This is a genomic window from Leptospira inadai serovar Lyme str. 10 (genome assembly GCF_000243675.2).
GTDB lineage: Bacteria > Spirochaetota > Leptospiria > Leptospirales > Leptospiraceae > Leptospira_B > Leptospira_B inadai.
Genome location: NZ_AHMM02000005.1, coordinates 1 through 57671 on the forward strand (window position 1 = coordinate 1; position 57671 = coordinate 57671).

42 protein-coding genes and 2 pseudogenes (1 of these 44 running past the window's edge) are annotated in these 57671 nt (G+C 46.1%); 29 read left to right on the forward strand and 15 right to left on the reverse strand.

Annotated features, from left to right (window positions below; translation table 11 throughout):
* Positions 1-403: pseudogene (locus LEP1GSC047_RS00425) on the forward strand (transposase); the annotation flags it as partial.
* Between the two features lie 58 nt (positions 404-461).
* Here LEP1GSC047_RS00425 and LEP1GSC047_RS00435 read toward each other — a convergent pair.
* From LEP1GSC047_RS00435 to LEP1GSC047_RS00455, 5 genes and pseudogenes are all read right to left on the reverse strand, one after another.
* A pseudogene (locus LEP1GSC047_RS00435) lies at positions 462-1667 on the reverse strand (IS256 family transposase).
* Between the two features lie 221 nt (positions 1668-1888).
* Positions 1889-2746: a hypothetical protein gene (locus tag LEP1GSC047_RS00440; protein ID WP_010413672.1), complete on the reverse strand. Its 858-nt coding sequence runs from the start codon at positions 2744-2746 to the stop codon at positions 1889-1891.
* Positions 2747-2754: 8 nt separating this feature from the next.
* The gene (locus tag LEP1GSC047_RS00445) at positions 2755-11274 is read right to left on the reverse strand and encodes a TIGR04388 family protein (protein WP_020988022.1); all 8520 of its coding nucleotides are present in this window, start codon (positions 11272-11274) and stop codon (positions 2755-2757) included.
* A gap of 153 nt (positions 11275-11427) precedes the next feature.
* Positions 11428-12024 carry an Lcl C-terminal domain-containing protein gene (locus LEP1GSC047_RS00450; RefSeq protein WP_010417769.1) on the reverse strand — a complete coding sequence of 199 codons (597 nt, stop codon included), beginning with the start codon at positions 12022-12024 and terminating at the stop codon, positions 11428-11430.
* The gene (locus tag LEP1GSC047_RS00455; RefSeq protein WP_010417767.1) at positions 12021-14819 is read right to left on the reverse strand and encodes an Lcl domain-containing protein; all 2799 of its coding nucleotides are present in this window, start codon (positions 14817-14819) and stop codon (positions 12021-12023) included. The genes LEP1GSC047_RS00450 and LEP1GSC047_RS00455 overlap by 4 nt, the downstream gene beginning before the upstream one ends.
* 741 nt (positions 14820-15560) lie before the next feature.
* Between LEP1GSC047_RS00455 and LEP1GSC047_RS00460 the strand changes: the two genes are divergently transcribed.
* The 6 genes from LEP1GSC047_RS00460 to prfB all read left to right on the forward strand — a co-directional run bounded on the left by LEP1GSC047_RS00460 (position 15561) and on the right by prfB (position 23092).
* Positions 15561-16301 carry a TetR/AcrR family transcriptional regulator gene (locus LEP1GSC047_RS00460; RefSeq protein WP_010417765.1) on the forward strand — a complete coding sequence of 247 codons (741 nt, stop codon included), beginning with the start codon at positions 15561-15563 and terminating at the stop codon, positions 16299-16301.
* Between the two features lie 35 nt (positions 16302-16336).
* Complete coding sequence (locus LEP1GSC047_RS00465) at positions 16337-16741, forward strand: iron chaperone (protein WP_010417762.1); 405 nt, start codon at positions 16337-16339, stop codon at positions 16739-16741.
* Between the two features lie 297 nt (positions 16742-17038).
* Positions 17039-19690 carry a valine--tRNA ligase gene (locus tag LEP1GSC047_RS00470; RefSeq protein ID WP_010417760.1) on the forward strand — a complete coding sequence of 884 codons (2652 nt, stop codon included), beginning with the start codon at positions 17039-17041 and terminating at the stop codon, positions 19688-19690.
* A gap of 113 nt (positions 19691-19803) precedes the next feature.
* Positions 19804-21075, forward strand: a complete 1272-nt coding sequence (gene purD, locus LEP1GSC047_RS00475; RefSeq protein WP_010417758.1) for a phosphoribosylamine--glycine ligase — start codon at positions 19804-19806, stop codon at positions 21073-21075.
* A gap of 3 nt (positions 21076-21078) precedes the next feature.
* Complete coding sequence (locus LEP1GSC047_RS00480; protein WP_010417756.1) at positions 21079-21924, forward strand: hypothetical protein; 846 nt, start codon at positions 21079-21081, stop codon at positions 21922-21924.
* Positions 21925-21988: 64 nt separating this feature from the next.
* Positions 21989-23092: a peptide chain release factor 2 gene (gene prfB / locus LEP1GSC047_RS00485; protein ID WP_010417755.1), complete on the forward strand. Its 1104-nt coding sequence runs from the start codon at positions 21989-21991 to the stop codon at positions 23090-23092.
* Here prfB and LEP1GSC047_RS22445 read toward each other — a convergent pair.
* Together LEP1GSC047_RS22445 and add are read right to left on the reverse strand one after the other, a co-directional pair.
* Entirely contained in the window at positions 23067-23396 is a 330-nt protein-coding gene (locus tag LEP1GSC047_RS22445) for a hypothetical protein (RefSeq protein ID WP_010417753.1), read from the reverse strand. The genes prfB and LEP1GSC047_RS22445 overlap by 26 nt on opposite strands.
* A gap of 98 nt (positions 23397-23494) precedes the next feature.
* Positions 23495-24814, reverse strand: a complete 1320-nt coding sequence (add, locus tag LEP1GSC047_RS00495) for an adenosine deaminase (RefSeq protein WP_010417752.1) — start codon at positions 24812-24814, stop codon at positions 23495-23497.
* Positions 24815-24933: 119 nt separating this feature from the next.
* On the opposite strand from add, the gene LEP1GSC047_RS00500 reads away from it, so the two are divergent.
* Positions 24934-26130, forward strand: a complete 1197-nt coding sequence (locus LEP1GSC047_RS00500) for a DegT/DnrJ/EryC1/StrS family aminotransferase (RefSeq protein ID WP_010417749.1) — start codon at positions 24934-24936, stop codon at positions 26128-26130.
* A 176-nt stretch (positions 26131-26306) separates the two neighbouring features.
* Here the strand turns inward: LEP1GSC047_RS00500 and LEP1GSC047_RS00505 are convergent, their stop codons facing one another.
* The gene (locus tag LEP1GSC047_RS00505) at positions 26307-26906 is read right to left on the reverse strand and encodes a hypothetical protein (protein WP_010417745.1); all 600 of its coding nucleotides are present in this window, start codon (positions 26904-26906) and stop codon (positions 26307-26309) included.
* Between the two features lie 99 nt (positions 26907-27005).
* Here LEP1GSC047_RS00505 and LEP1GSC047_RS00510 point away from each other — a divergent pair, with 99 nt between their 5' ends.
* Entirely contained in the window at positions 27006-27833 is an 828-nt protein-coding gene (locus LEP1GSC047_RS00510; protein ID WP_010417743.1) for a carbon-nitrogen hydrolase family protein, read from the forward strand.
* 15 nt (positions 27834-27848) lie between these two features.
* Positions 27849-28442 (forward strand): YdeI/OmpD-associated family protein, encoded by a 594-nt coding sequence (locus LEP1GSC047_RS00515; RefSeq protein WP_010417739.1) that lies wholly within the window; start codon positions 27849-27851, stop codon positions 28440-28442.
* 315 nt (positions 28443-28757) lie between these two features.
* On the opposite strand, the gene LEP1GSC047_RS00525 is transcribed toward LEP1GSC047_RS00515, so the two are convergent.
* Both LEP1GSC047_RS00525 and LEP1GSC047_RS00530 read right to left on the reverse strand, forming a co-directional pair.
* The gene (locus LEP1GSC047_RS00525; RefSeq protein WP_010417733.1) at positions 28758-29582 is read right to left on the reverse strand and encodes an alpha/beta fold hydrolase; all 825 of its coding nucleotides are present in this window, start codon (positions 29580-29582) and stop codon (positions 28758-28760) included.
* Between the two features lie 50 nt (positions 29583-29632).
* Positions 29633-30049: an SDR family NAD(P)-dependent oxidoreductase gene (locus LEP1GSC047_RS00530; protein WP_238325495.1), complete on the reverse strand. Its 417-nt coding sequence runs from the start codon at positions 30047-30049 to the stop codon at positions 29633-29635.
* 286 nt (positions 30050-30335) lie between these two features.
* Here LEP1GSC047_RS00530 and LEP1GSC047_RS00535 point away from each other — a divergent pair, with 286 nt between their 5' ends.
* The 4 genes from LEP1GSC047_RS00535 to LEP1GSC047_RS00550 all read left to right on the forward strand — a co-directional run bounded on the left by LEP1GSC047_RS00535 (position 30336) and on the right by LEP1GSC047_RS00550 (position 33813).
* Positions 30336-31295, forward strand: coding sequence for a helix-turn-helix transcriptional regulator (locus LEP1GSC047_RS00535; RefSeq protein WP_010417728.1), 960 nt, complete (start codon positions 30336-30338; stop codon positions 31293-31295).
* Positions 31296-31539: 244 nt separating this feature from the next.
* Positions 31540-32442, forward strand: a complete 903-nt coding sequence (locus LEP1GSC047_RS00540) for a GGDEF domain-containing protein (protein WP_039933743.1) — start codon at positions 31540-31542, stop codon at positions 32440-32442.
* Between the two features lie 44 nt (positions 32443-32486).
* Entirely contained in the window at positions 32487-33161 is a 675-nt protein-coding gene (locus LEP1GSC047_RS00545; RefSeq protein ID WP_010417722.1) for a class I SAM-dependent methyltransferase, read from the forward strand.
* A gap of 109 nt (positions 33162-33270) precedes the next feature.
* The gene (locus tag LEP1GSC047_RS00550) at positions 33271-33813 is read left to right on the forward strand and encodes an HdeD family acid-resistance protein (protein ID WP_010417719.1); all 543 of its coding nucleotides are present in this window, start codon (positions 33271-33273) and stop codon (positions 33811-33813) included.
* Positions 33814-33842: 29 nt separating this feature from the next.
* On the opposite strand, the gene LEP1GSC047_RS00555 is transcribed toward LEP1GSC047_RS00550, so the two are convergent.
* Positions 33843-35489 (reverse strand): helix-turn-helix domain-containing protein, encoded by a 1647-nt coding sequence (locus LEP1GSC047_RS00555; RefSeq protein WP_020988027.1) that lies wholly within the window; start codon positions 35487-35489, stop codon positions 33843-33845.
* 463 nt (positions 35490-35952) lie between these two features.
* On the opposite strand from LEP1GSC047_RS00555, the gene LEP1GSC047_RS00565 reads away from it, so the two are divergent.
* The 5 genes from LEP1GSC047_RS00565 (at position 35953) to LEP1GSC047_RS00585 (ending at position 42954) form a co-directional block, all read left to right on the forward strand.
* Positions 35953-36285, forward strand: a complete 333-nt coding sequence (locus LEP1GSC047_RS00565) for a hypothetical protein (RefSeq protein ID WP_010417714.1) — start codon at positions 35953-35955, stop codon at positions 36283-36285.
* Positions 36286-36418: 133 nt separating this feature from the next.
* Positions 36419-39640 carry an efflux RND transporter permease subunit gene (locus LEP1GSC047_RS00570; RefSeq protein ID WP_010417712.1) on the forward strand — a complete coding sequence of 1074 codons (3222 nt, stop codon included), beginning with the start codon at positions 36419-36421 and terminating at the stop codon, positions 39638-39640.
* Positions 39641-39645: 5 nt separating this feature from the next.
* Complete coding sequence (locus tag LEP1GSC047_RS00575) at positions 39646-41004, forward strand: TolC family protein (RefSeq protein ID WP_010417710.1); 1359 nt, start codon at positions 39646-39648, stop codon at positions 41002-41004.
* A gap of 10 nt (positions 41005-41014) precedes the next feature.
* The gene (locus LEP1GSC047_RS00580) at positions 41015-41425 is read left to right on the forward strand and encodes a hypothetical protein (RefSeq protein ID WP_010417707.1); all 411 of its coding nucleotides are present in this window, start codon (positions 41015-41017) and stop codon (positions 41423-41425) included.
* Between the two features lie 62 nt (positions 41426-41487).
* Positions 41488-42954, forward strand: coding sequence for a porin (locus LEP1GSC047_RS00585; protein WP_010417704.1), 1467 nt, complete (start codon positions 41488-41490; stop codon positions 42952-42954).
* Positions 42955-43113: 159 nt separating this feature from the next.
* On the opposite strand, the gene LEP1GSC047_RS00590 is transcribed toward LEP1GSC047_RS00585, so the two are convergent.
* Entirely contained in the window at positions 43114-43629 is a 516-nt protein-coding gene (locus LEP1GSC047_RS00590; RefSeq protein ID WP_010417701.1) for a DUF4442 domain-containing protein, read from the reverse strand.
* Positions 43626-44123 (reverse strand): MarR family winged helix-turn-helix transcriptional regulator, encoded by a 498-nt coding sequence (locus tag LEP1GSC047_RS00595; RefSeq protein WP_238325496.1) that lies wholly within the window; start codon positions 44121-44123, stop codon positions 43626-43628. The genes LEP1GSC047_RS00590 and LEP1GSC047_RS00595 overlap by 4 nt, the downstream gene beginning before the upstream one ends.
* A gap of 547 nt (positions 44124-44670) precedes the next feature.
* Here LEP1GSC047_RS00595 and LEP1GSC047_RS00600 point away from each other — a divergent pair.
* The gene (locus LEP1GSC047_RS00600; protein ID WP_010417695.1) at positions 44671-45387 is read left to right on the forward strand and encodes an MIP/aquaporin family protein; all 717 of its coding nucleotides are present in this window, start codon (positions 44671-44673) and stop codon (positions 45385-45387) included.
* Positions 45388-45434: 47 nt separating this feature from the next.
* Positions 45435-45983 carry a DinB family protein gene (locus LEP1GSC047_RS00605; protein WP_010417693.1) on the forward strand — a complete coding sequence of 183 codons (549 nt, stop codon included), beginning with the start codon at positions 45435-45437 and terminating at the stop codon, positions 45981-45983.
* A 4-nt stretch (positions 45984-45987) separates the two neighbouring features.
* Here the strand turns inward: LEP1GSC047_RS00605 and LEP1GSC047_RS00610 are convergent, their stop codons facing one another.
* Positions 45988-46173 carry a KTSC domain-containing protein gene (locus LEP1GSC047_RS00610; protein ID WP_010417690.1) on the reverse strand — a complete coding sequence of 62 codons (186 nt, stop codon included), beginning with the start codon at positions 46171-46173 and terminating at the stop codon, positions 45988-45990.
* A 100-nt stretch (positions 46174-46273) separates the two neighbouring features.
* Here LEP1GSC047_RS00610 and LEP1GSC047_RS00615 point away from each other — a divergent pair, with 100 nt between their 5' ends.
* Together LEP1GSC047_RS00615 and LEP1GSC047_RS00620 are read left to right on the forward strand one after the other, a co-directional pair.
* The gene (locus LEP1GSC047_RS00615; protein WP_039933726.1) at positions 46274-48307 is read left to right on the forward strand and encodes a PP2C family protein-serine/threonine phosphatase; all 2034 of its coding nucleotides are present in this window, start codon (positions 46274-46276) and stop codon (positions 48305-48307) included.
* Between the two features lie 115 nt (positions 48308-48422).
* On the forward strand, positions 48423-49655 hold the full coding sequence (locus tag LEP1GSC047_RS00620) for a TCR/Tet family MFS transporter (RefSeq protein ID WP_010417683.1): 1233 nt from the start codon (positions 48423-48425) through the stop codon (positions 49653-49655).
* Between the two features lie 52 nt (positions 49656-49707).
* Here the strand turns inward: LEP1GSC047_RS00620 and LEP1GSC047_RS00625 are convergent, their stop codons facing one another.
* Positions 49708-50361: a hypothetical protein gene (locus LEP1GSC047_RS00625; RefSeq protein WP_010417680.1), complete on the reverse strand. Its 654-nt coding sequence runs from the start codon at positions 50359-50361 to the stop codon at positions 49708-49710.
* A gap of 142 nt (positions 50362-50503) precedes the next feature.
* Here LEP1GSC047_RS00625 and LEP1GSC047_RS00630 point away from each other — a divergent pair, with 142 nt between their 5' ends.
* The 6 genes from LEP1GSC047_RS00630 to LEP1GSC047_RS00665 all read left to right on the forward strand — a co-directional run.
* Entirely contained in the window at positions 50504-51508 is a 1005-nt protein-coding gene (locus tag LEP1GSC047_RS00630; protein ID WP_010417676.1) for a hypothetical protein, read from the forward strand.
* Positions 51509-51901: 393 nt separating this feature from the next.
* Positions 51902-53302: an imelysin family protein gene (locus tag LEP1GSC047_RS00640; protein WP_010417669.1), complete on the forward strand. Its 1401-nt coding sequence runs from the start codon at positions 51902-51904 to the stop codon at positions 53300-53302.
* Between the two features lie 47 nt (positions 53303-53349).
* Positions 53350-54945: a di-heme oxidoreductase family protein gene (locus LEP1GSC047_RS00645; protein ID WP_010417665.1), complete on the forward strand. Its 1596-nt coding sequence runs from the start codon at positions 53350-53352 to the stop codon at positions 54943-54945.
* A gap of 12 nt (positions 54946-54957) precedes the next feature.
* On the forward strand, positions 54958-56190 hold the full coding sequence (locus LEP1GSC047_RS00650) for an imelysin family protein (RefSeq protein WP_010417660.1): 1233 nt from the start codon (positions 54958-54960) through the stop codon (positions 56188-56190).
* Between the two features lie 107 nt (positions 56191-56297).
* A complete protein-coding gene (locus tag LEP1GSC047_RS00655; RefSeq protein ID WP_010417657.1) occupies positions 56298-56714 on the forward strand; it encodes an MAPEG family protein in 417 nt (138 codons plus the stop codon).
* A gap of 444 nt (positions 56715-57158) precedes the next feature.
* On the forward strand, positions 57159-57671 hold the 5' portion of the coding sequence (locus LEP1GSC047_RS00665) for a phosphate signaling complex PhoU family protein (protein ID WP_039933728.1). 210 nt of this gene lie beyond the right edge of the window; 513 of the gene's 723 nt are visible here — the first part of the coding sequence; it begins with the start codon at positions 57159-57161; its stop codon lies off the right edge, out of view.

A 57671-nucleotide genomic window follows, 5' to 3' on the forward strand; every position in this document is an offset into this window, starting at 1 on the left:
CGGAATGAACTGCAAGTTCTCTTACTTAAATCCCAGCTGACGGCATACAAACGGAGAACAAAACAATTTCATACAAGACCCTTCGAAAGAATCAAAATCGTGTTACTTTCCTACGTCCTTAAAAAATTGGCAGGATTTAATGATCATCGTTTCGCCGGAAACCGTTCTTAAGTGGCGGAAAGAAAAGTTCAAAATCTTTTGGGCCATGCTCTCTAAAAGAAAGAAACCCGGAAGGCCCAATATTCCTTGGAATACGATTAAACTGATCAGAAAAGTCGCTAAAGAAAACTATATTTGGGGAGCTACGAAACTTCATGGACTACTTCATAAATTAGGGTATGATATCTCTGAACGCACCGTCTCTAAATATATTCCGAAACGACCACCGAATCCAAGGAAACGACCGATAGTGTCCTTAAAGTTTCGCACAATTTAAATTTTAAGCAAGGCTCTGAATACCGTCAAGCCGTGAGCTTTGAAATTTTTAACTCTTTTAACTTCTCCATGTCAACATACTTTTTAGTTCCCCACTTAGTAGAGGCAACATGCCTTAACCTTGCAGTAGCTAACATGAGAGCGGACTTACCATCCGGAAAAGCTCCTACAACTTTCGTTCTTCTCTTGATCTCTTTGATGATCCGCTCTAAAGGATTATTCGTTCGTATCTTTCTCCAATGCTCGGAAGGAAAGTCCATATAGGCTAAAGTTTCCTCAATTCCATCAGAAACTACCTTAGCCGCTTCTTTTAATTTCATTTCCGTTAGTCGTTCTACGACGAATTTGGCTTTCTTCTAAAGACTCATCTTTGTTCTCTTGAGCATGGATTGCTTTCAGCATTTGAGATATAACTTTGAAAGAACCTCTTGGAGCTTTGCCGAATACATTCCTGTAGAAATGAACGATACATCTTTGCCACTTGGATTCAGGAAGAAGTAAGGGATCGATTCCACTAAACCTAGACACTTATCAGAGATCATTAAATTCACTCCTTTGAGCCCTCTATCCTTCAGGTGCTTTAAGAAAGCTTGCCAACTTTCCTTGTCTTCTCTCGCTCCTTCCATCGAGCCTAAAACCTCTCTGTAGCCTTCTGAATTGACTCCTATGGCTACCAGAATCGCTACGTTGCGGACTTCACCACCCCAGGATTTCTTGAGATAGAGGCCATCCAAATAAACGTAAGGATATTCATCGGTAAGTTGACGGCTTCTCCATTCGTCGATCTGAACAAAGACTTTCTGATTTAATTTGCTAATCGTTGAAGGAGAAACTTTCGTTCCCCAGAGCGTCTCCGTGATATCCTCGACCCTCCGGACTGATACTCCGGCTAAATACATTTCCATAAGAGCTTCTTCTACAGAACTCTCTCGACGTTTGTATCTTTCGATGATCGCAGACTCGAACGGAATTGTTCTAAGTTTAGGAACTTTTAACTTTACTTTTCCGGCTTTTGTTTCGAAGTTTCTATTATAAGATCCGGCCCGGGTATCTACTCGATCTGGATTTCTTTCATACTTCGAGGCTTGGCAGAGTTTATCTGCCTCCTCATCTAAAAGAGCATTCAGCGTTTCTTCGACTGAACCTCTTACGAGTTCACTCAAGTCCTTCTTGAGTTGGGTCTCATCCACTTGGATTACTTTCAGGTGGCTTTTATCTTCTTCTGCCCTCATGGGGGGTTCTCCTCTTCTTGAAATTTGTTTGCTTACAATCTCAATCGGTTAGGAGAGCCTTTCTTTTTATCTATAAATGTGCGAAATATTTAGAACGTTATCCTTTTTGAAAATTCCTCAAACTCTTGCTGCCAATCTACATTTGTTCTTTTCATTAAAAATAGCTTAGCAGGATTTTAAGATTCGCGAAAGGTGTGCTTGATTAGGCGCTTACCGTTATGTTACTTAGGTAAATACTGGAAAACCGAATCCTTATTATCATTACCAATATCTCCGATGCAAGTGATATCTTTGTGAATCGAGCCATCGTAGATACTGTTGATTTCAATCCCTATCATAATATAAACGACTTTCGAGCCTGAGGAAGTTTCATATATATCGCCATACATTTGATCGAAGTTTTGGATATTAATCTTCTGGTACCCGACCTCATCTTTCAGAGTTACTTTTTGTTTTTGATATAACCCTGGATCGGTAAAGCCCATGTCTACATCTAAAGAAGTCCCATACCGTAGGGGAACGAGATAGTAGATGGTAACGTCTTTAGGGCGACTATAACTGAAATAATCCTTTTTACTCGTTTGTTTACCTGGTAAAATATATAAGTAATTTATCTTTCCCATTGAGTCTTTAATAACGATATATGATAAAATTATTTCTCCAACCCCTCGATTTTTATCCGTACAATACGTCTTGTTATGTTGCTCGTATAATCCGTCGTAGGCATTGTATTCGCAAGACTTCCTGGTCCATTCTTGCATTTTAGTTTCATTCTGACCAGACGGTTTAGATTTCATAAAATCCGAAAGAGCCTTACCCTTAGGTCTTAAATGTGAGGTGGCAAGCCCTAAACCATCTACCCAACGGCCGTATTTCAATATGCCATCCGGATGTTGGAACTTGAAATCACCTTCCAGGATATCTTCCTGTTTCATTGTGGACAACTTTCGTAGCCCCTCATTATCTTTTGAAGTAATGCAATCAGGTCCTGGAGAGATATGCATTTGGCTATCTACAGGAGAAAGCACCGAAAAAATTAAAAGGATCGTGGCAAAAAAGTAAATACTGTTCTTTTTCATCTTACTAATTACCTTTTTTTATTCCCGGTTATCCAACCCCAAACGTTAGATATGCCACTCTGAATTCCTTTAAGGAAACCTCCTCTTCCTCCTCTAAACCGATCCCCGCCTCGCTGCGGACTCTCTTCTTTCCCGTCATCGTTAGTAATAGAGTAAGCGCCTCCGTTCGGTGATAAATTAGCGACCCTTGGATCATTTGCCGGATAATATGCTAATCTACCGTCTTGACCTCCGTTACTTTCGGAATAATGTTTAGTAGCATCTCCCCAAGAGTCGTTTACAAGAAAACCGCCAATGCTGCCATTAGGACCATCAACATACCCTACAATCTCGACCCAATGCTTAATTGGATTCCGCCTGTACCCCGCATCAAATTCACCGGCTACATTAACGGTTTTACCCTGCTTAATTTGACTCTTCGCCCATTCATAAAATTGATTTTGTTTAGACTCCGTAGATCTATTTTCATATTTAAAAATATCTCGATCTTTTACAGCTAGTCCATAATCCTTAAGAAGCACATCCGCAGCTTCCGCATTGATACCTGAAGGTCGTAAGCCTAATTTATTCGCGGCTTTCTCTCCAATTTCCTTCGCAAGTTCGCCTAACGGTCGATCACTGAATCTCGGATTTGTAGAGGTCGCCCCAATATTACATATATCTCCGGATTTTAAATTGTGATTAACTCCAGGGCCTTGTTCCAAATCAGATTCATAGGCCCTTCTTTGGTTTCGATTATTCAAATCATATTCATAAATTATATTTCTCTTTCCATTCGCCGAATAATCACCGCGGGTCTCTCTTTGCGTCCTAGCCGTATCGCCCAACAATAACTTACCTTTCAAAGGTTCATTAGGATTATTTGTTGGGATTTGAATTTCTACCGATTTACGACCGGTTGCCGTCTCAGAAATCTTATTCGCACCCGTTGTTGGGTCTTTTACTAATTCGACCTTGGGTTTACCGTCATCATACTTGCTTCCCTTACTTGCGCGCTCACCCAATACGTTCGTTGTATACTGTAAGGCTGACTTGTCATCTGTTTTAAAGCTGACTACGGATTGTTTTAAAATTTCTAGATTCGAGCTCGGGGTGTCGATCCAACGTCCATTGTGGTACTGGCTCTGAACGATCTGAATCTCACCGCCTTTCTTATGGAAGGTTAACGTTTCGGGATTTCCATACATGTTCGACTTCGTGCTAAACGTTACGTAGTCTTTGCCTGTTTCAGTCCGTTCCCACCTACCGCCACCGTAATTAAATCCATCGATTTTACCCAAGGCTCGCAGCTTATCACTTACTGAAGCGTTTGATTTCTCATACTTGGGGCTTCCTGCTTTATCATACCCGACTATACCACCCAGCAGCTTTGTATTGTCTTCGGTCAAGATTCCTTTGCCGTCCAAGATGTCCTGGATCTGCTGGGTGTAGTTATGAACCAGCACCCCAGCCTTCGTTATAAAATAACTGTGGTTGCCTTCCACCTCGAGGTTATAAACACGATCTTGCCTGCGGATCTCTTCTATCTTACGGATTCCTAATGTGCCCGTATACGTTTCCGACCAGTTAGGTGCATGGTTTGTTGCATTGCTTACTGAGGTTAACGATGCTCCGATCGGAATCTGTCTTGCATTCATCTCAGATAGAATCGCCGTATTCTGGATACTTGCCAGTGTCACGGACCGGTTGGCAGGTTGGAGGTCCTTCACTTGAGTCCAGCCTTGTCCCTTCACATAGAAGGGGTGATTCCAGGTCGTTTCTACTGTAGTTCCGTTGGTGTATGTGATCTTATGGATTAGAGGCACGTCATGGATGAAGGTTTCCGTGACCTTCTCAAAGGATAGCTTACCCGTATTCTCATTATGGGATAATACGTATTCTCCCACTCGGATCTTCTCGATTGGTTTAAAGCCCTCTTTTGTTCTGACTAGGGTACCGGCTACAAAACAGGAGTCGAATTCAAACTTCTTATTTCCGTCACTTCGTATACCACCCGTATCCGATACTCCAAACGAGAGCAATACGTCCGATTTCAAACGGGTCAACACATTTTCTAGGACTCCCTCTGAAGAGGCTCCCTTTTTCAGGCTTATATCAAGATCATACTTATCTTTCAATGCAGCGGCTGTGTTCTCAAACGTAGATTCCCAAGACTTCTGACCCAACTTTTCGATCGTCTTATCTTTATAGTTCTGATACATCGCAAGGACTTCATTCCCTCTTCCTTGAGCGATCATCTCCCTCACTGTAGATTCCTTGATCTGACCGTTCTCGGATAGCACATGTCCGACTACCTCTGCGTTATGGTTCACTCCTTCCGCATGGAGTTCTCCCGCGTGTTCTTGGATTACGTTATTATTAAGCTCCGTTTGGAAATTCGCATTCCCGTGGACTGATCCGAATTTATGTGTATTCGGATCAAAGTCGACCGAGGCAACGGTCGCTCCTCTGTATTGTCCGCTTAGATTAAAGCTGCCGTTGTTTGAATACGTAAGAGAGGCTCCGCCGTTCATCACTCCATTCCAGCGACTCGGGACTTGCGTTTTCTCCCCATTCGGACCGATCCTCGTTTCCTGATCGTTACGTCCGTAGTTATAAAACACTCCGGCATTCGAGGATCCGTCCCTACTCGCAGAGAGGGAAACTCCAAGATGATGGTTGCCGTTCGGATTGAAATCGTATCCCCCGTTTACCGTATAATTTCCGCTTCCTGTACTATAATCGATTCCGAGGAAGGACCCTTTTGGTACGTATTCGCCGTTATAATTTACATTGACGTCTACACCGCTTCCGGGTGCAAAACTGACTCCTAAGCTAACATCACCTTTAGAATAACCGACTCCGCCTCCCCATCCGCCTGCCTTTCCATCCTCGCCCATTAGGATGTCTGCATTTTGGTGTGTATTCCAAGATACAAATCCGGTGATCGGGGTTTTACTCGCGATGGTAGCTGTTGACAAGATTCCGTTCACAAACCCGGCGATGGCTCCGTTTGTTCCTCCCTGCTCTCCTCCAATCACAGTTTGGGTTGCTATATCAACGATCGCTGCTACTGCTCTGACTACTCTCAGCGTATTCATCGCTTCCGTTGATAGGGTCACCACATTCTTTATGTCATTCGCTATCGCACCAATGGTTGCCACTAAACTTTCGGAGGCCGCTCCTGCCGTGCAAAAGCTGATCACTGCCGACGCGACAAGCTCTACTGCCTGCTCGGCTTCGTTCACTCTCTCTTGTCTCGCTTGCTTCCTAGCCTCTCTCTTGTCCATATACGACCGGAGGAGTGAGGCAAAGTTCTGGACTTCCTGATCGCTTCCGTTCGGATCTATACTCTTCGCTATATAATCAAAGACGAGCTCTCTTTCCTTTTGTTTGATAAACGACTTGTTGATCATGCCTGTCTCGGATTTCGCCTGTAAGGCTGCTCCTGTCACGCTATCCGACCAATCCTTCGATTGATGATAAATGCTCTTAGTATCCGATTTACTAAAGATTCCGAATCCTTTCCCTATATCCGCAAGCGTAACCACTACACCTCGGGCCACCTTCATCACGATTGATTCGATTCCGCCTTTAAACAGCACATGATCCAAATACAAAAGTCCACCCACTCCGGGCAGTGCAAACTCGGTCGTCTGCAATCTTCGTAGTTCTGCCTTGGCTTCCTGCCGAGTCAGGTAATCTCCTACGATCTGCTCCATCTGCTGCGTATATGCAGGATCCCAACCCGCCTTATCTCCGTAGATCTCAACAGACGTCTTCGCTAACTCCACTCTCTCCTGTTGCCAACTCTTCTCTGCGTCCTTATAATCCTTCAGTTTAAAGGCATTCACATCCTTGCGGACATTCCCTTCGATCTGTTTATAATCCGCTCCTGTGATTAAGTGGAGATCTCTAGCTCCCTCTAACCCTACTTTCGCAACCGCTCCTAAGATCTCTGCCATCGGGCCATGGGTATTCGACATGGCTAATTTCAGTTGGCCTTCGATTCGGCCGAGAGAAAACATTCCGGATGTCTCTCCGAACTCTCTCTCCGCTTCCTTATGTTTCATGTAAGACCCGACCACTTGTTGCATCTTACTGATTTCGTCCGCCGACCAGCCGTTCGCTTTCCCTAATTGTGCCGTTGCGTATTGGGCCGCCTGGATCTGGTCGTTATGCCACTGCGTGATCGCATTCTTTTCGTCCACAAGCTTCAGTGAGTTGATCACTCCTCTCATGTCCTTATCGAATGTCTTTTCCTCTCTCTTGGAGATCACATGCGCGTTTTGTAATATTCTTGCAGCCACGTCCGCTACAAAACCAACTGCTTCTGCAAGCGGGCCTTCGAGAGACGCTTCCATCATTCTCACCGACCCTTCCAATCTCCCGATCGAAAGCATCTGTCCCCTCATCCCGAGCTCGTTCTTAGCCTCGTTCTGTCTCACGTAATCCGTCATCAATTGGGACGCTAGTTGGATTGTATCCGGCGGCCAGTTCTGAGACTTTCCGTATTCGGTCATGATGAGTCCGTATACGGCCGTCTTATCATCTCTCCACTGGCTGATGGCTGCCATATCCTGTGCGTGGAACAGTCCTCCCCCGATTTTATAGATCAAATCACCTGCGATAGAATCCATCGGTCCAAATGCTTGGAATACATTTCTCACTTCCGTGAGCGCCCGCATATTATGCTCCGCTGTCTTATACGCCTCGTGATCCAGATACGCTCCCGCTAAGAATGACGCCGCCTCCGGTGACAAATGGAATGTATTTACTAAAAACGTTGTATACGCATTCTGGACCAGGTTATGGGTCTCGTGGGCAACCCATTGCTGAGTGCTCATCCCTCCCAAGAATACGTTCTCTATAAAGTCCGCTACCATTCCTGCTGTTCTCGCCTGCTCGGTCGCACTCATGGACGCCTTCGTCTCATTGGCACTGTTGAGAGCATCGTAGCTTGCTAGTTTAAATAGTGTCGAGTTCGAATAATTTCCGTTCGCAAAGAAGTTATTTACTCCCGCAAAGCTAGCTCCTATGATCTCAGAGATCTTGTCTCCTTCATGGTGGTCCGGATTATTATCGAAGATATTCCCGACTCCTCCTCCGTGGCCGAGTAGGAATGCGGGAGACGGTCCTATCGTGATATGTTGGGTCCTTTGTGTAAAATTATAATTAGCCGCGTTATCTCCCTGTCCGATTGCATCTCCCGTGTAGATCGCCTCGTCCAGTTGGATATTTCCCCCGGAATCCACATGCACATTTGAATATTTTAATGTAGTATATCCGTTACACGCCCCGGCCGTGAGATCCGCTCCGCATTTGCTTGTCAAAAACTGATCGATGGTCTCGTTTCCGCATTTGCTCGTGGCAGGATCGCAGTAATTCACGTAATTCCCGTCCTGGTTCACGATATATATCTTTCCATCGTCTCCCTTCTTCGTAGAAAGGTTCCCGCTATCTCTTAGCAGTTGGTCCTGTCCATTCTGGGTAAACGTTCTTTCATGGGAAAGGCTAGTTGCCATCTGTTGCATGTAGTTCATGCGATCGTTCAGTAGCGCGTTATTCGTGGAGGACAATAGGGTCAGATTCGAGACCCCGTTAATCGCTTGGTTAAACGAAGTCGAAAAGGAACTGAGTAGTCCAAAATTCAGTGCGTTGTATTGGGATTGCGGATTTACCAATGACAATTGGCTCGTTACATTGCTGAACAAGCCTGCGCTCACACTAGGAGTCGACGAGAGATTCGTCCCCGAGTTAAAATTCAAGGTCCCAAGCAATTCCTGGGCCAGCAATTGTGCATCCGCCTGGTTCTGGCTGCTCTTCAGTTTATTATTCGCAGAGGCAAAATCCGTATTTGCCTTCGTTTGCAATTGATTCATTTGGCTTAACCAAGTCGTCTCGCTCGTCTGCAGGCTCTGCAATCCTGTCGAATAATCGCTCTGCGCTTGGCTCAAAAGAGTCTGCTCCCGCAAATGCCATGCCGCATACTGTGCATCGAAGGTACTTACCTGCGCCGTCCAGTTCGTGATGCTCGGCAGTACGTTCTGGTTCCAGTTGTACTGAAAGCTTTGCAACTGGGTCGCCAAGTTCTGCCAGGTTGTTGCATTGGCTCCCGAATTAAAATTGGAGACGGTATAGCTTAGGTTGAGTGCGATTGCATCCTCACTCCATTGGACGAGAGCCACTGCACATACAGGCGGCCAGCCCCAACACCCAGACTCATTCTCCTGGTAATCGTAAAAATTGGTCCCTGGTGCCCCAGCAATTGTATGGTTACTCGTATACGTTTGGTTGGCTCCGACAATCGCGGGTGTTCCGTTAAAGATATTCCCGTAGCACCCCAGCCAGTCATGGCAGTACGCTGGGTCGGATCCCCAGTTGTTGGTTCCAGCAGTCGTATTCCCCCAATAGTTGATATCTCGAAAGGCAGTAAGGTCAGAAGAAATAATACCAGTCACTAAAGACCCAGGTCCGAAACCACTTAGATATTGCGCCAAGCAAGCGGGGTTAGTGTCGTTTGAATGGAAAGTATGATTGCCATAATAGCTAGCACTTTCATTTGGACAAGCAGCACTTCCCCCAGCCGACAGGCTTGCGGAGTAAGCGTTCGTCAAATAATTCATAAACGTGGCCCTGGATTCCTGCCCATTGATATACTCCACGATATTCCAAGCCAGACCGACCGCCCCGGTGCTGGCCGCATTTCCATTTAGAAAATCTTGTCTAGTTATATACACAAGATTCGAAGATTGTGTAAACGGATTCGCCGGGGTGGGCATATAGGATCCGTTTTGGATGTCTACGTTCGTGCTTCCTCCGGCCTGGTACAGAGCCACCTGTCCCTGGGCATTCTGGATCTCCTGGGCCAAAAAGCCGGAGATCGCGTTCGCGGCGTACACTAGGGATATTTCCATGGTTTGGATCTGGCAGGTATCCGCGGTGGCTCCGGTCGCGGGACAGGCTACGCAATTTAGATCCCCACTCGGGCAGGCATTGGAGTAATACTGTCCCGTTAAAGCACTGGTATTCGTGGCGTCCACGATGGCGTTATAGCAGGTGTCTCCGCTGGGGCAGTTTGTAGTGGTCAAGAATTTCTGTTGAGTGCTATCATACCAACCCTGTTGGCAGACAGCCCCTGTGTTTAGGCAACTCTGGGGGTAGGATAGCATCTGGGACGTGCTCTGATCGAATATGGCAAGTCCCGTTTTTCCTTGGGTGATCGCCGTTTCTATGTTATTGATCAGTGTTTGGAAGGCCTTCCCGTCCGCGTTCAAGGAGGTATGTATGGAGGTCAGGGAAGTGCAGCCCGAGGCAGCGCTGGCAGGACAACTCGGGTTCACGTAGCTGGACGTAGTCGTGTCATACAATAATTGTATGCAGGAATCTCCGGAGGGGCAACTGGTCACGAACTGGCTCGCCGTCGTATCATAATAATTGCTGGAACATACGTCTCCGGGAGGACAGCTCGCCGCTATCGCAGTCCCGGTACTCGTATCTTTTAACGGGGTTACGGTATTCCAAAACAGATCGTTCCCGTTCAAAAACTGCTGGTACCCTGCAATCGTTTGGTTGATCTGATCCTTGACCCCGAATTCATAGGATTGGATTTGCTGCATATAGGCTTGGTACTGGGATTCCGTCTGGTTGATCTGGGCCAGTAAACTCTGGTAGCTCTTGGTCAGGCTTTGCAGAGCCTGCTCGTAATTCCAAAGTCCATTTTGGATATTGGTATTAAATTGGCTGTACCACTGCTGTTCCAACTGACGCAAGGACTGCTGGGATGTACCTAATAGGCTGGTGTCCACACCCTGAACCCCCGACAAATTCGGACTCCCTCCCTTGATCAAAGCCTGGAACTCCGTATCGAATTGACCCTTCAAATTGGTAACCGTGGCCAAATTCCCGCCATAGTACGCATCGATATACGCGTCCCGTTGTAGTTGGATGGATAATTCCGCGTCTCTCTGCCATTGGGTCAAAAGACCAGCCGCCTGGCTTTCCAGAGTATCGTAAATATAATTCTTATAATCCTGAACGCTCTGAAACCCGTCCTGAGTGTGAATCCCGCTCACGATACTGGAAATCTGAGCCTGTGCCTGAGCCTGCCACTCCGATTGCAAAACACCGTAGCTCTGCAAAACGATCGCATCCCAATTGGCGGTATCATGCGTATGATTCGCGACGGAATACGTAGCCTGCAACTGGGACTGCCATTGCTGCCAATTATACGCCTGAGGGTTCAGCTGAGGAGCCGTCACGGGCTGGGAATAAACGCTGACGGAGGACAAAAGGCAAAGGACTGAGAGAGTCAGAGGACGGAAGACAAAGGACAGTAGCTGCGCGATATTGGAAAAATAATAGAGGACGGAGGAAAAACCACTGTTACCATAAGAATCTTTCTCCAGAACTTGGAAACTCCGCTCATTGCAGAAGACAGACGCTGCGCGATGCGGGAAAGGCAGCGGAGGAAGAGAAAAAATCCACTGTAACACAGGAATCTTTCTCCAAAACGGAATATTTTGCAAAACTTTCGATCTTGAATTCATTCTCTTCTATCCTCTACAAACCGGTAAGCTTCGCTTATCAATGTTCTGACCTCTGCACAGAAAAATCCACTGTTACCATAAGAATCTTTCTCCAGAACTTGGAAGCTTCGCTCACCAATGTTCTGTCCTCAGTCCTCTGTCTTCTGTCCTCTGCTACGGAGACGTACTCGACACACACCGAAGATAATAGGAATTTCCGGCACCCGCCGTAAAATAACTATAACCGTAGTAAAAATTCACGGTCCAGATATTCCCCGTATTCTGCGCATACTTGGTCGTTGTCCAAAAAAAATCCGGAACCCCGTTCCCGGAAGACGCCTGCCCCGGATCAAAGATCGAGTTCAACGCAGGAGCAAACTGGGACCGGTCCACGATGGACTTCAATTCCTGGATACTAGGCAGTCTCCAAGTAACGCTACCGGAATTATAATTAGAACAATAATTGGAGGCATTCCCAAACGACATGGTCACCCCGCCGGGAAAGGCGGTTTTCTTTTGGCAGCCCGCCGGAGTCGCCGTGGAAGAATACGCATACGGATAAATGCATCTCTGCCAATACAATTTCGTAATGCCATCGTTGATGACGCTGGGGTCGTTCGCATTCACCGTAAACCGGGCTGTCGGAGCCGATACGATCGGAAGAAACCCCCAAAAAAGACCCAAAACGAACAACCAAAAACTGAATCGCAAAACGGAACGTATACCTGAGTAAACCATAAACATCCTACCGCTTCCACCGACCCCGATCATGGAACCCCGGCCCCCGGAATTCCCGAAACACAACGAACCATATGACTCGCGCCGATCGCATCAAAATAGATATCCGGATATTGAAAATCCACATACCAGGCATTCGTAACCGTAGGGGCAAACAGGGTGGAACTCCAATATGGAGAGGCCGATGTCCCCGAAAAAGAAGGCGAAGCGATGGAAGGAATGGCACTGCTATAAATGGAAATCGAAGCCAATTCCTGCACGCTCGGCAGCCTCCAATTGGTCAAGGAAGCGTACCCCAAGCCGCTATGCGTCAAATTCAGACTAGAGCATTGGTTCAACGCAGAGATATAATCCTTGCTCACACCCTCGTCCGTCTGCTTCCAAACAAGAAGCGTATTCGAATCAAAGACCACCGTGTCGGTCCCGGAAAATTGGTTCGTCCACAATCCGTTAGGCGGTGTCGTGGTAAGATTTTGGGCAACGGAAGTCGTAACGTTGGTATCATCGCCCGCACCCGTTTTCAGGACCGGAAACGCAAAACCGTTGGCCGTCTCAAACGTCGTGGTCAAGAAACTCTGGGTAATCGTACTCGCCAACCCCAGGCCCGCCGCATCCACGATGCTACCCGACGCAATCGACCATTGAATCAGGGCGTTTTCGGGAAAGAAAATCCAAGGAAATTGGATCACTAGCGTATCTGGTTGATTGGAGCTCCCCAAAAACTGGTACTTGACGTTGGTTAGATCCAAATTCACCCAGCTCGAAAGTTGAAACACCTGCACCGTCAAGTTCGGCAAGTGAGCCGGATCCAAGGGCTCGCTAAAGACCAGGGTCAATTGCGCGGAATTCGGATTCACTCCCGTACTACCCCCGCTCGGAGTCGCCGAGATCAATTTCGGAGCCATGGTATCCTTCCAAACCGGGATGCTCTGGCTACCCGTCTGCATACCGTATTCCGGTTGGTTCTTCTGGTTCGCAACACAGATGATCACGGTATTCTTACCCGCGGTAAAATTCAGATTCGCTAGGGTCGTATTCACCGGAGTGCCGACCAGAATATCCGAACCCGTCGGAGCAGAAGTGACTACGTTACCCGAAACGAAGGAACTCGTCCCGCTCGGCGCCGACCCGTTATTGCATTCGCAATCCACGGAATTCGTGTACTTAATCCCGCTCGGTCCCGCATAGGTCGTCTTACTGACTTGGTTTCCGTTGACCGTCGTGGTCGTCGTACTCGCCGTACATTGATTCCCGCCTAACAAAACCTTATACGAGGCCCCGTTCCCGGTAAATTGCCAATTAATACCCAGATTGCTCGTGGCATTCAAAACCTTATTCGCAGGAGTAAAACCGTTGACCTGAATATTCGGCCGAGAGGAATCGATTACATAAACCGCAGTCCCCACGCTGGAAAGATTTCCGGCCGGATCCCGGGCCACAAAATTCAAAGTCGTATTGCTAGTCAGTGCGATAGCGCTCGCGTTCGCCGGAGGATAGGACAGACCGTTGGAAATGGCTCCCGTCAAGGAATTGATCCCGGGATTGCTGCCGTCCATCGTATACGCCACCACGTACCCGCTCGCAATCCCGCTATTATCAGCATAGTTCAACTGAACGTTAATCGGAGACACGCCGTCGTACCCGTAACCCCCGGCACCGGGACTGGCCGTAATCGTGGGAGCGATATCGTCCCGGGTGATTGCAAACGAATTCTGGCCGGTAAAACCCGAGCTCACACAGATATAAATCGAATTGGAACCCGCGCTCAATTGACTCGCGGAAAGAAAGGAAGTATTATTCTGGTTGGCACTCGCGATCCCGCTCTCGATCACCGTCCCGTCCGAGCAACCGGTCGCATTCTGACGGATAGAATAGCTACCCGTTTGGCTCGATTTCCAAACATAACTGGCCGTGTTAATGGCGCCTGCGTTCACACTGATGTAAAAGGAACTCACCGGAGATACAATCGTCACGTTCGGAACGTTATGATTCACTTGATACGAAGCGGTATTCACCCCTTCCAAATTCCCGGCCATATCCCTGCAACGATACTTGATCGTATACGAACCGTCCCCGTTACCGCCGATGTTCGTCTTCGTCTTGGGGGGATTCGTAATCGTCCCGTTGACCGGTGAATACGTGGGAGAAGTACCGTCGGAAGTATAGGCCAAATTCCCCGGAGCCACGTTATCCGCGCATACGATCGTCACCGTCTGAACCCCACCGTAGGTGCCCGGAGTGGGGGAAATACTGCTGCTAGGCGGAATCGTATCCGTCAAAAGTCGGGCGATGATCGGGTTATCCACCACACCGTTCCCGGTCGAATCAAACCCCTGGTTCGGATAGATCGTAACCGGATTACCGGAACAGTTCATCCCGGTTGTCAACGTGACGGAACCGTCCGAATGATAACACAAATAATAATCCGGAACCCCGTCCCCGTTTACATCCACCGCATACGGATTTACCGAGTTAGCCTGGTACAAAAACAGCAGATTCGGGATTCCGTTACCTTGAGTCGACAACCCCACCGCAGTACCGTTCCCGCTCGGATCCACCACGATGGCCGACACGATAGCGGCCGAACTCCCGTTCAAATTCACGGACTGCCCGGGCAAAAACTGGCTCTTCCCGAACAAAGGAAGGTTCAAAACCCCTCCGGAAGAACCGGAGGACGAACTCCCCAGGAACATCTGCTCCAGAGCCGACAAGATGGAATAATCCTGACCCTTCGTAGGCCCGCACCCAACAGCCAAAAAGCTAGCCAACAAAACGGTCCAAAGACCCCAGCAAGACAAAAAGTAGCCTTTTAGAGTGCGTTCCAACATAATACCAGCCAAACGATCCGTTTCCAAGAATGACAAAGACAAGAATGGAAAAGAAACAATTTGATAAAAACAGATCCTGAAGGGAAAACAAAAATTTGCAACTAAAAAGAGTACAAAATAGGCTGGAAGCGGCGCAATTTTTCAACGTTTTTAATCAAAATGACCCCTTATACCCGATTTTTCTCGACAATGAGGCCGAACTATGTTCGCTTGCCAGAGGACAGAAGACTGACGACAGATGCGCTCGCTTCCAGAGGACTGAAGACTGACGACAGATGCGCTCGCTTCGCTCGCGCTAGACAGAAGCTGCTAGAGGTTGGCAATGCGGCAGAGGTAGAGGAAACAATCTACGGTAACGCAAGAATCTTTCTTTAGAGCGTGGAAACTCGGCTCATCAATGTTCTGTCCTCAGTCCTCTGTCTTCTGCAAGACAGAAGCTGCTCGATGTTGTGAAGGTTATAGAAGTAGAGGAGATATCTACTGTAATGCAGGAATTTTTCTCTAGAGCGTGGAATCTCCGATCACCAATGTTCTGTCCTCTGTCCTCAGTCCTCTGTCCTCTGTCTTCTGACACCTGTCCTCTGCAAGACAGAAAGGCAGGAAACAATAAATCTTATGTTTGTTTCCTGTGTACTTTTTTTAGTGGGAAACTGGAAAAGAGTTTGACCAAAACTTGTCGAAAGGGCACATTCAAACCGACCGTCGGTCTATACCGACGGTCGGTTTGAATGGAGAACTCGAATGATTCCAGCTAAAGTTTCCACAAGAGAAAGAATTCTTAACGAATCCAGAAAGCTATTCTTTGCCAAAGGATACGAAACAACATCGATCCAGGATATTCTCTCCGCACTTGATATCGCGAAGGGTACGTTTTATCACCACTTTCAATCAAAGGAAGAATTATTGGAAGAGATTGCAGTAAAGTTTGCTCAAGAAGCTCACTCTACAATGCAAGCGGAGATCGGGGACCTTGGAAACGAGGGAACAGGATTGGATAAAATTCGGAGAGCCTTGATCGTGACTCATAATTGGAAGAAAGGGAAAGCGGAGGAAATTCGGTTCTTATTGGAATCGCTCTTTTCGGCGGGCAACCTTCAATTGAGAGACAAGATTCATAGAAAATCCGTCGATCTTAGTTTTCCGCTTTTCGTGTCCTTAACGTTGGAAGGCCAACAAGACGGCTCCTTGCAAAGCAAGTTAAGAGCGGACCATTTAACTTCCATCATCTTTGATCTTTCCGATGCGTTAGGAGAAAGAGTCGCTTTCTTCCTTTTAGGAAAGAGCAAAGAGAGCGACGATGAGATATACGAGCTAATGCTTTCGTATCATAAAACGATCGAAGGATTGCTCGGATGTCCGGAAGGCGGATTGGATTATTTCGATCGAAACGAATGGACGGAGTTATCAAAATTATTTAGAAAACCCGAACCAATCGCTGAAAGTTTCTCGGAACCCACTCCATTAGTGGCGAATGCCAGTTAACGTGCCAACGGCAACTCGATTGCCGAGGATAGAATATGCTACTCTATGCTCTTGTTCCTACCCTTCCTAGAATCGATTGGGAAACTCCGATCGATTCCGGAATTGAAGATTATATTAAGCGGTCGTCCGAAATTCGGAAAAGTAGAATGCAGGAATTACTCGATTTTATGCGAACCGAATATCCCGACCTTCGAGAAAGTCTGAAATATAAGATGCCTACTTTTGAAAGGAACGGAAAAAGTATTTCTTTTGCGAACCAGAAGAACTATCTCTCCATTTACTTTCCGGAAGAATCCTATGTTAGAGCGTTCCGTGCAAAAGCTAGCGGTATTGCCAGCGGAAAAACCTGTATCAACTTAAAAGACAAAGATAAGGTTCCGATGGTCTATCTGAAAACCTTACTAAAGAAGGCTCTTGCGGATAAATCGAAACGAAACTGATAGGCGGCTACTCTTTCCTTCTTAAAAGGGAATACGACCTTCGAAGTTGTTCGATCCTCTTCCGGGTCGTATTCCCCAAAACCACTCCCGCCTCTTCACAAGAAAACGGCTTATCGGAATGAAATCCGAGCTCTGCATCGAATCCGGTTTCCCGGATCGCAATTCTTCTTTATAACGGTATGTGTCCTACTAAAAAAGAATGTGACATAATTAACGGCGAATTCTCAGACTCGAATCGCAGAGTTTCTATTCACTTGACCTCTCCCTTCCGCAGAAAAATCTATCCGAACGAAGGCCATGAAGAAGCAGATAAGCGATCGTTACGAACCCGCGAGCGTCGAGCCAAAATGGATTTCCCTCTGGGAAGAACGTAAAAGCTTTTGCCCGAACCAAGCAGTTTCCCCTTCTTTTTCGATCGCAATACCTCCTCCGAATGTGACCGGAAGTCTCCACATCGGACATGCTCTGAATCATACGATCCAAGATATCATCATTCGAATCGAACGGAAGAAAGGAAAAGCGGCGCTTTGGATTCCGGGAATGGATCATGCCGGAATTGCAACCCAAGTCGTAGTCGAGCGGGAATTGGCAAAAGAAGGAAAGAAACGCACCGATTTTACCCGGGAAGAATTCGAAAAGAAGGTTTGGGAGTGGAAGGAACATTCGGGTGGATTGATCCGTAACCAGCAAAAACTGCTAGGAGAATCCGTCGATTGGTCGCGGCAAAGATTCACTATGGACGAAGGCCTATCCAAGGCGGTCGTTACGGTTTTTAAATCCCTATATGACGAAGGCTTGATTTATCGCGGAGAACGCATCATCAACTGGTGTCCTAAAACTCTGACTGCGATTTCGGACTTGGAAGTCGAATACAAGGAAACAAAAGGCAAATTATACCATCTACGGTATCCGATCGTCGGACAGCCGGGAAAATACGTTATCGTCGCTACGACTAGACCTGAAACCATGTTCGGGGACGTCGCAGTCGCCGCGCACCCGGATGACGAACGTTATAAAAATTTAAAAGGCGCCGTGGTGGAGCTCCCGCTCACAAATCGCACGATCCCGATCGTATTCGACGGTTTCGTAGATAAGGATTTCGGTTCCGGTTTGGTGAAAATCACTCCTGCCCACGACGCGAACGACTTCGAAGCAGGACAACGTCTCGGCTTAAAGCCGTTGATCGTAATGAACCCGAATGCCACTCTAAACGAACAGGCGGGAAAATACGCGGGACTAGATCGTTTCGTCGCTCGCAGAAAGATAGTCTCGGATCTGGAAGAGGCGGGATTGGTCGAGAAGGTCGAAGATCATGTTCATTCTATAGGGCATAATTCCAGAGGTGGAGAGGTAATAGAGCCGTATCTTTCCCTACAATGGTTCTGCAAAATGAGATCCCTCGCGGATCTAGCCGTCGAAGCGGTTCGTTCCGGAGAAACGGAATTCGCGCCTAAGCTTTGGGAAAAAACTTTTTTCGAATGGATGAACAATATCCGAGACTGGTGCGTTTCCAGGCAACTTTGGTGGGGACACCGAATTCCCGCATATCATTGCAAAAATTGTAATCATACGGAAGTTTCCGAATCGAAAGTAGAAGTTTGCCCGAATTGCAGCTCTCGCGACGTGGAGCAGGATCCCGACGTATTGGACACTTGGTTCTCGTCCCAACTCTGGCCGTTTTCGACATTAGGTTGGCCGGAACGTACACCGGATTTCGAGAAATTTTATCCGACGCAAGTTCTCGTTACCGCTTTCGATATCATCTTTTTCTGGGTAGCCCGCATGATTATGATGGGCAAAAAATTTACCGGAAAATCCCCTTTCGCAAAAGTAATCATCCATGCGCTCGTCCGCGATAAGGAAGGAAAAAAATTTTCCAAGTCGGTCGGGAACGTCGTGGATCCTCTCGATATGATGAACAAATACGGAACCGATTCGTTCCGTTTCTTCTTGGCCGCCACTCTTCCCGAAGCGAAGGATATTCTCTTTGACGAAAGCCGACTGGACGGTTACCGCTCTTTCTGCAATAAGATTTGGAATTCCAGCAGATTCATTCAGATGAACTTGGAGGAAGGATTCCAAAAGAAGAAACTAGAAACTTCTTACGGCTCCAGATTGGAACCGATGGACAAATGGATCCTGCACAAATTCAACGAAACTCTTTCCAACTACGAACGAGCCTATTCCAAATTTCTTTTTTTTGAAATGGCTTCCGAAATTTACGAATTCGTTTGGGGCGATTTTTGCGATTGGTACATCGAACTCGTAAAACCGAGGATCTACGGTAAATTAGGACCCGAATCCCAGGAAGTCGCCAAGCAAGTGTTAGTGGACATTCTCGTTCAAGCATTAGGATTATTGCATCCTTTTATGCCTTTCTTAACCGAAGAAATCCATGAGGTATTCGGAGAGGGAGAATTCCTGATCGGGACACCTTTTCCGACCAAATATTCCGCTTCGGCGGAAGACGAGGGAGTCGTTAAGACCACTATTATGCAGGAAGCGATCAAGCAAATCCGCGTACAAAGAGCGGAAAACGGCGTTCCTCTGGATAAAAAATGCCAGGCCATATTAAAATCGACCAATCCGTTAGTCGCCTCTTCCGTTAAAGATTTTGAAGTTTCGATTTTACAGCTGGCTCGGTTGGAAAACATTCGCGTAGACGAGGCTTACTCGATCGAAAAAACGGATTCGGTCGGTGCGTTTCGATTCGGCGAAGTGATTCTTCCCCTTGCCGGAATGATCGATTTTGAAAAGGAAAAAGCGAGATTAGAAAAAGAACTTCAAAAAACCGTGCAAGAAGAGGAGAAACTTTCTTCCAAGCTCGAAAATGCGAATTTTCTTGCGAAAGCGAATCCGGACATCGTCGAAAAGGAAAAGGAAAAACTCCGGCTTTTAAAGGAAAAAGTGGAAATCATTCGCAAGGGAATCGAAAAGCTTTCTTACTGAAACGGTATTTATAAGTTTTTCATAATTCGATTTATTTCAAAAAAGGCGTTCTTCTTTCGTCCTTTTCGGTTTGTTGAGCGCATAGTAAGAATCTTGGAGCGGTCTTTTATATTATGTCTAGTGTTCTTTTAATCGGCTCTGGCGGTAGGGAAAGTGCAATCGCTTACAAACTAAGGCAATCTTCAAAATTGACCTCCCTCCATGTTTTTCCGGGAAACGGCGGCTTTCCCGAAGAGGAACTCCTCCCCATCGATTCCTTAGACTTAAAACAAAAAACGTCCGTGCAAGAGTTCGTTAGAAAAGGGGGATATGACCTAGTCGTAGTCGGACCCGAGGATCCCTTAGTGGACGGTATCTGCGATTGGCTTCAGGAAATAAACGTACCGACTTTCGGGCCGTCCGCTTACTGTGCGCAGGTGGAGGGATCCAAAGAATTTGCAAAATCTTTAATGAACGAGGCGGGAGTTCCTACCGCAAAATACGAGTCTTTTTCCGATTTCGAGTCCGCCTTGGCCTATACCCGAAAAGAGGGAGTTCCGATCGTAATTAAGGCGGACGGGCTCGCAGCAGGAAAAGGGGTCACGGTTTGTTTTCGGATCGAAGAGGCCGTGATCGCGCTCAAAGAAATCTTTTTAGATAAGAAATTCGGAGTTAGCGGAAATAAAGTCGTTATCGAAGAATTTATGGAAGGTCAAGAAGCTTCCATCTTTGCGATAAGCGACGGCATCAGATATTTTACTCTTCCCGCCGCACAGGATCATAAGCGGGCCTATGACGGAGACAAGGGTCCGAACACCGGAGGCATGGGCGCATACTGTCCGACGCCTATCATCACGTCTGAAACATTAGAAAATATTAATCGAACCGTTTTCGATCCGATGTTCGAAGTATTCCGAAAAAAAGGTCATCCTTATAAAGGACTATTGTACGCCGGATTAATGATCACTCCTAAGGGAGAACCGAAGATAGTGGAATTTAATTGCCGCTTCGGTGATCCGGAAACGCAGTGTGTGCTTCCGATGCTGGACGGCGACTTATTGGAGATTTTCATGGCAAGCGCCAAAGGAAACCTCTCCGGCGTAAAAACGAGCATTCTACCGGGTGCATCTACCGTGGTCGTTTTGGCCGCAGATGGTTATCCCGAATCTTATGCAAAGAATATTCCTTTAAATATCCCCGAAACGGGTAGTAAAGATATCGTAGTTTTTCATGCAGGAACTTCAAAAAAGGATGGAAACATAATCTCCACGGGTGGAAGAATTTTAGGAGTTTCGGCCCGAGGAAAGAATCTGAAGGATTCTGTAGAAAAAGCTTATTCTTATTTAAGCAAACTCGACGCGCCCAAAACCTTCTACCGAAAGGATATTGCTCACAAAGCATTGTAGACTATGCCGTTTCTCGTATCTGGAAATATAGATTTAATCGATCAGGTCAGCCTGCGCAAGTTGGAGAAGCATCTAGGGGTCATTTTATCTCCTCATCAATATCCGATAGAACAATATAATTTAATTCGAAATTCCTTACGATCCAAACTAGATTCGGAAAACTTAATTCGAAGAATGAGTAGGAAAGAATTGCTTTCCTTTATCTATATTCTCACGCAGTTCGGGGATGTCGTCCAAGGGGAGACTCCCCAAGAATATCTAGACGTCGACAATATACCCGTCGTTTTAGAATGGCAGAAGGGACATTTTATGGTTCCTTACGAAGTCCTGGATTTTTTAGCGCATTCTAGAGTATTTCGAAATCAAAATTATCTGTTTGCGCTGATTCCTCCCCTGCCTTCTAAGGAAAAGAAAGCTTGGATCGAATGGATAGGAGCCGGATACGGGAAAACGTTTCCCAGAGAGATCAATCACGAGCTTTATTTTCAATGCCGACATCTGCAAAAACCCTTCCAAGGAAAGAGTCTGGTCCAGGAAGAAGTCATTCGGATCGATCAATTATGGGCTCCGGGAAAAGATGAAGTCGCCGACTGGTTTTATAAGGGAATCACTCCTTTCTATACGGCCATGAAGGAGCTCCAGCGGGTAGAGAGAGATCCTTTCTTATTGCATGTTTTAGATCTAATTCGTTCGGGAAAACTTGTCCTAAAACGCACCCCGGAGGAATTTGGCAAAAGAGAGGAGTTCGATCTCGTCTCGACTGTGGAAGGCAACACGCCCCAATTACGGGACACCGTATTTAGTTGGGAAGTGGAACGGGAAGAACGCGAAGACTTTCTTTTCCGTTGAAGAGCCGGCTCTTCCTTCCCTCTTTTTCACACATCTTATTATAAAGCAGTAAAAATCGATCCGCATGGAAGTTAAAAACGCCAAGGAACTCAAACGTCTCTCTAAAGAATTACAGGAGAATTTCCTGAATCGATGGAAACTCTTGAATCTGGATAAGGATCAAGATCAATTAAAGTCCTTTAACGATAGAATATCCGATCCCTCGTTTTGGGATAACCCGGATCAGGCAAAATCAATCAGCCAACGAAAAACCGAATTAGAACGAAAACTTGCGCCCTGGATCGCAATCCGACAGGACATCAACGACTTTCCGGATTTGGTGGAATTAACTTTCGAAGAGAAAGGGGAAGACGGGGTAGAAGAGCTTAGTACGGAATATTCCCGTCTAAAAGACGAATTTGAAAGATTAGAACTCCTCGGCGCACTGAACGAACCGGAGGATATGAAGCCCGCCTTCTTGAATATTCATCCCGGCGCAGGCGGCACCGAAAGTCAAGATTGGGCAGAAATGCTTTTTCGAATGTATTTAAAATACTTCGATAAGAAAGGATATCAGTACAGCGTCGTCGATTTTCAAGAAGGTGAAGGCGCCGGGATCAAGAATGCGACGATCCATGTAATCGGGGATTTCGCTTACGGTTTTTTGAAATGCGAAAACGGAGTTCATAGACTAGTCCGAATCTCCCCTTTCGACGCAAATAAAAGACGACATACGTCTTTCGTTTCGGTTCACGTCAGTCCTGAGCTGGACGACGATATCGATATAAAAATCGAAGATAAGGATTTGAGAATCGACGTGTATCGTTCGTCCGGTGCCGGCGGACAACACGTCAACACTACCGACTCGGCAGTCCGAATGACGCATATTCCGACAGGGATCGTCGTCGCCTGCCAAAATGAACGTTCGCAAATTAAAAACCGCGATACTGCGATGAAGATGCTCAAGGCGCGTTTATATGAAATGGAACAGGAGCGATTAAAAGAGGATCTGCAAAAAAAATCCGGCGAAAAGAAAGACATCGCCTGGGGAAATCAAATCCGCTCATACGTATTCCATCCTTATAATATGGTTAAAGACCATCGAACGGATTATGAAACCGGAAATGTTCAGGCGGTTATGGACGGGGACATAGAACCGTTTATTATGGCTTACTTAAAAACCCTCTAACGAATCGATGATATATCGATTCCCCGGACCGATATCCGTTCCAGCCGAGAACAAACGTTTCCCCCGCTTTTCGATACTCTCCGGTTTGATGATGAGAGATCACATAAAACGGTCCCTGAACTTCTTCTCGAACTTCCACCGTATTAAAAGCACCCATGTATCCGAGAAATACGATCAATAAGAGGAGTATAACCCCGGCGATGGATAAACCGATTTTCATAGAAACCTCGACTATATTTATGGAAGCGATCGGAGCCAAAAAAAGCGATGCGTAACGTCCCAACGGCTTGGCATCCCGAAACATATTCTCATAAAAGTATTTCTAACGTTAAAAATCCGATTCGAAGGTTTCAGTTGTTCACCAAACCGTTGCATCTAGTTTCGTGAACGATAAGCGATGAACTAGCGAATTCCGTATTTTTCCTTGGCCCGTTTGATTTTAACTTCCATTCCCTTCCACAAAGTCTCTTTTTGCGGATGGAAGGTCGCATAGACGCCTTGTCGAACAAGATCTATGATTTCTTCCAATGAAAAGTCTAGAAAGCGCCAAAGTTTAAAATATTCGTAAGTAAGATTGACGTTAAAGATTTCGGGATCGTCCGTATTGATGCAAAGAGGCAACCCTTGATCGTAATAATATCGTACCGGATGGTTCTGCTCCTTTCTAACGTATTTTCCGGTAAACACGTTAGACGTCACACAGATTTCGATCGGGATCCTGTTTTCGCGGAGATAGTTGACCAATTCCGGGTCCTGAATCGCGGAAGTACCATGGCCGATACGTTCGGCCTTACATTGTTCCACCGCTTCCCAAATCGCCCATGGACCGTCGTCTTCTCCCGAATGTGCGACGACTCGAAGCCCCGCTTCCCTCGCTTTTTTAAAGACTTCGGCATAATCCCGCGCAGGGCCCATTAATTCGGCACCGCCTAATCCGATTCCTATAATTTCCTTTTGCTTGAGCTTGAGAACCCGATTGAGATTATTCATCGCATTCTCGGGACCGAAAGAACGGGAAACATCGACCAGAATTCGAATTTCTATCCCATCCTTCGCTTTTTCCTCACGGATTCCTTCCACGAGTTGCCCGACCATTTCGTCGAAATCCAAGCCGTTCTGGATAAATTTGGAAGGTGCAAAGAAAACCTCGGTATAGAGGATATTATTGGTCCTCATGTATTCCGCAAGACTGCCAACAAAATAATACAAATCCGCGGGCTCTTTAACTAAGCTTTGGATAAAGAAGAATACTTGAATGAATCCGTTCAGATCCTTGAAATTGAACTTGGCCTCGAACTCTTCGTCGCTTAACGAAATGCCGTTCTTCACCATCAGCTTCCTCATGGTTTCCTTATTTACGCAGGCTTCCAGATGCAAATGGATTTCGGTCTTAGGGAGTTCCCGAATAAAATTGATGACGTCTTGGTCCTGAAGCTTTTGGCCCGAAAGATCCGCCGGTTCCAATAGCGCCGACGCCGTAGACCTACCGGATTCATGCGCTTCCGAATCACCGAGGAGCCAAGAAGGAGGCCGATCGACTTCTAATTCCAGAAGTCGAATCCGTTCGTTGAGTAGGTTATTGATCTGTTTATCGAAGGAAATTTGCAGGGACGACGAATACGGCCTGTCGGCGGGAAGCCGACTTTTTAATCGATTCAGTTCCGTTACGTCACGGTCGAGGATCCGGATTCTATCCAGGATGTCGGCGAAGGTTAAACCCACGGGAGCAGAATAGGGAACCGCCTCTTGGATTTCAATTCGGAAAAAGATTCCGGAGGTTTTCCTCTTATCTTTTCCAAAAATTCGCCGATCTTATAGGAAGCCCCGGAGGATTTTGTCGCATGATAACAGCGAGAAAGACTTTCTTGCCTTTTGCACTACCGTTGATCTCGGAAAGAGCCGTCGAAGAAGTTGCCGCCGTACTCCGCTCCGGCTGGATCACCTCGGGGCCGAAAGTGAAGGAATTCGAAGAAGAATTCGCCCGATACACCGGCTCGGCATACGCACTCGCATTAAATTCCGCCACCGCAGGTCTTCATTTAGCGTTAGAGGCTATCGGACTTTGCTCCGAAGACGCGGTCTTCGTTCCGGCGGTCACGTTTACCGCAACGGCGGAGACGATCTGTTACTTTGGGGCCGAACCGATCCTGACCGACGTGGATCCTATTTTCAACCTGATGACCGAAAGCACATTGAGAGAAGCGATAGACCGGGAATGCGTTTCCACTAAGGGAAATTTGGTTCATAAAAAAACCGGGAAAACCGTTCGAGCTCTAATGCCCGTCCATTTAGCCGGAGCCGTCTGCGACATGGATGCCTTGAATGCGATCGCCCGCGAGTATCATCTATACGTAATCGAAGACTCCGCTCACGCATTCCCCGCAACTCATAAAGGAGAAAAGGTAGGAACTCACGGGGATTTTACCGTCTTCAGTTTTTACGCCACCAAAGGAATTACTACCGGTGAGGGCGGCATGGTGACGACTCGACATGCTCATTTTGCGGAGCGGATCAAGCTGATGCGATTGCACGGGATCAATCGGGAAACCTTCGATCGTCCGGGCTGGTACTACGAAGTGGTTTCCCCGGGCTTCAAATATAATATGAGCGATATCGCGGCCGCAATCGGCGTCGTTCAATTATCCGAAGCGGACGAACTTTGGAAACGAAGAATTCTGATCTCGGATATTTATCGTTCCGAGTTTTCCGAATTACCTTTTCTTCATTTGCCTTTACCGGCAAAATCGGGAGAGCATTCCTGGCATTTATTTAGAGTAGAAGTCGATCGCGTAAACGGAAAGATCGATCGGGACATCTTATGTTCCGAATTAAAGAAACGAAATATAGGTTCTAGCCTGCATTTTATTCCTCTATACGAACATTCTTTTTATCAAAGGTTCGGTTTTGAAAAGAAATACTATCCGAATGCCGACTCGATGTATCAGAGAACATTGTCCCTTCCTCTGTTTCCGGGAATGAGCGACGGAGACATAGAGGATGTGGTCTCCGCAATTCGGGAAATCTTTTCGAAGTTCTGACGGCAAGAGACGCCCAGCCTAGTCGATCACAACTTGCTACTCGGGATCGGATTTCTTCGGATTGAGAGGACGAAATTCAGCGATCTTTAAACCGCTTGAAGGAAAGAATCGTTCGAGAGATCACGTCTGCAGCTGCACTTCGCGATTTCTTTCGAATCCTAAAACCGCAGTGCAATTTAAGTAAAGAAGACGAAGAATAAGAATACTTTTACGAACAATACGAGTATGCCTGCTTCCAGTTCGCTCGCTTCTTGCGCCTTATCAAAGGATGTTAAGGCCAATATCCATTCTTCCACTTCTTCGGCAATCTCGGCGTCGTCGAAATCGACCAGATTGATTTTTTTGTATCCGCCTTTCGGAATAGTTACGCCGCAGGTGGAGCAAAGATCGGAAAGGATCTCCATGGATTCCTCTCGCACGATCGCGGAGAATTCTCCCATTTCCCTGGTTTCGAGCAGGACCGCCTCTCCCAATTCTAAAATTTCCTCCATGACGGCTTCGCTTCCCTCTTCCTCGGCAAGTTCCCTCCATCCGCGTAGACAGTCCAAAAGTTCGTCCGCAAGTTCCAAAATCTTGTCGGAAGCTTCCTTTCGCTTTTCCTCGGAGAGCGATTCGGAAAATCCCTTCATCCAGGATTCCTGAACGGCATTCAAGGCGCCTTCTCCGCTGCTTAAAAAACCTAAGAGCAGATAGATCAACGCCCAAGGATTTTCGGGATGACCGTTTGCGACGCAGAACTTTTGGAAAGATTGAAACTCTTTAAGCGGGAATGCCATACGTTCTAACAGAATCCTTTTACGTGATTTACATGCAAGCAGATTGCTTCTCGCAAATCGCTTTCCAATTTATGGCGATAGAATAAGATCAGTTCAATCATGGCTAAATACAAGGCTGCGGTAATACAACTAAATAGTAATGCAGATCCTTCCGCCAATTTAGGAAAGGCAGGAGAGTCTATTCGAAACGCGGCGGAAAAAGGAGCAAAACTGATCGGCCTTCCCGAAAATTTTCCTTTCCTCGGATCGGAAAAGGAAAAATTGGAACGTGGGGAGGAGATCCAAAGATTGTCCGAGAGTTTTCTCGGTCAAACTTCCCGCGAACATCGCATCTATCTCTTAGGCGGCGGATATCCTGTCCGGACGGCGAGCGGAAAAGTGCTGAACACCGCCGCCCTTTACGGACCGGACGGAAAAGAAATATTCAGATATTATAAAATTCATTTATTCGATACGGATCCGGGAGACGGAGTCGAATACAGGGAATCTAGAAGCGTCGATTCGGGAAAGGAGCCCTCACCGATATTCTTTTCCTCCGATTTAGGTAATATTTCCACCGTAATATGCTATGACCTTCGTTTCCCCGAGCTATTCCGTGCCTTGGTTTCTAAAGGAGCGGAGATCATATTCGTTCCGTCCGCATTCACGAAACTGACAGGCATCGCTCACTGGGAGCCGCTTTTAAGAGCTAGGGCAATAGAAAATTTTTGCTATATTCTCGCACCGGCGCAGACGGGTTTGCATGGAACGGGAAGAGAAACATACGGGCATTCCATGATCGTTTCTCCCTGGGGAGAAATTTTATCCGAATCGGGAATCGAGGAAGGAATTATTTATGCTGATATCGATACGGATGAAATTAGGACGGCTAGAAAGAAAATCCCTTCTTTAAAACATCGTAAGTTCGTTGCCGATTGGGAAAAGTAGAGGTATAAAAGCATTATGAAAGAGGAATCCAAAGAAATTCCCACGACCGAGTTTCGTTCCCGAAAAGAATGGGAAAAATGGCTGAAAGGAAATCATTCCGCCGTTCTCGGAATCTGGCTTAAATTCGCTAAAAAAGATTCCGGAATAAAAACGATAACGTATGAAGAGGCGATTGAAATCGCTCTTTGTTACGGTTGGATCGATAGTCAAAAAAAACCGCTGGATGCACAATATTGGCTGCAGAAGTTTTCTCCCCGAGGTAAGAAAAGCATTTGGTCCAAGATCAATCGTACTAAGGCGGAAGAATTAATTGCCTCGGGCAAAATGAAATCCGCCGGGCTGAAAGCGATAGAAAATGCGAGGCAAAACGGATCTTGGGAAAAAGCGTACGAATCCCAAGGACGAATCACCGTACCGGAAGATCTAAAGCAGGCTTTGGAAAAAAACAAAAAAGCGAAAGCATTCTTCGAAACTTTGGACAGCGCGAATCGATACGCGATATTATTTCGAATTCATAATGCTAAAAAAGAAGAAACAAGAATCAAGCGACTTACACAATTCGTGGAGATGCTGGAACGCAACGAGAAGATTCATAATAAGAAGTCGTAATTTCCCGCTTTCGGGCCGAGAAAGTTAAGTTCAAAGACCAAAATATTACATCCCTGGCACGAAGCCGGCCTTGGCTCCAATCCTCCGGACGAGATCCGTACACTCGTTGAAATTCCGTCCGGAAGCAAAGCAAAAGCAGGGATCTCCTTTTTTCCCGGCCCCGGCTCGTGGGAGTTATGGAAATGATCGACGAAGGAGAAGGCGACTAAAAAATTTAGCTGCCGAGGAACCGGAAGGTCCGGCCTTATCCAAAGACTCGATTATAAAAGCTTTGGATCTATGCCGCCGAACCTTTCCCGAATAAGCCGATTTCGATCAGCTCCCATGAATATCGTCCAGAAATCCTTTTAGGAGCGTGAAGAATTCATTCGGCTTATCCAAATGCAACCAATGACCGGCTCCTTCCACGACGGCATACGGAAATCCGGAACCTAATTTATGCAATGATAATGGACCGTTATTTTCGGTCGTAACGACAGCATATAAAAGTCCGGAAAAATTTTTCAAAGCAGGGCTCGGATCGTAATCCAACAGAGTCTCGGTCACTCCGATTACGGTTTTCTTCGGCATGCTCATAAACTGATTCCAAATCTTTGTCTTTACCGTCGGATTCGATTTAACAAGAAGTTGTTCCCAATATCCTTGAGTCGTTTGTTCGTACGCATCGGAATGTAAAGCCGACTTTACACCGTCGCGAATGCCGTCCGGAATTCCCTTAGGGTCGCCGCCGGAATCTACGAGAAAAAGACCGAGCACCTGCTCCGGATGTTTGGCCGCGAACTCGAGAGCGACGGAGCCTCCCATGCTATGACCGACCAAGACGAATCGATTCAAGTGCAGGAATTTAGCGACCGCCGCGACGTCCTTTGTCATTGAGGAGATCGAAAAATCTCCATCTTCAGGCGGACCGGAACGACCATGCCCTCGGAGTTCGATCGAGATCACTCGTCGACTCTCCGACAATCTTTGCCTCACGTCTTCCCAATGAGAAACTTCTCCTCCCAACGAGTGCAAAAGAATGACGGGTATTCCACCCTCTCCTTCGTCTTCGAACGCGATTTTACTTTTCGGTCCTTCGATAATCCGAGAAGTTCCCCTACAAAATACGATTCCTAACACCGAACACGCTATCATCATCATCTATAAAATCCTGAATCCTTTTTTTTAATCGCAACTCTCACCGAACGTTTTTAGATAATAGTTTCCCCAATGCAGACGCGAACCGTCCGAATCGACAAAGCCGTAGCTAAGTGATCTCCTCCCCAAACGTCATTGACCGGAATATCTAAGCCGGCCTTGGATTCGTTCTTAACTTTTTCAAAGAGGGATTTTACCTGCTCAGGATCCGTATGATCCACTCGGACAGGAATTCCTACCCCACCGGCTTGAGAAACTTTCTCGGCGGTCTCTTCGATCGTTTCCGTTCGCCCTAGCTCGGACTTCAACTTCCGACTAGTGCGACCCGTAACATACACCGTGCAACCTAATTCGCCTAACGCGATCGAGATGCCTCGACCAGCTCCCCGAGTTCCTCCCGCAACGACAGCGATCTTACCGCCTAACGGTTTTGTAATCATGACAAAAGTATACGACAGCCTAGTTGTCATAATCTGTCATATTTAATCCAGAGGACGGAAGACAGACGCGTTCGCTTGCAGAGGACTGAGGACAGAGGACAGATGCGCTCGCTTCGCTCGCGCTAGACAGAAGCTGCTAGAGGTTGTGAAGGTTATAGAAGTAGAGGAGATATCTACTGTAATGCAGGAATTTTTCTCTAGAACGTGGAAACTCGGCTCACCAATGTTCTGTCCTCAGTCCTCTGTCTTCTGTCCTCTGAATATAAGATTGCAATATATGACATAGGATGTCATATATTGCCAATAAGATTATCGGATGCGGGCAGATCGTCTTTTAAATATTCTTTTGCATCTCCAAGCCAAGGGGAAAACCACTGCAAAGGAACTATCCTCCAAATTAGAAGTTTCGGAACGAACCGTCCACCGGGATATGGAAGCGCTTTCCGCCGCAGGAATTCCTATCTACGCCGAACGAGGTGTTGGAGGCGGTTGGGTTCTGAGCGACGGGTACAGAACGAATTTAACCGGGATGAAACGGGAAGAGGTACTCTCTTTGTTTCTTCTTCAATCGTCTCGAATCTTAGAAGATCTAGGAAGAAAAAAGGATTTCGACTCCGCATTCTTAAAACTCTTGGCAGCATTACCGCCGGCCTATAAAAAAGATGCCGAGACGGTTCGTCAAAGAATCCATATCGACGGAGCCGGTTGGAACCAAGCGATACGGGATCTTCCTCAGCTTCCGATTTTACAGGATGCGATTTGGGAAGATCGAAAAATAGAAATATTGTACGAAAAAGAAGGCCAGACTTCGCCCAGACTTTTGGAACCGTTAGGACTCGTTGCAAAGGACACGGTCTGGTATTTAGTCGCTCGAAGAAGCAGGGAGATCCGGATCTACAGAATATCACGAATTAGAAATACTCGCCTAACGGAAGAAAGGTTCGATCGTCCCAAAAAATTCGATCTTGCGAAATATTGGGAAGTGTGGTTGCAGGATTTTCAATCCAGACTGCCGCGATATCTGGTTCGAATTAAGATCACAACCGCCTTGGAACCGCGGATACGGAATATTCCGTACGCCAAAATCACTAAGACGTTTCCTCCCAAAAAAGGTTGGAGCGAATTGGAGCTGGATCTAGAAACCCAGGATTGGGCAACAGGAATATTGATGCGCTTCGGATCCGAAATCGAAGTACTGCATCCGCCGGAATTGAAAGAATCGATCCTTAAGAAAGCGAAGGAACTCTTGAGTCTATACGAACCTTCCGATTCCTGAAATTTCCGCCGTTTATCGCAAAACCCCGGTCTCCTCTATAAAAAGTCTTCCACTTGAATTAGGAACCGTTCCATCCCAGAATGCAAAATTTAAGATTTATTATTATTCGATCGAAATATTTTAGTCCGAAGTCCTTAAAATTTCGGGAAAAAGCGATTCGTGGATGGCAGGAATCGACTCCAAAATCGTAGATTTTCGAATCTTCTGCCTTCTAATAAGAGAACCTCCCAGGCTAAGAACTTCTATGCTGCTGAATCCAGAGAGCGAACATACTCAAGTTAGAAATTTCTTAGAGCTTACTACGGACGCGGTTATTCTAGCGGATTCCCACGGGAGGCTTATCGAATTTAATTCCAATGCAAGGAAATTGGAGTTAATTTCCGAAAACGATTCCCTGCTGGAAAAAGATTGGTATCCGGTTCTCCGACTCCTTGCACCGGGCGACGCCGTCCATATCTTTTTAAGAACCTCCACAAGTAAGCGACGATTCGAAGTTAAAGTTGCCGCGATCCGTTTAACGGATTTTCCGGAAAAAACTTTAACCGCCTATATATTCCAAGACAAAACGGATTTTCGGAAACTTGAAGTTACGTTAAGTAGATTAAAGTCCTTGAATCGTCGGGATAGAAATAAGATCCGAGAACTCGAAATTAGAGATCCATTAACCGGATTGTTTAATAGAAATTACATGGTGGAAACATTCAATGCGGAGCTTTCCAAGGCTACTAGAAACGGCCATTCGATAGGTATCATACTCATGGATATCGATCGATTGAAAGGAATCAACGACGCTTTCGGAAATAGCAAAGGAGATATGTTTATCGCCGAAATCGGGAAAATCCTTTTGGAGAATTCGAGAAAGAGCGATATCGCCTGCCGGTTGGGCGGAGAAGAATTCTTGCTTTTATTACCGGGAGCGGAAAGAAAAATCGTTTTGGAACGGGCCGAGAGGATTCGAGAGTTATTCTCTAAGTTTTTTGTGGAGAATTTCGCCGATCCGATTACCGGAACTCTTTCTGCCGGAGTCGCAATGTTTCCTGCCGACGGATCTTCCGAAGATGAGCTCATCTACGCGGCAAATTCCGCATTGTACATCGCAAAGCGATCCGGTAGAAACAGAGTCGTTTCCACCGGAACTAAAGATTAAAATCGTACGAGACAGATCGAGAGGAAGATTCTCTTCTTACGTATATGGAATACGTGGAATCTTTCGAGGGCGATCGAGCCAAGGCCTACGACGAGCGAATCGTAAGAATGATCCCGTTTTACGACGGGGTTCAGGAATTAGTGGCGACGCTACTTTTAGAATTCGTAAAGGAAAATTCCGGGATACTTTGTGCGGGATGCGGAACCGGTGCGGACTTTCAAAAATTATTAGAAGTCGCACCGGATCGATACTCCATCACCGGAGTTGATCCTTCTCCGGAAATGATTTCCCAGGCTAAAATAAAGTACCCTTCATTGAGATTCGAATGTTGCACCGTTCAGAATCTGCCGGTCGATATCGCTTATGCGGGAGCGACATTATTGTTCGTCCTCCATTTTCTCCCCGACGACGGCGCCAAACTTTCCCTATTACAAGAAATTGCAAAAAGACTCGAGCCCGGAAGTACATTCATATTATTCGACCTCTGCGACCCCTCACCACATAACCGGGATTTTATTTTCCGTTCCGCAGAATCTTATTTAAAAAATTTTAAAGAATGGAAATCAAGCGAATTAAAATTGTATATCAAACGAGTAAAACGACTGCATCGGATTTCCGAATTTCGTTATCAGGAATTATTTCATGCGGCCGGATTCTCAAATGCACAACAAGTCTTTCAAGCAATGCACGTCTGCGGCTGGGTCGTTTTCAAGAACTAGAGTGACAATTATCAATCGTTCACTCCTATCATAACGCCGAAATTCTAATAGCCTCGACATTACTATCCGGAATGATTTAATCATTCCGAATTCATATAGGAAGGTAGTGATGAATTCCGTAAAACCGAAAGCGGCCAAACACTGGTGGATTCACGTGATCGTAGGAATCCTCTGGATAGGAGTCGGAATTATTACCTTATTTTTCCCGATCCAAAGCTATTTAGGTTTGAGCATCGCATTTTCGATCATATTAGCGATGACGGGCCTATTTCAAATTTCTTTTGCGATATCGAACCGAAATCGATTCTCCGGTTGGGGCTGGAATCTTGCATTAGGAATTCTAGATATAATTGTCGGATCAGTCCTGCTAGTTCATCCCGAAGTGACCGCCATTACTCTTCCTTTTATTTTAGGTTTTTGGTTGGTGTTCCGCGGAGTCTCTTTAATTTCATTCGCCCTCGAAGTGCACTCCGTTCAATCGTATCCTTGGGGCTGGCTTTTATTTAGCGGAATCGCAACCGTTCTGTTCGCATTAGGAATACTCTTCTTTCCGCTGCTCGGGATGTTCACTATCCTCGTATGGGCGGGTGCCGGGTTCCTGATTTCAGGTTTCGGGAATATGTGTCTAGGATGGAAGGAGTGGAAAGCATAACTCTCCGAACGCGGCCTATCAACGTTTTATTACGACGATTCTTTGAGCGAATCTTCCCGATTAATTCTGTATCCGTTGAACTGACGATATCCGTTGGGGCTGAAACCGGTTAATTTTTTGAATTCTAGATTAAATGCGGATTTGGAACTAAAACCGGATTTAACTCGGACCTCGGCAATCGATAATTTCGGGGTAAGAAGGAGTAATTTTTTGGCCTCTTCTATTCTATACTGGTTCATTAAAGTAGGAAAATTCGTCTTAAATTCCACGTTTATGATTTCGGAAAGTTGATGGATTCCGATTCCCAATTCCTTGGCTAAATGTTCTTCCTTCAGAGAATTTTTTAAAAATATTTTGTCCTCTTGAATCATCGTGAGAATACGGGAAACTAAGCTCCCCACTTCCAACGAGGAAACCGTACTCTTTCGATTTCCGGACTTGGAGGGTTCGGAATAAAAATATCCCTCGGCACCGATCGAAAATAGGCAATAATTCGAAATAAACATGTGGAAAGGAGCAAAAAAAACGACGGAGAATATCGCGATTTCGTTATATGGATAAAAATCGAAATGGTAAAGCGACTTAGCCGAATTCAACAGAAAGAAAACGGTCCAGGAAAATAAATAAACGATTACCGTCGGTCTTCCGGAACCGAGTATCGACCTATGCGATTTTATAAAAAAATAAATCGTAAGCGCCGAAGCTCCCGCTAGGATGAGAATCCGATATTCGAATACCGGCTCCGATACGGGAATCAGCAAGAAAGAAAATCCGAATAGGAGGGCCGATAAGGAGATCCAATTTCCCTTTTGCTTTCCGTTCCAAATTCTTTCAACCGAAAGAAAAAAAGGAAATAAGGAGATATAGGATACGGTTTGAAAAAGAAAGTACGGATATTCCGTTATTCTTCCGCTTACACCCCAAAATAAAGCGAAAGACTTTATATGCAAAAAATAAAAGAAGAATAAGGAAATTAAGATATACGCATGAAGAGCCGGGAAAACCGCCTTTTTGCGTCGAATCCAATAAATCATTCCTAAAACCCAAGTAAATATCGTTAAAAGAAAAATGAAAATCACCGAAGCGCCGCGCACTGACTCTCCCTTTTCCATCGTGCTTTGGCCCTGCACTTTAACGGGAAAGTTCGCGTACGTAATGTCCTCGGTAGAATAAAAATAATAATAAAATGTTTTCGTTTCCCCCGATCGTAACCGAATCGGAAAAGAAGGAAAGCGTGGAACAAGGTACCCTCGGAAATTCTTATCCTCGCTCTGAACATAGAAGTCTCGTTCAAATCGGCCTTCGGACGAAAAAGCGCAGAATTCGATTCGAGAAAGATTGGTTGAGAAAAAAACGAGTCGTTTATCAACGTCATTTCCCGTTTCATTCTTAAAAGTAAACCTTAGCCAATTGCCGAAATTAGTTTTGCGCACTCTTAAGGTATTAGGAATCGGATTCGTGTGCCATTCCAGTTTTCGTACTTTTTCCAATCCTCGATCGGAGCAGCCGACTACAGCAGTCCCCCTATACCTATATTCGGCTTGAGAACTTATATTCAGCGTATCGGGAGTACTTGTAGTGATAGAAATCGGATCTGCTGTTATTATCTTAGGAGACAGCAAGGAAAGAAGTGCGGAAACGAGTATGAGAGAATGAGAATAGTTTCGAATCTTCATATTTTATTTGGCTCTACTCAAAGCGGTAAACTCAAACCATTAGGACATCCGGAAAAAACCCGAAAAAATCGGAATAATATCGCTCTCTTGATATTTAAAGCGGAACGGACGTCAAACAAAAATGCACATTTCGGTTACCGGATATATCGCTTAGCGAAATAAAGAAAGAGAAGAGAACTCCAATACGCTTTCGATAAAAATTTCACCGATAAACGGAAAGCTTTCGAAGGTCGATATGAATTTTTATTCCTTTTATCCGGAAGCAACGATCCGAATCCGAACTCTCCTTATTCGACAATCGATTACAGAATGAACGAGCGATACAATATAAAATCTTGCTAATATAGATCGTCCAACTTTTTAAATGTGGACAACTTTTTACGCGGTTTTAGGCATGAAAATGCAAACTCACTTGACATGCGGGGGATCAAATAAAACGAAGATACTAGGGTTCGACAAGTCGATGGAAAAATTTATCGGTAGACTATTAAGATACAGCGCCATTGCGCTAGTCTTATGCTTGTCCGTTAATATTGCCCTCACGAAACCGTTTGCTCAAAAAGAGAAATTTCGTGCCGAAACTGAAACGGAGGATTCTCTAGAAGTACGGGAAGAGCGTCCCGAGCAGGACCAATCTAATTTTTCTCTCTCGGGTTTGATTCCGGCGGAGTATATCGATTATCCTAGTTTCACTTACGAATTTTCCTACGTCATAGGTCTCCTTTTATCCTCTTTATATTCCATTCTTCTTTTACCTTCCCTATTAAATATCCCTCCCCCTTCCTGCAAAGTTTAAAAGATTCAAGCACGGCGCGTAGAGCGCTTCGCAACTTTATTCTAATTTAGAATTATTCTTCAATAGAGTAACGCTCCGTATCCAGGCGAAGTTCGAAGCATATAAGATAAGAAATCGTGGGACGAGGTACCCGATGAGCCAAAAGAATAAAAACATTCAAACCCTTCCCATACGGAGCGAAAGCTCGTCTCCAAACGACGTCGCTCCCGATTCCTATGCCGAGGCGGTTCAGCAGGTTAACCAGGCAGGCATTGCCGCATTTTCCGTAAAGAACCCTCACTTAATGATCGTCTCTTGCATTATCGTTCTCGTTTTAGGAGTTCTGGCCTTGTTCCAGATGCCTCGGGATCTCCTACCCCCATCCAAACAACCTGCAGTTCAAATACTGGACGTTTATTGGGGAATGCCGACTTCCAGTACCGAAACCATTTTAACTTGGAAGTTCGAGAGATATACGGGTCAAGCCCCCGGACTGATCCACCAAGAATCGAAATCTTATCCCGGCGTAAGCGTGGTTAATAATTTCTTCGACGAAGATTCCACATCGAGACCGGAAGCCATGGCATCCACCGTGGGCTATATCATGTCGGTGCTCCGGAGACTTCCGCCGGGCGCCATGCCTCCGATCGTTCTGCCGTTCGACCCGATGGGTTCTACTCCGGTTTGTCTTGTTGCAGTGAGCGGAGATTTCGAAGTTAACGAACTTTATGATAGAGGTCAATACGACGTTCGTCGTGCCTTGCAAGGAACTCCGGGAACCATAGCTCCCACCGTTATGGGTGGAGCGGAAAAGCAAGTCATCATCGAATTAGATCCGCTCAAATTGAAACAGTACGATATGTCCGCGGCGGAAGCGATGGATAAGATCGGACGATTAAATACGTTTATTCCGGCAGGCGACGTTAAGATCGGCGACTTCGATTATCCGATCTATACTAACGGGGTCGCGGACAGCATCCAAGCCTTCGACGACTTCCCTCTCCGAAGCAGGGAAGGAGTATCCGTTTTTGTCAAAAACGTGGGTAAAACCAAGGAGTCTAGCATTGTTCAGACCGAAATGGTCACGTTAAACGGCAAGGAAATCGTATACGTTCCGGTCTTACGCCAACAAGGAGCGAACACGTTAGCCGTCGTTGACGCGGCCAGAGAAGCGATGAAAAGTCTGGAAAAGGAGATTAAAGGTCTTAAATTGAATATCGTCGCCGACACGACCGTATTCATCCGCAAAGCCGTCGAAACCGTGGGAGAAGAAGCCATGTTCGGAGGCGGCTTGGCGGCCCTGATGGTCTTTCTTTTTCTGGGTAATCCTCGCGCGACCTTCGCGACCTTACTTTCCCTTCCTTTTTCCACTCTATTCGTGTTGATGGGCTTAAAGGCTACGGGATCGACGATCAATATCATGACGTTAGGCGGAATGGCACTTTCTATCGGTCTACTCGTGGACAACTCGATCGTCGCAATCGAAAATATTATGCGACATCTCGCGGAAGATAAGGATCCGAATAGAATTCGGGTAGTCGTAAGGGCGGCGCAGGAAGTCACTCCGCCGATCATCGCGGTGACTCTTTGCAACGTAGTCGTACTATTCCCGATCCTACTTACGAAGGGAGTCGTAAACGTCCTCTTCGGAGCGATTGCAAAAACCGTAATGCTCGCGATAACGGGTTCCTTATTATCCGAAACGGCAATCATTCCTCTCTTTGCAAGTCGCTTCCTAACGGGTGAACCGCCTAAACTTCCGAAGTTCTTCCAAGTGATCCAGGACCTAATCGCCGGCCTCACTGAAATTTACGGCAGGGCACTCGAAAAAGTAATGACCAAGACTAGGGCGGTCGTAATCGGAATCTGCATTTTGTTCGCGATCGGCGCCGCCGCATTGCCGTTTATCGGAACGGAACTTTTTCCGCGGGCAGATGCGGGCAGCTTCGTTTTACATCTGAGACTTCCCTCCGGCCTTCGAATCGAGGAAACGAGCGAGAAAGCCAAGCAGGTGGAAGCCAAGCTCAAAGAATGGATTAAAAGCGATCTGGAAATGGTGCTTTCCGATTCAGGATTGTATCAGGGATTTCCGGCAGCTTTTTCACAAAACGGCGGAACGCAAGATGTGACGATGACCGTCGAGCTAAAGGAAAATCGAAAGAAAACTTCCCAGTACTACGCGCGAATCATTCGGGAAAAACTACCTCAGGAATTTCCGAACGTCGATATAGGCGTAGAATTGGGCGGACTTCTTTCCTCTTCACTGAACGGAGGCGCGCAGGCGCCGATAAACGTTCAAGTCAAAGGTTCGAACGCCGGAAAAGCCTATGAAATCGCCAAAAGCTTACTGCCAGACATCAAGGCCGTCAAGGGAGCGACCGACGTTCGTATTTTAGAAAACTTTGATACTCCGGCGATCGAAGTGAACATAAATAGAAAGAAGGCGGACGCCCAAGGAGTTCTTACGGACGAAATCGTTCAGAATATAGTAAGCGCCTTGGCGGGAAGTATCGTTTACAAGCCTACGATCTGGGTCGACCCGAAGAGCGGCATAGACTACGCGTTAGGCGTCCGTTTCCCCGAAGAAAAATTTCAAACGATGAAGGATTTCGAAAATATTCCGGTAACCGGTAAATTTCAAGAGAGAGCCATCCCGCTTTCCCAGCTTTCCGATATCGAACAAACCCAAGGTCCGACCGTATTAAGTCGGGTAAATATGAAACGAACCGTAAACATCATGCTGGACTCTCAGGACCGCGATGTTGGAAGCGTTTCTTCCGAGATCGAAAAGATCATAAAGAGCGTTAAAGTCCCGGACGGATATAAGATCGCAATTACGGGAGAAATCGAAAAAATGCGGGACGCTCTTTCTCAACTAGGGGGCGGCTTCTTTCTCTCCGCGTTTCTAGTTTACATGATTCTCGTAGTGCAATTTAGATCCTTCCTGTTACCGGGTATCATGATGCTCACGGTACCGTTGGGGATGATCGGAATCGCCTTAATGTTCTCCATTACGGGAACATACTATAGCCTCCAGGCAGGAATCGGCACCATTTTTCTCATCGGCATCGCCGTTTCCAACGGGGTTCTCTTGATCGAGTTCATTCTCCATATGATCGAGCACGAAAAGATGAATCTTGACGAAGGAATTATAGCCGGAGCGAAGGCGAGATTGCGGCCCATTATGATGACTTCGTTGGCTTCCATGTTGGGTTTAACTCCTATGGCAATCGGTTTCGGAAAAGGTGCGGAAGCGAATATCCCGCTGGGCAGAGCGGTCATAGGAGGTCAATTTCTTGCTACTCTGCTTACTCTATTCGTTCTACCGACCGTATTCAGATATCTTTACCGAAAATTTTATCTGAAGGGAAATTAACTCCTATGAAATTTCCAGGCGAAGTCATGAATCTTATATCAAATAAACTAATAAATATAATAATAATATTCATTATTGTATTTTCTTCGACTCTATACTCCGAAACCGAAACGATACTTACGATCGAAGATCTGATGTCTAAGGCCGAAAAAACCAGCCCCGACGTGGCCGCAAAGATTTTCCAAGCCAAGCAGGCGGAAGAAACGATAGGCGTCGCAAAATCCGCGTACATGCCGACCGCATATGCTTCGGGCATGATCACTTCCGGCTTACCCGGCTCCTTCGGAGAGCCCGGAGTCATGGTGCCGAGAGGCGTGATGGTTTCTCCATTTCATGCAGGCCCGTCTGCCGGTATTTGGGGACAATACACTCTCTATGATTGGGGGAGAAGAGCGAATGACGTAAAGTTCGCGGAAAGCCAGGCAAAGGAAAGAAAAGAAGAGATTCGACTGACACGAATCGAAGTGCTGGATACCTCGGTCAGAAGCTATTACTCCTGCGCTAGAAATAGAAGCATGATGGAATTATGGTCCGGTTTAACCGACGATTTGGAAACGATCCGCAGGGAAGTCCTTAGATTCGTAAGGAACGGACAAAAATCCGTAGTTGATAGATATTTAATAGAATCACAAGTCGAACAAATCAAAACGCAAACTAGCGACTATGAGCTAAGATTAAAAAAGGCAAGAGAAGAATTAGGTTTATTAGTACAGGAAGATTGGAATAACTTTTCCTGCCCGACGATTCTTTCCATCAACCTAGGTAAATTGCCCGAACAGGAATCGTCTGTTGTAAGACTTACCGACCCCGCATTAGGAATCGGAAATGAATACGATAGCTCGCCGATCGTAAGTAGGGCAAAATTGGAACTGATTTCCGCCGAAGCGAAATTAGATCGCTCAAAAGCCGACTTTATGCCCGAACTTAAATCATCCTATTCCGTCGGCACGTTCAAGGAAGCACGTCTTGTTCCTTATCAAAATTATTCGGCGAATCTTTCCTTCGTCGTCCCCGTATTCGAAGGATTAAAGACGGTTAAGGAAGTAAAGGCCGCCGAGCACGACGTTTCCGCAAAGAGAAAGGAATTGGAGGCGGCAAGAAAGAGAGTCGCAGAATTAAACGTGGGTTTAGGAAAGACGATCGATTCCTCGGCGTTGAGAATCAAGCACCTTCGTACCGAGGTGGATCTTGCAAAGACGGCGTACGAAGTCGCAAGAAGTCGCTACGCGAATTACCAGGGAACCTTGGTCGATTTTCGGGAAGCCTTCCGGAACCTTTTACGAACCCAGGGAGAATTGATCGATGCCTACACCGAGTATTTGATTTATACCAAGGTGAAAGACTTGGTTAACGGAAAAATATAAGGAAACACTAATGCATAATATTATAATTATAGCAACTTCAGTCTTAATTCTATCCTCCTTGAATTTCTCTAATTGCATGAACGGAAACTCGATCTATACGAGCCAAAAGAATGCTAAAAAAATAATATTTCAAGTCGGAATACTCAAATGCATGTCTTCCGGAGGAAAGGCGAGCGATCTAGCCAATGTCCAGTCGTTAGTCACGGAAGTAATTTCACAAAACCCTACTCTCGCACCGTCCGACGAATCGGATCAGTATTTTAAAACGAGTGCGGTCCATAATTGCGAATCGGCGATACTTGCCGCTTCGATCACAGGCTGCGACTTCAAGGATTTTATCGCGGCGGATTACTTTTCGGGTCATAAGATCTGCCACTTAACTCCTAGCCGGGAGTTTAGAATCGATCGAATGAACCATTAATGAATTCAAGATAGGCGGGGTCGGCCCGTTTCTAATCGAAATCTTTTCGGAGTTTTTTCGTTATGGGGAAATGGACGATTTTATTCTTTTTCTCGGTAATCCATATCGTATCATTCGTATCGCCTCGATCGGCTCAAGAAGCTCCTGTCGAAACGAAACCGAATTTATCCGGCGAAACGGTGTCGAAACCGGCGGACACTTTATTACCGGGAAAACTTCGAATCCAAGGAATGCTACAAGTACGCGGCATTTCCGCTCAAAGAGATTCTAGCTTCTCGAACGGACACCGCGATTTCAACTCTGTTGATGCTAATTTTCGTCGAGTCCGGCTTGGGACGAACTACCGAGCGCAAAATTGGGGGTTTGCCTTAAATCTTCGTTTGGAAGATTTGATCAATTTCCCGAACACAAAGGAACGGAAAAACGCGAACGGAACCGTAACCGACGTATCGGTAAAGACCGACGGAGGAATTCTGCAGTCCGGGTATTTTTGGTTTCAGTTTCCCGTGTCCTGGGTGAGAGCGACTATAGGACAATTCAAAACTCCGTTCCAAAGAGAACAATTGGCGAATGCAAATCGGTTAGCGCTACCCGAAAGGGCATACGGAACATACCTTCTTCCCCGTTACGATATCGGAGGAATGATCGAGCTCGAACCCTTAAAGATGATATCGCAAGAACATTCAAAATATATAATTCTCTCCTTGGCGGCGACGAATGGAAAGGGGTCCAGCCTCAATGGAGTCGGAAATAAACAAGTTCTTACTTCCTATAATACCACGGATACTCCGCTATTAATTTCTCCTCAACTCTCCTGGAGAATCGAATTCAATCCTTTCGGTGGAATCCTTAAGGACGGTAAAGACGCGGGTTGGACGGAGGGGGAGGAAATTTTTTACCGGGAAACGAAACTATCCATCGGATTCGCGGGAGTTCAAACGAAAGAGCTATCGACGTTAGACCAGCTAAACCCGCAGATTCGCGGAGTCTCGCCTCTTAATTTAGAAATTCAACAAACGACGCCTTCAAACGGGACTGGAATCGGCCCGAACTCAAAACCGATCGGAATTACGGGAGTTCCTTTGGACCAAACCGGAACCTTTCGTCCTTCCTTCGGATTTGGAGCCCACACTTATGATTTCACATTCACCACGCATGGATTGTATGCTTCCGGCGCCTATACTAGTAGCTATGGTGCGGCTTCTCTCGGCACGGTATCTTACACGGGGACATTGGGTTATTCCATACCGATGGGCCATACGATTCTTTTGCCGCTTGTACGGTATGATCGGATCTGGGGGGATTTTAACGAGGATCAAAAATTGGAGCCGTACGAGAATTTGCAAGCTTGGTGGTTCGGGTTCGATTTATTCTTAAAAAGAAACGATCTAAAGATTCAAATATTCTATAAGGAACAACATGATTCGCTAGGAAAACATATGTATACAGGCACACCGTACGACTCGCATGATGGCACCTTATATCTACAGTTGCAAGGAGCCTTCGACGCCGAAATATCGACGAAGTGATTTCGGCTTGCAATCGAACCGGCGCATACGAACGAATACGGCTTGTAAAAACGAGAAATACCGTCTCGGGCTTCGAGTCTCGACCCGTGTTCCCGCAAAACCCTAGGCTCTGCTCATAAATATCTCGTTGCGATTTCCGTTCGGGGAAATCTCTAATCCTTAACGATCCTTTTTTCGAGCCGCAAGTTTTTGCTCGTAAAATTCTTTGCTCGCAGCATAAATCGATTTTTCGAATGTGGCAAAGACGGTCCCGTTTTCGTTCTCGTATTTTAAAGGGAGATCGAACGTCGTCTCTCCGTTCTGTGAAATCTTCTCCTTCGTTTCGGCGATTAGTTCCTCCGAGATAAGAAAGCGAGTCTTGATTCTCTCCGTAATCGGTCTAATGAACTTAATCTTCGCCGCCTTATCCCAAACCACATAATCTTTTCCTAATATCCACATCATTAAAAGCATAAAATAAGGATCGACCGAACTATAAATGCTTCCTCCGTACACGGTACCGACCCGATTCAAAGTCCGCAAATTTAAGGAAAGCCCGATGTGTAATTCCCTGAAATCGGACGATATGAATTCGATTTTACCTCCCGTACACCAAATACAAGGCCAATAGTTCAATTTGAATCGAAGCCAGCGGGATTCCCAAGATTCCTTACGGTCTGTTGGAAATAATTTCATGAAGAAAAGTCCTCCTTCAGTTCGAGTTTTAAAAGAAGCTTCTTTAATAACCGAGACAACTCACCCTTCTCCTTCTCTGTCAAGGTATTTAGGAGATCCGTCTCGGATTGCGCATGTTCCTGAATAGCGCGGGAAATCGCCTCTTTTCCTTGGTTTGTTAAACGAATCAAAATCCCTCGCCTATCTTCCGGGTCGAGATCTCGTACGACCAAACCGGAAGACTCCAACCGATCGATACGATTGGTCATCGTTCCCGAAGTTATCATTAACGTGGAAAGTAATTCGCCCGGAGATTTCCGATACGGTTTCCCGCTACGTAATAACGCGGCTAAGACATCGAAGTCTTGGTAGGTCAATCCGTGTTTGTCGAAAATAGGTTTGTGAACGTCGGTAAAAATAATCTGCGACAACCGGTGGACGCGACCGATCAAAGCGATCGCGTCCACGTCCAAATCCGGTCGTTCCCGAATCCATTGTGCTCGAATAGTATCCACATGATCCGTTTTTCCGCTCATTTTTACTTTTTGAAATAAAAGTATCTTGACGTCAAGGTAATTGAAGATTAAATCCGTCCATATATCTTGATATAAAAATACTTTATTCAAAGATAAGTAGGACGGAAAATGAAATTCAGCGTTATCATAAGCTTACCCGGAACGGTTCTATTCCGTAAATCCTAGAAATATTACATTTTTGGAAAGTTATTTTTACCGGTATACACGGGCATACTCTACGGACTTCATCGGCTATACGCGATAGGAAGAATTTCCGAATCGCCCAAGAGACCTTATCGTGCGGTCATGCTTCTATTCGGCCTAGCGGTTTTAGGAAATTCTCTCGCTTACTGGGCGTCGGACTTAGATCGGCTTTGAATCGAATGTCGCCATCATTTTTGTCTTCGAAAAATCGGATTTCAGATCGGCCCTCGAGTCGAGTTAATCGATCGGCGAAAGTGAGGGAACGGAAAGCGATGAAAATCCAAATAATCCGGTTGCAGTATTGATTTAGATCTTCAAATTTGTATTCCTTCGGGGGCCAAATATGCTCACTCCTTTTTTTGGGGAATTTTTAGGAACATTCGTTTTAATCTTGTTGGGAAACGGCGTCGTCGCAGGCGCCTTACTGGAACATTCCAAATCAAAAGATAGCGGTTGGATAGTGATCACGGCGGGATGGGCTTTTGCAGTGCTTTTGGGAATCTTAACGGCAAACGCTTTCGGTAGCGTCGACGCGCACTTGAACCCCGCAGTAACGCTGGCATTCGCCGTTCAATCGGGTGATTTTTCTAAATTGATTACGTATGTTCCGGCACAGGTATTAGGCGCCTTTCTCGGATCCGTTTTCGTATACATTCATTATCTTCCGCATTGGAAGGAAACGAAAGACCCCGCTCGAATTTTAGCGGTATTCTCCACGGAGCCCGCGATTAGACATAGGGTTGCGAATTTCACAAGCGAGTTTCTCGGTACGTTTATATTAATCTTAGGCGTATACGCGATTTTTTCCCCGCAGATAAAAGGGTTAACGTCTCATCTAGGAGCCTTCCTAGTCGGACTTTTAGTCTGGAGCATCGGACTTTCCATGGGCGGTACGACCGGATATGCGATCAACCCCGCCCGGGATTTCGGACCTAGATTCGCACATTTTCTATTACCGATTCCGGGAAAGAGTTCTTCAAGATGGGAATATGCCTGGTTGCCCGTGATGGCTCCGCTCTGCGGTGGAGCTTTTGCCGGATTCCTGATTCGGCTTTTATGAATTCCGGCGCTCTTTATTTTTAATTATCTTCGATAGGAAAATCGTTTATGTCGTTTCACAAAAATCTCATTACTCTTTCTGAATATAATTTATGGATGAACGGTACGATTTACGAATCGGCGGAAAAATTAAGCGATGAGATTCGAAAAAAGGATATGGGAGCTTTCTTCGGCTCCATTCACGGCACCTTAAATCATATTCTTTGGGCCGATAAAAATTGGTTGGGTAGATTCGTCGATAGCGGTTATGGGTCCGCAATTTTGGATCGGAATATCGCGTTCGAAGAACATTCTCAAAGTTCAAATCATCGTCACGAAATCCATTCGGATTTTTCGAAGCTCAAATCGGAAAGAAAGAGTTTAGACGAGAAATTGATTCGTTGGGTAAAGGAAGGCCTTTCGGAGGAAATCATCCGGCAAAATCTAGGCTATAAAAGTTTGAAAGGCGATTCGTTTTCCACTCCGATTTCCGAAGTTCTAATCCATCTCTTTAATCATCAAACTCATCATCGAGGGCAGGTCACGACTCTCTTGTTTCAAAACGGAATCGACCCCGGAATCACAGATTTCATATATTTCACTCGAATCAAATCCTGATTCTCTATTTTATGTACAGTTGCCAGAACTCCGCTTTGGACGGAGAAGACATGAAAGCGACATACAGATCGAAAGAAATTTCCGAATAAATCAGGATCTCATCCGTGTGAAACTCGATTTCCAGAATTCGCGAGTCCTTATCGTAAGCGATGGCTCTAAGTAAGGGTGAAGTAACGAAATGCCTTTCCAATGTCCGATCCCCCGCGGGATTTTCCGATTTTAATTCGTAAAGTTTTTCACCTAAAAAGAGTTAGACATCCTTAGGAAAACTCTTTACTTTGCGTAGTCTGGTGAATGTTTTTTTCATTATTTTTTCCATCTTTCTTTTATTTCAAGGCAATACGCATGCCTCTCCTTTGCAAAGCGGGATCTTTGAAATATCAGGCGGCGAGCGCGAAGTCGTATCTTTAGAGGGAAATTGGCAGTTTGTTTACGGAAGTTTCATCGATCCGAAGCAAACGGCGGATTTTACGTCTTGGGGAACTCTTTCGATTCCGGAATCATGGCAGGGTAAAACCCTTGGGAATAAAATCCTTCCGCGGGAAGGAATCGTAACGCTCAGATTGATTCTGCACTTCTCTCCGGATTCTTTCGGAAAAGATTATCAATTGTTTCTACCCGATTTTGCCTCCGCGTACCGCCTCTATATCGACGGAAAATTAACGCATTCATCCGGTATACCGAGCGCTGATTCCAAGCAGGAAATCCCTCGCCTGAAACCGGTCTACATTTCGATTCGTCCGAATTCATCCTCCGTCGAAATTCTTTTGCAAGGCTCGAATTGGGTAAATAATTTCGGAGGCTTTTGGCAGGTACCGAAAATCGGAACCGCCTCGGCCATGGAGCTCGAAAGAACGTTCGTTCAGTCGAGAGAAGCGTTTCTTTTCGGAGGTTTGCTTTTAATCGGCCTATATCATATAGGATTATTCCTGTTTCGACGAAAAGAATTATCCATTCTGTATTTCGCGATCTTTTGCTTTCTTTTATCGCTTCGAATCATCCTTGTAGGAAACAGGCTGCTCCTGGATATTCTACCCGAATTCGCCTGGGACTCCCTTTTCAGGTTGGAATTTTTTTCATTTTATAGCGCCGTTCCGATATTTCTTCTGTTCTTACATTCGTTGTTCCCGTTAAACACGCATCGATCGATCGTAATAGGCAGCATCATTTTATCAGGAATTTATAATATTTCATTATTATTCCCTCTTTCTTTCTTTACGAAGATAATCGACCCTTTTCAGATGTTCATCGCTTTTTGTATCGTATACACGATCGCGGCCACGGGAATCGCCGCATACCGCAAGCAAGAGGATGCGATTCTTTTCTTAGGCGGGTTTATAGCGTTCGGAATAACCGTCGCTATGGATTTGATTTGGGACCGATTGAATATCCGAGGAATGAATTTATCTCCCTACGGCTTACTGCTGTTTACCCTTTGCCAATCCTTAGTTTTATCCAGAAGAATAGCAAGGGCCTTCAGGAAGTCGGAAGAATTGACCGAAAACCTTCAGATCTCCAATAACGCGTTAAATATACTAAAGGATAATCTGGAAGCGTTGGTCCTAGAAAAAACCTCCGAGTTAAATCGCTCATTGGATCATATTCGCAGGGATTTGCTGGTCGCGCAGAGCATACAGAAAAAAATCTTTCCGGAAAATTCGGAAGCCTTCCGTGAAATACGGTATTCGGTAAAATATCTGCCCAAGGACGAAGTAGGCGGCGATTTTTACGATTTATTCGAAATTTCTCCGGGAATCTTCCGTGTCTTTTTAGCCGACGCAACGGGCCACGGGGTCCAAGCCGCGTTAGTCACGATGGCAATCAAGGCGGAATACGAGGGAATCAAATACGGAGCAAAAGACCCGGCCTTTTGCCTATATCTTTTGGATGATAAATTCCAAAGAAAATTCTCCTCCCTAGGAACGATTTTTTCTTCATTTATCGTGGATATTTATGCGAAGGAAGATCGTATCGTATACGCATCCGCCGGTCATCCCGACCAGATCCTCCTACTGTCCTCCGGATTATCCCCTTTACGCCGTACCGGCGCAATCATCGGACTTCGAAACAATAAAGGTTATGAAAATGCCGAGAGATCGTTTCGCCCGGGAGACAGGTTATTTCTGTTTTCCGACGGAGTTTTCGAGCAATTTAATTCCCGGAGAGAAGCATGGGGAGAGCGTCGATTGCAACGTCGATTAGCGGAACTCTCCAAAGAACCGATAGAAACGATTCCCGATATCGTTCTTCAAGATATCGAGGCTTGGTTGGGGCAAACGCTTCCGCAGGACGATATCAGCCTTATCGCCGTCGAAAGAGTGTAGAATGTTCGAAAATAGAATAAATGGCTTTACGAAAAACGAATGCAAAATTCTCCTTATGTCGGAATTCCCATTTAGCATCTCGAAATGATTTCAAATCTAGTTTAAGGATCCATCCATGACAGTCGCCAAAACGGGCGCCCTCCGCTTTATTCTCATCACTCTATTGATCGACTTTACCGGATTCGGCATTATAATCCCCGTCGTTCCGAAACTCATCGAACAATTGATCGGCGGGGATCTGAGCCAGGCCTCTCTCCACGGAGGTTGGCTGACATTCGCGTATGCATTTACTCAATTCATTTTTGCACCGATTTTAGGGGGCTTAAGCGATCGTTTCGGAAGACGACCTGTATTACTCGCTTCTCTCCTAGGATTAGGAATCGATTATGTATTTTTGGCGTTTGCGCCGGACATTTGGTGGTTGTTCATCGGACGAATCGTAGCGGGACTCACAGGCGCTAGTTTCAGTACCGCGACGGCTTATATTGCGGACATCAGCACTCCCGAAAAACGTTCCCAAAATTTCGGCCTAATCGGAGCGGCCTTCGGAATCGGATTTATTATCGGACCGGTCATCGGAGGAATCTTCAGCAAATTCGGCCCGAGAGCTCCGTTCTTAGTCGCGGCCGCATTATCTCTTTTGAATTGGATTTACGGATATTTCGTACTTCCCGAGTCTTTGTCGAAGGAAAACAGAAGGGAGTTCGAATGGAAACGGGCCAATCCGATCGGATCGTTGGTTCAAATCAATAAACTACCGGGAGCGCTCTCCGGATTATTACTGTCCATCGCTCTCCTATTCATCGCAAACCATTCCTCAGAATCTACCTGGACGTATTTTACGATGGAGAAATTTCAATGGAACGAGGAGTTGGTAGGATACTCCCTCGGAGTCGTAGGAATCACGATCGCATTCGTGCAGGGATTCTTACTGCGGATTATTATTCCTAAATTGGGTCAAAAGAACGCAGCGTATCTGGGAATCTTCGTCCGGATTTTCGTGAGCATTCTCTTTGCCCTATCGACCCAAGGATGGATGATGTATGCGCTCCTGGTCCCTTTTGCGTTAAGCTTTCTCGCGACACCCGCAATTCAAGGTTACGTCTCCAATCATATACCGGCTAACGCACAAGGCGAATTGCAGGGAATGATGGGAAGTATAATGAGTCTTACGTCCATCGTTGGTCCGGTGATCATGACGAACCTATTTTCCTATTTTACGAAATCCGGTTCGATCCTTTACTTTCCCGGAGCTCCGTTTATTATGAGTTCCTGCTTGGCGGTCCTGAGCGGAATTATTTGCGTTGCCTGCTTCCGGGCGGAAAAAAAGAGAATTACGACAAACTAATTCGTTTATCCAGGAAAATATCGCTTAAAGTGGATTGCCGTCTATTCGGAAATCACTGATCTTCCGCGTCCTCTTCCAGCCCTAGATAAAAGAGGGCCCAGAGGGTATCAAAAAGAATCTGCATCAGAAGCGCGAATCGTTCCTCCTGATCCTCGATCGATTTATAATCTTCCAAGAGAAAGGAAACGAAAGGTTCCAATATGTTTCTTTCCTCCTCTTCGGAAATCGCCTTCAAACTATCCACACTGAAGCTATCGTCCACGGGAATTTCATATAAAGAGAGTCGAGTATTCAAAATACGAATCGCCACTCCGATGAGATCGGAATCCGCCATTGTTTGGATCCCGGCGTCCTTAAGACCGCCTAGGATTCCGGAAATCGCCTCGTCGGTGACGGCTTCGGCGCGTTCTTCGTCTTCTTCGTTATATGCTTCCGAAATCGCGACCAGGATTTCCGTAGATTGATCCAGAACGTTCGAAAGAGCTTCGTCAAAACGATACTCGTCTTCTTCCGTCAATTCTCTCGTGAATCCGGCGTCCAAATCGTCATAAAAAGATTCGGGATCATCCGCCTCGCAAGCCGCCGATGCAAACGTTCTGACTACCAGCCAAAACGGAGATTTTTCATGACCGATACGACGAATTTCTCCTGCATAACCGGCTACTGCGTTCTGCCAAGCTTCGGGGGAATAACGAGCGATTTCCATAATAAACTACCCTACCTAATTCTTCGCCCCCGTCGAGTCGGAAATTCGGATACGCTTCAAGAATTCCGAATCGATAGTCGGCATCAACGAGCCGATCGGTATTCTGCTTGCGCCTTACACAATTTCACGGAACCTCAATCGCATGAATCGGATTCGAACAAACTTCGACCAACCTCGTTTTAATAGAAATTCTAGAAGCGGACATTATGAAAGTTGGTTTGTACGAGCCAATCATCCGCATCGTCCTTTGGCGATTTGGATTCGATACACCATATTCTCTCCTCGGTCGCATCCGGCATCCGCACTAGGAGAACTTTGGGCGATTTATTTCGACGGGGAAGCGAATTCGCACATAAGCTTCAAATCCGAATTTCCCATTCAAGAATGCGAATTTAACGCGGATCCGTTCATTGTGAGAATCGGAGCTTCCTATCTTACGAAGGAAAAAACGATCGGACAAGCCGATTCGAAGGATCGGTCTCAAAAAATAGAATGGGATTTAACGTTGAGTGGAGGAAGTTCTCCGGCATTTTTATTCCCGGAAAAATACTACGACTCGAACTTTCCGAAAGCGAAAGTCTTGGTAGGCCGACCTTTAGCCATATTTAACGGAGTCTTAAAATTCGGCGGCAAGGAACTCCCGATAGAGAATTGGAAAGGTTCTCATAATCATAATTGGGGAAGCCGGCATACGGATCGATACGCTTGGGGACAGGTATGCGGATTCGATGGGGAACCCGACTCATTTTTAGAATTGGCGACCGCAAAACTGAAATTCGGTCCTATTTGGACTCCGGGAATCACTCCTATCGTTCTTCGATTTAGAAATCTTGAATATACCCTAAATGAGCCGATGCGATCGCTTTTTAGAGCTTCTTATTCCTACTTCGATTGGAAATTTTCCGTTTCCTCCCCAAAAATTCGAATCGAAGGAAGAATTCATGCGAATCGATCCGACTTCGCATGCTTACGATACAATAATCCTCCCGGCGGCTGGAAGTACTGTTTGAATACAAAGCTCGCGAGGGCCGAACTTTTAGTCACTAGGAGCGGGGAAACATCGCCTTTACGACTTATCTCTGCCCGATCGGCGGCATTTGAGATTTTGACCGATGATCCTTCGCATGGGCTGCAACCGGAAATTTGATCCCTCTAAAATTCTAATCCTTCTAAGCCCGAAAGGGCACTTTTCCAGCCGGCAATCGAGGAATTCGCATTGACAATTTAGGCGCTAAAATATTTTTGAGAATCATCCTCAGTTTCAAAATAAGAGACAGTAATTCCCATTCCGTTTTCGAAGGATTCTCGGTGAAATGGCCCGAGCGGAAAAAGGGGAGTGTCTGAAACTTGGAGGAATTTCTGTTAGAGCTGGAGATAAAATTTTCTTGACTTTTATGAGACTGATTCTCATCTACAGTATCAATCTGGTTCCAGTTGGTGCCGGAGGGAGTCATCCCACAGTTCATCTCTGGCCCCGTTAGGCAAACGCCTCTCGGGGATTTTTCCGGAGAGATTCGAAATTATTTTAGGAGCGAAATCTATGTATCGAACAATTAACTATGTAATCCCGGTTCTCTTTATCGGAATCCTTCTATCCTGTACAAACGGAAAGAAGGATGATTCTTCCATGGCCTTAATGGCCATTCTAGGAAATCAACCCTCGGCCTCGAGGGCACAGGTAGTGAGCCGCTATGCCGATTTGGCGTACGAATCTTACAATAAAAATTACCAGGACCTAGTCGCTTTACAAACCGCGGTAAACGCACTCGTAACTACGCCCAGCGCGGCAAATCTAACCGCCGCCAAAAACGCTTGGATCAAGGCTAGATCTAGCTACTTGGTAACCGAAGCGTTTCGATTTGCGGGAGGGCCGATTGATGTGGCCAGCATCTCAAGCATCAACTGGCAAGGTTGCGGAGCCGGAACGAATTACGTGGGCGATACGACCTATGCTTGCGAGAGCTTAATCAACTCTTGGCCGTTAGACGAAATTGCAATCGACAACTACATACAGGGCGGCAACAACACTACTAGCTTTGCGTCGATTCTGAACAGGAACGGAGATATTTCCATCGCATCGGGCGGAAATACGGACTCTACGACCATCGTTCTTACCGGATGGCACGCTATCGAATACCTTCTTTGGGGACAGGATAATTCCGGAAGCCCGCAAATGTACAACCAAGTGGCCGGTCTTGCCGATTATACTTGTTTTACGGGTTCGCCAGGCACCTGTAATAGCAATGGACAAGGCGGAACCAACGGTGGAACGGGAAGCAACCGAGGAAATTATCTTAAAACCGTCACCGACGCATTAGTCGGTCATTTAAAGTTAGTCAGGGATTCCTGGGGAACCGCAGGCTCACCGGGTCCTTATAGACAAACTTTCCTTGCGGATCCGAATGCGTCTCTCACTCAGGTATTTAGAGGGTTAGGAAAGTTTATCGCCGGGGAATGGGGAGGAGATCGTTTAAAGGGAATTTATGCCCATGACCAGGAAGACGAACACTCTTGCTTTAGCGACAATACGAAGTCGGACTTTTACTACGACGCTCAAAGCGTTTTGAATCTTTGGACGGGAAGTTATACATTAGTAAAAGGTAATCCATCGAGCACCGGTCCGGGACTCTCGGCCTTATTGGGAATGCTAGGCCAAGGAAATATACAGTCGGAAATCGCTCAGGCAAGGGATACTTTTTGCCTCAATAACGCCGAGAGCATTGCGGATCCGAATTATACATCTTCCTGTCCGTCCGGATCGATATCAGGGCGTTATGACCAGATCATTATGAACGGGTTCAACGGTTTCCCGGGATCCCAAAGTCCGGATTATCCGACTCTTCAAAATGCTCAGGTTCTGATCGGGGACCGACTGAAACGGGATTTCGTGTCGGCAGCAACGGCTCTAGGCATTACGATCACCGACTTTACTAATAAGTAATATGCAACGGATCCGAAATCAAGACATAGCTTGAGACTTAAAAAAAAATGAACTGTAATCTTAAATCACTCTCTTCGGCCAAATCCGGAAAATTTTCAGCTAAGCTGATTCGGCTTTTTTCCGGATTTGGAATCGTTACTCTATTTTTTGTTACGCCTTTCTATTCCTGCAAACACGAATCGAAAAGCAATCTTGGGGAACTGGCCCTCATTTTGATGAGCCTAAATCAGGACCCGGGCGAAGCCTATTCCGGAGGTTGGACGACCGTATTCGATAATACGGTCAACGCGTTTAGCCTACCGGCCTTTAATCTACGTATAGACGGTTCGACTCAATTCAACACGGGGCATGCGTTTTTTAATACGAACTGGTCTCAGGAGGGAAATAGCGCACTTTCCGGTAAAGGACCCACGTTTAATACTAGTTCCTGCCAAGCCTGCCACAAGAAGGACGGCCGGGGAGCTCCCCCAAATAACGGCGCGTCTCCCCCGGTGTACGGAGGTTCCTTAGATATAGCGGTGAGCATGCTGGTGCGATTATCCAAAGACGGCGCCAACGCAACGACGGGGGGACCGATCCCGACCGACAACTACGGACTTCAATTGAATCAACAAGGTATTGCAGGCTTTACGAACCTTCATCCCAGCTCGCATAGCGTTGCTGCAACTCCGGAAGAAGGGCACGCATCCGTAACGTACAACTCGGTTGCAGCGCCTGTTTGCTCGACTTGCTCCGGCACTACATATTCCGACGGAACTTCCGTTACGCTTTCGCAACCGACGTATTCTTTTTCCGGATGGAACTTCGGAGATCCGACCGTCGCGGCTGGCGGCTTCCATTATTCACCCAGAGTGGCTCCGATGATTGCCGGTCTAGGATTATTAGAGGCAATACCAGAAAGTACGATTTTATCCTGGGCGGATCCGAACGATGCGGACGGAGATGGAATTTCAGGAAGACCTAATTATGTTTGGGATACTGCCGCGGGAAAAAAAGCGCTCGGTCGGTTCGGTTGGAAAGCTAACGAACCTAACCTATCTCAGCAGAATCAGGATGCGTTTCTGGGTGATATAGGCATAACGAGTCCCTTAAACCCCACTGATAATTGTCCGGCAATCCAAACGATTTGTCTGGATGCCAGGAACGGCTCGGGTGATCCGGAAATCACTTCTAGCATCGTAGATCCCATAAATTTTTACGGACAACTCGTAGGGGCTCCCGGCAGGCGATCCGTGAACGATCCGCAAGTCGTGCATGGAAAACAGTTGTTCATCTCGATCGGTTGTGCCGCGTGTCACAAGCCTTTGGTCGTAACGGGTGTCGTACCGGATTTTCCGGAAAATTCATCTCAGTACATAAAGCCTTATACGGACTTACTTTTGCACGATATGGGATCCGGCTTAGCTGATGGAAGAGCCGATTTTGACGCCACCGGGAGCGAATGGAAGACCCCGCCTCTTTGGGGATTGGGTTTAATCCAGAACGTTAATGGACACCAAAGGCTACTCCATGACGGAAGAGCCAACGGACCGGAAGAAGCCATTCTGTGGCACGGAGGAGAGGCGACCACGGCAAGATCGAATTTTCAACTACTGTCCGCATCCGATAGAAACGATATACTTAAATTCTTAAATTCACTGTAAGGCAGGGTAACAATGAAATATTATCTTAACTTCAATTCCACCTTCGCAACCGTATTGCTTGCGGATTTCTTTATATTCTTTTCGCTTTCCTGCCAACCTAATAAAGGAACGGACATGTCCACAATTGCGTTCTTACTCGCAGCGCAACCTTCCTATGCGGAATTTCTGAATTATTCGGGAAACAATGTGATCCTGCCTACGTTGCAGGATCTGGAGAATAAGAGTTTAAGTCTGAACACTTCGGCTCAAAACTATTGTTCGGACCCGACCAACACGACCAAGCTTGCAAACCTACAACAAGCTTGGAAAAACGCCAGAAGTTCATTAAAAAAATCCGAAGTTTTTTATTTCGGACCTGCCGAAAATCCTCCTGGATACTATTTCACGAATTTGGACGGATATGAAAAATTACAAAGGCCCAAATGGAATAATATCTCCGCAGTGCTTACGAATACTACAAGCTTTCCTACGATCAATGAAAGCAGCGTATTAACCTATAGCACCGTTCGAAGAGGTTTCGAAGCGTTGGAAATGCTGATCTTCAGTTCCGACGGAAACGATGCGAATATTTCCAGTTCCGCCAATATCATTGCCGCAAATAGTTCTAATGCGGGTTATCAGCGAAGATTGGACTATATTCAAGCCCTCGCGCAGGTTATCTATGACGATGCGAGAAACTTAAACACTCAGTGGAAATCGACCGGTGGGAATTTTATAGGGAACTACGTCGGCGGTAACGGATATTTTAAATCCTCGAAAGAGGCCTTCGACACGTATGTTACGAAAATTGCAAGTTTGGCCGAGGTAACCCGCGATCAAAAAACGGGAACTCCCGCCGGTTTAAGTCTTAGTTCCGCAGGCACGGCTCATTCCAACCTAACGGAAGCGATTTTTTCCAGAAACGCGTACCAAGATCTGTTGGACAACGTTTACGGAATCGAATTTGCCTATATCGGAAATGCGGGAGATTCTCAGGCAAAATCGCTTTCCTTAATGGTTCAAGCCCAAAATTCTTCGGTGGACGCAAACATCAAGAGCGCGATCGCGGATTTAAAAACGACTCTGCAAACGAAAATCGCCGGGGCCTCCGATCTGTATGCGGATATAAGCGCCGGATCTTCCACGATTAACGCGCAAGTCTCCCCGCTTTGGATAAAATTCAAAACTCTGAGAACGCTTACCGGGACCGATTTACTTTCGGTATTAGGAGTACCTGCTATGCCCTCTAACGCCGACGGAGATTAGGGATCGGACGATTCGTTGTAGAAAGAAGGCTCGAAATGATTTTAGTCGTGATGGTCCCGTTAAATTATTCTTGCCAGAGAAGCGACTTCTCTTTCTATTAACGGACTATGTATAGTTCCCTACACGCTCTCTTATCGTTTACGAGTTGGACCTTACTCCTAGGTTTCGGAGTTATTTTATTTCGAGTAACGCAGGTGCTTACCGGAAAGAAAAAATCGAACGAATTTCCGGCATGGATCCAGCACGGCAGCGACTTCTATTGGAGATTGCATAGGGCCCACGTAAACTGTTTAGAGAACTTGCCTATTTTCGCGGTTTTAGTTTTTGCCGGGGCGTTACTGGATCCTAATCCGGCTATGTTTGATTTATTCGCATGGATCGCATTTGCATCAAGAATCCTCCAAACCTCCGCCCACCTGAGCGGAGGCGGTGAATGGCCGGTAAATATCCGATTTACGGGATTTCTTTTTCAATACGCCTCCTTTGCCTCGATGCTTTACCTTCTCATACAGAGCCTACCGTAACACCGCTTACAGTATTAGGTTTTTCTTATGCAGAGGGCATGCGATTCGTGTCCTCTGACCGAAGTTGTCCTCGTTGAGCTCATGCGAATCGAGTATGAAGTCGTAGAACCTATATCCGTCATTTAGCCACTCCAACTAATCAGTCCCGATCAAAATCCAAACTCATGATTTCTCTTTACGATCCTTTTTCCTTTCCACGCCCGTACACTTCGGACGTTCCGTTCTTTGGAAATCGAGGAAAAATTCAGGAATTCTAATATATCACGTATTCCATGCGAAATTTTGTCGGGATCGTCATTCTGAAACGATTTCGCGGAATCTTTATCGGAAGGGGAGATTCCCGCCTCGGAAATTCGAGAGAAACGTGGCAAAGTCCTTCTAAAGAAAAAATCATCTTGACCGTGATTCGAATCCAGACTACATTCCTATTGGTTTATTTATCAGATGGCTTCTAAATTCGATTATCTCAGACGTAACCTGTACGCAATGGCCGAATTATGTCTGGAACAAATCTTAATTTTAGATGATGCGATCGAACAGGAAAATCCGGATTTAGCAAAGCAAGTAATCGAACGGGACGATCTGATCGATAGTTTAGAAAAACAGAATGATAACCTTTCGCAAAATGCGATTTTAGAGGCGGTTGCCAATCGTAATTTACTGGGAATGGATCAGGTGGACGGCGAAGTCATTCTCAAAAAAGATCCGCTTCGATTCGCGCTCTCCGCGATCAGAATCAACCGTAACTTGGAAAGAATGGGCGATCAGATCGTGAACTGCGCTACGTGTTATAGGCGAGGACTGTTGCCTAAGGGTTTTTTCCGACAAGAAGAAATCCTGGATAAAATGCTCTCCCGAGTCGTAACCTTAGTCGGAATGGCGGTAGAATCGCTCGTGGAAGAAAAAAACCGGTTCTACGGTTCGGTTCATACCGTTGAAGAGGAATTGAACAATCTG

Coding starts and splice junctions, on each gene's coding strand:
- LEP1GSC047_RS00440 (WP_010413672.1), bottom strand. CDS start 2,746: ATGAAAAAGAACAGTATTTACTTTTTTGCCACGATCCTTTTAATTTTT.
- LEP1GSC047_RS00445 (WP_020988022.1), bottom strand. CDS start 11,274: ATGAATTCAAGATCGAAAGTTTTGCAAAATATTCCGTTTTGGAGAAAG.
- LEP1GSC047_RS00450 (WP_010417769.1), bottom strand. CDS start 12,024: ATGATCGGGGTCGGTGGAAGCGGTAGGATGTTTATGGTTTACTCAGGT.
- LEP1GSC047_RS00455 (WP_010417767.1), bottom strand. CDS start 14,819: ATGTTGGAACGCACTCTAAAAGGCTACTTTTTGTCTTGCTGGGGTCTT.
- LEP1GSC047_RS00460 (WP_010417765.1), top strand. CDS start 15,561: ATGATTCCAGCTAAAGTTTCCACAAGAGAAAGAATTCTTAACGAATCC.
- LEP1GSC047_RS00465 (WP_010417762.1), top strand. CDS start 16,337: ATGCTACTCTATGCTCTTGTTCCTACCCTTCCTAGAATCGATTGGGAA.
- LEP1GSC047_RS00470 (WP_010417760.1), top strand. CDS start 17,039: ATGAAGAAGCAGATAAGCGATCGTTACGAACCCGCGAGCGTCGAGCCA.
- purD (WP_010417758.1), top strand. CDS start 19,804: ATGTCTAGTGTTCTTTTAATCGGCTCTGGCGGTAGGGAAAGTGCAATC.
- LEP1GSC047_RS00480 (WP_010417756.1), top strand. CDS start 21,079: ATGCCGTTTCTCGTATCTGGAAATATAGATTTAATCGATCAGGTCAGC.
- prfB (WP_010417755.1), top strand. CDS start 21,989: ATGGAAGTTAAAAACGCCAAGGAACTCAAACGTCTCTCTAAAGAATTA.
- LEP1GSC047_RS22445 (WP_010417753.1), bottom strand. CDS start 23,396: ATGTTTCGGGATGCCAAGCCGTTGGGACGTTACGCATCGCTTTTTTTG.
- LEP1GSC047_RS00500 (WP_010417749.1), top strand. CDS start 24,934: ATGATAACAGCGAGAAAGACTTTCTTGCCTTTTGCACTACCGTTGATC.
- LEP1GSC047_RS00505 (WP_010417745.1), bottom strand. CDS start 26,906: ATGGCATTCCCGCTTAAAGAGTTTCAATCTTTCCAAAAGTTCTGCGTC.
- LEP1GSC047_RS00510 (WP_010417743.1), top strand. CDS start 27,006: ATGGCTAAATACAAGGCTGCGGTAATACAACTAAATAGTAATGCAGAT.
- LEP1GSC047_RS00515 (WP_010417739.1), top strand. CDS start 27,849: ATGAAAGAGGAATCCAAAGAAATTCCCACGACCGAGTTTCGTTCCCGA.
- LEP1GSC047_RS00525 (WP_010417733.1), bottom strand. CDS start 29,582: ATGATGATGATAGCGTGTTCGGTGTTAGGAATCGTATTTTGTAGGGGA.
- LEP1GSC047_RS00530 (WP_238325495.1), bottom strand. CDS start 30,049: ATGACAACTAGGCTGTCGTATACTTTTGTCATGATTACAAAACCGTTA.
- LEP1GSC047_RS00535 (WP_010417728.1), top strand. CDS start 30,336: ATGCGGGCAGATCGTCTTTTAAATATTCTTTTGCATCTCCAAGCCAAG.
- LEP1GSC047_RS00540 (WP_039933743.1), top strand. CDS start 31,540: ATGCTGCTGAATCCAGAGAGCGAACATACTCAAGTTAGAAATTTCTTA.
- LEP1GSC047_RS00545 (WP_010417722.1), top strand. CDS start 32,487: ATGGAATACGTGGAATCTTTCGAGGGCGATCGAGCCAAGGCCTACGAC.
- LEP1GSC047_RS00550 (WP_010417719.1), top strand. CDS start 33,271: ATGAATTCCGTAAAACCGAAAGCGGCCAAACACTGGTGGATTCACGTG.
- LEP1GSC047_RS00555 (WP_020988027.1), bottom strand. CDS start 35,489: ATGAAGATTCGAAACTATTCTCATTCTCTCATACTCGTTTCCGCACTT.
- LEP1GSC047_RS00565 (WP_010417714.1), top strand. CDS start 35,953: ATGGAAAAATTTATCGGTAGACTATTAAGATACAGCGCCATTGCGCTA.
- LEP1GSC047_RS00570 (WP_010417712.1), top strand. CDS start 36,419: ATGAGCCAAAAGAATAAAAACATTCAAACCCTTCCCATACGGAGCGAA.
- LEP1GSC047_RS00575 (WP_010417710.1), top strand. CDS start 39,646: ATGAAATTTCCAGGCGAAGTCATGAATCTTATATCAAATAAACTAATA.
- LEP1GSC047_RS00580 (WP_010417707.1), top strand. CDS start 41,015: ATGCATAATATTATAATTATAGCAACTTCAGTCTTAATTCTATCCTCC.
- LEP1GSC047_RS00585 (WP_010417704.1), top strand. CDS start 41,488: ATGGGGAAATGGACGATTTTATTCTTTTTCTCGGTAATCCATATCGTA.
- LEP1GSC047_RS00590 (WP_010417701.1), bottom strand. CDS start 43,629: ATGAAATTATTTCCAACAGACCGTAAGGAATCTTGGGAATCCCGCTGG.
- LEP1GSC047_RS00600 (WP_010417695.1), top strand. CDS start 44,671: ATGCTCACTCCTTTTTTTGGGGAATTTTTAGGAACATTCGTTTTAATC.
- LEP1GSC047_RS00605 (WP_010417693.1), top strand. CDS start 45,435: ATGTCGTTTCACAAAAATCTCATTACTCTTTCTGAATATAATTTATGG.
- LEP1GSC047_RS00620 (WP_010417683.1), top strand. CDS start 48,423: ATGACAGTCGCCAAAACGGGCGCCCTCCGCTTTATTCTCATCACTCTA.
- LEP1GSC047_RS00625 (WP_010417680.1), bottom strand. CDS start 50,361: ATGGAAATCGCTCGTTATTCCCCCGAAGCTTGGCAGAACGCAGTAGCC.
- LEP1GSC047_RS00630 (WP_010417676.1), top strand. CDS start 50,504: ATGAATCGGATTCGAACAAACTTCGACCAACCTCGTTTTAATAGAAAT.
- LEP1GSC047_RS00640 (WP_010417669.1), top strand. CDS start 51,902: ATGTATCGAACAATTAACTATGTAATCCCGGTTCTCTTTATCGGAATC.
- LEP1GSC047_RS00645 (WP_010417665.1), top strand. CDS start 53,350: ATGAACTGTAATCTTAAATCACTCTCTTCGGCCAAATCCGGAAAATTT.
- LEP1GSC047_RS00650 (WP_010417660.1), top strand. CDS start 54,958: ATGAAATATTATCTTAACTTCAATTCCACCTTCGCAACCGTATTGCTT.
- LEP1GSC047_RS00655 (WP_010417657.1), top strand. CDS start 56,298: ATGTATAGTTCCCTACACGCTCTCTTATCGTTTACGAGTTGGACCTTA.